Source organism: Micromonospora sp. NPDC005324 (genome assembly GCF_040607155.1).
Taxonomy (GTDB): Bacteria; Actinomycetota; Actinomycetes; order Mycobacteriales; family Micromonosporaceae; genus Micromonospora; species Micromonospora trifolii.
The window spans coordinates 56,217-112,958 of the sequence record NZ_JBEXGE010000013.1 but is presented as its reverse complement, the minus strand read 5'-3'; the positions used below and the strand labels follow the sequence as shown (position 1 = coordinate 112,958).

Annotated in this window: 51 protein-coding genes (2 of these 51 running past the window's edge); 21 read left to right on the top strand and 30 right to left on the bottom strand. The window is 71.4% G+C overall.

The genetic code is table 11. From position 1 onward, the window contains the following. Positions 1–180 carry the 5' portion of a sensor histidine kinase gene (locus ABZS40_RS16270; protein ID WP_354944052.1) on the bottom strand. It extends 939 nt beyond the left edge of the window, so 180 of the gene's 1,119 nt are visible here — the first part of the coding sequence; its start codon is at positions 178–180; its stop codon lies beyond the left edge, outside the window. Between the two features lie 82 nt (positions 181–262). Beyond that, the gene (locus ABZS40_RS16265) at positions 263–1,288 is read right to left on the bottom strand and encodes a methyltransferase (protein ID WP_354944051.1); all 1,026 of its coding nucleotides are present in this window, start codon (positions 1,286–1,288) and stop codon (positions 263–265) included. A 127-nt stretch (positions 1,289–1,415) separates the two neighbouring features. Between ABZS40_RS16265 and ABZS40_RS16260 the strand changes: the two genes are divergently transcribed. After that, the gene (locus ABZS40_RS16260; RefSeq protein ID WP_354944050.1) at positions 1,416–2,954 is read left to right on the top strand and encodes an aminotransferase class III-fold pyridoxal phosphate-dependent enzyme; all 1,539 of its coding nucleotides are present in this window, start codon (positions 1,416–1,418) and stop codon (positions 2,952–2,954) included. A 161-nt stretch (positions 2,955–3,115) separates the two neighbouring features. Continuing rightward, positions 3,116–4,813 carry an MFS transporter gene (locus ABZS40_RS16255; RefSeq protein ID WP_354944049.1) on the top strand — a complete coding sequence of 566 codons (1,698 nt, stop codon included), beginning with the start codon at positions 3,116–3,118 and terminating at the stop codon, positions 4,811–4,813. 52 nt (positions 4,814–4,865) lie between these two features. Here the strand turns inward: ABZS40_RS16255 and ABZS40_RS16250 are convergent, their stop codons facing one another. From ABZS40_RS16250 to ABZS40_RS16240, 3 genes are all read right to left on the bottom strand, one after another. After that, the gene (locus ABZS40_RS16250; protein WP_354944048.1) at positions 4,866–5,432 is read right to left on the bottom strand and encodes a helix-turn-helix transcriptional regulator; all 567 of its coding nucleotides are present in this window, start codon (positions 5,430–5,432) and stop codon (positions 4,866–4,868) included. Positions 5,433–5,497: 65 nt separating this feature from the next. Then, positions 5,498–6,172, bottom strand: coding sequence for a response regulator transcription factor (locus tag ABZS40_RS16245; protein ID WP_238683696.1), 675 nt, complete (start codon positions 6,170–6,172; stop codon positions 5,498–5,500). Next, positions 6,169–7,248: a histidine kinase gene (locus ABZS40_RS16240; protein WP_354944047.1), complete on the bottom strand. Its 1,080-nt coding sequence runs from the start codon at positions 7,246–7,248 to the stop codon at positions 6,169–6,171. The genes ABZS40_RS16245 and ABZS40_RS16240 overlap by 4 nt, the downstream gene beginning before the upstream one ends. 332 nt (positions 7,249–7,580) lie before the next feature. Here ABZS40_RS16240 and ABZS40_RS16235 point away from each other — a divergent pair, with 332 nt between their 5' ends. Together ABZS40_RS16235 and ABZS40_RS16230 are read left to right on the top strand one after the other, a co-directional pair. Further along, complete coding sequence (locus ABZS40_RS16235) at positions 7,581–9,044, top strand: multicopper oxidase domain-containing protein (RefSeq protein ID WP_354944046.1); 1,464 nt, start codon at positions 7,581–7,583, stop codon at positions 9,042–9,044. 19 nt (positions 9,045–9,063) lie between these two features. Next, complete coding sequence (locus ABZS40_RS16230; RefSeq protein ID WP_354944045.1) at positions 9,064–9,498, top strand: SRPBCC family protein; 435 nt, start codon at positions 9,064–9,066, stop codon at positions 9,496–9,498. A gap of 98 nt (positions 9,499–9,596) precedes the next feature. Here the strand turns inward: ABZS40_RS16230 and ABZS40_RS16225 are convergent, their stop codons facing one another. From ABZS40_RS16225 to ABZS40_RS16185, 9 genes are all read right to left on the bottom strand, one after another. Next, a complete protein-coding gene (locus ABZS40_RS16225) occupies positions 9,597–10,880 on the bottom strand; it encodes a cellulose binding domain-containing protein (RefSeq protein WP_354944044.1) in 1,284 nt (427 codons plus the stop codon). 303 nt (positions 10,881–11,183) lie between these two features. Further along, positions 11,184–14,018, bottom strand: coding sequence for a hypothetical protein (locus ABZS40_RS16220; RefSeq protein WP_354944043.1), 2,835 nt, complete (start codon positions 14,016–14,018; stop codon positions 11,184–11,186). Positions 14,019–14,174: 156 nt separating this feature from the next. Then, positions 14,175–15,320, bottom strand: a complete 1,146-nt coding sequence (locus ABZS40_RS16215; protein WP_354944042.1) for an alanine racemase — start codon at positions 15,318–15,320, stop codon at positions 14,175–14,177. Further along, complete coding sequence (locus ABZS40_RS16210) at positions 15,317–16,915, bottom strand: IucA/IucC family protein (protein WP_354944041.1); 1,599 nt, start codon at positions 16,913–16,915, stop codon at positions 15,317–15,319. Before ABZS40_RS16210 ends, ABZS40_RS16215 begins: the two co-directional genes overlap by 4 nt. Continuing rightward, positions 16,912–18,540 carry an IucA/IucC family siderophore biosynthesis protein gene (locus ABZS40_RS16205; protein ID WP_354944040.1) on the bottom strand — a complete coding sequence of 543 codons (1,629 nt, stop codon included), beginning with the start codon at positions 18,538–18,540 and terminating at the stop codon, positions 16,912–16,914. The genes ABZS40_RS16210 and ABZS40_RS16205 overlap by 4 nt, the downstream gene beginning before the upstream one ends. Next, the gene (locus ABZS40_RS16200; protein ID WP_354944097.1) at positions 18,537–19,709 is read right to left on the bottom strand and encodes a siderophore biosynthesis protein; all 1,173 of its coding nucleotides are present in this window, start codon (positions 19,707–19,709) and stop codon (positions 18,537–18,539) included. Before ABZS40_RS16200 ends, ABZS40_RS16205 begins: the two co-directional genes overlap by 4 nt. A 50-nt stretch (positions 19,710–19,759) precedes the next feature. Further along, a complete protein-coding gene (locus ABZS40_RS16195) occupies positions 19,760–21,259 on the bottom strand; it encodes an MFS transporter (protein WP_354944039.1) in 1,500 nt (499 codons plus the stop codon). Further along, positions 21,256–22,524, bottom strand: coding sequence for an MFS transporter (locus ABZS40_RS16190; RefSeq protein WP_354944038.1), 1,269 nt, complete (start codon positions 22,522–22,524; stop codon positions 21,256–21,258). The genes ABZS40_RS16195 and ABZS40_RS16190 overlap by 4 nt, the downstream gene beginning before the upstream one ends. Beyond that, the gene (locus ABZS40_RS16185) at positions 22,521–23,231 is read right to left on the bottom strand and encodes a siderophore-interacting protein (RefSeq protein WP_354944037.1); all 711 of its coding nucleotides are present in this window, start codon (positions 23,229–23,231) and stop codon (positions 22,521–22,523) included. The genes ABZS40_RS16190 and ABZS40_RS16185 overlap by 4 nt, the downstream gene beginning before the upstream one ends. 81 nt (positions 23,232–23,312) lie before the next feature. Between ABZS40_RS16185 and ABZS40_RS16180 the strand changes: the two genes are divergently transcribed. Further along, on the top strand, positions 23,313–23,873 hold the full coding sequence (locus ABZS40_RS16180) for a GNAT family N-acetyltransferase (RefSeq protein ID WP_354944036.1): 561 nt from the start codon (positions 23,313–23,315) through the stop codon (positions 23,871–23,873). A gap of 50 nt (positions 23,874–23,923) precedes the next feature. Here the strand turns inward: ABZS40_RS16180 and ABZS40_RS16175 are convergent, their stop codons facing one another. Next, on the bottom strand, positions 23,924–24,571 hold the full coding sequence (locus tag ABZS40_RS16175; protein ID WP_354944035.1) for a DUF305 domain-containing protein: 648 nt from the start codon (positions 24,569–24,571) through the stop codon (positions 23,924–23,926). 14 nt (positions 24,572–24,585) lie between these two features. Further along, positions 24,586–26,469 carry a sigma-70 family RNA polymerase sigma factor gene (locus tag ABZS40_RS16170; protein WP_354944034.1) on the bottom strand — a complete coding sequence of 628 codons (1,884 nt, stop codon included), beginning with the start codon at positions 26,467–26,469 and terminating at the stop codon, positions 24,586–24,588. A 321-nt stretch (positions 26,470–26,790) separates the two neighbouring features. Between ABZS40_RS16170 and ABZS40_RS16165 the strand changes: the two genes are divergently transcribed. Next, on the top strand, positions 26,791–26,976 hold the full coding sequence (locus tag ABZS40_RS16165) for a hypothetical protein (RefSeq protein ID WP_354944033.1): 186 nt from the start codon (positions 26,791–26,793) through the stop codon (positions 26,974–26,976). A 313-nt stretch (positions 26,977–27,289) separates the two neighbouring features. Then, positions 27,290–28,012 carry a SigB/SigF/SigG family RNA polymerase sigma factor gene (locus ABZS40_RS16160; protein WP_354944096.1) on the top strand — a complete coding sequence of 241 codons (723 nt, stop codon included), beginning with the start codon at positions 27,290–27,292 and terminating at the stop codon, positions 28,010–28,012. A 19-nt stretch (positions 28,013–28,031) separates the two neighbouring features. On the opposite strand, the gene ABZS40_RS16155 is transcribed toward ABZS40_RS16160, so the two are convergent. The 6 genes from ABZS40_RS16155 to ABZS40_RS16130 all read right to left on the bottom strand — a co-directional run bounded on the left by ABZS40_RS16155 (position 28,032) and on the right by ABZS40_RS16130 (position 33,781). After that, positions 28,032–29,099: a DUF2855 family protein gene (locus ABZS40_RS16155; protein WP_354944032.1), complete on the bottom strand. Its 1,068-nt coding sequence runs from the start codon at positions 29,097–29,099 to the stop codon at positions 28,032–28,034. Between the two features lie 68 nt (positions 29,100–29,167). Then, positions 29,168–30,382: a PP2C family protein-serine/threonine phosphatase gene (locus ABZS40_RS16150; protein WP_354944031.1), complete on the bottom strand. Its 1,215-nt coding sequence runs from the start codon at positions 30,380–30,382 to the stop codon at positions 29,168–29,170. A gap of 156 nt (positions 30,383–30,538) precedes the next feature. Then, positions 30,539–30,712 (bottom strand): hypothetical protein, encoded by a 174-nt coding sequence (locus ABZS40_RS16145; protein WP_354944030.1) that lies wholly within the window; start codon positions 30,710–30,712, stop codon positions 30,539–30,541. A 302-nt stretch (positions 30,713–31,014) separates the two neighbouring features. Beyond that, positions 31,015–32,046, bottom strand: coding sequence for a medium chain dehydrogenase/reductase family protein (locus ABZS40_RS16140; RefSeq protein ID WP_354944029.1), 1,032 nt, complete (start codon positions 32,044–32,046; stop codon positions 31,015–31,017). 87 nt (positions 32,047–32,133) lie between these two features. Continuing rightward, positions 32,134–32,676 (bottom strand): TetR/AcrR family transcriptional regulator, encoded by a 543-nt coding sequence (locus ABZS40_RS16135; protein WP_354944028.1) that lies wholly within the window; start codon positions 32,674–32,676, stop codon positions 32,134–32,136. 223 nt (positions 32,677–32,899) lie between these two features. Then, complete coding sequence (locus tag ABZS40_RS16130; protein WP_354944027.1) at positions 32,900–33,781, bottom strand: helix-turn-helix transcriptional regulator; 882 nt, start codon at positions 33,779–33,781, stop codon at positions 32,900–32,902. Positions 33,782–33,937: 156 nt separating this feature from the next. Between ABZS40_RS16130 and ABZS40_RS16125 the strand changes: the two genes are divergently transcribed. Beyond that, positions 33,938–34,804 carry an oxidoreductase gene (locus ABZS40_RS16125; protein ID WP_354944026.1) on the top strand — a complete coding sequence of 289 codons (867 nt, stop codon included), beginning with the start codon at positions 33,938–33,940 and terminating at the stop codon, positions 34,802–34,804. On the opposite strand, the gene ABZS40_RS16120 is transcribed toward ABZS40_RS16125, so the two are convergent. Next, complete coding sequence (locus tag ABZS40_RS16120; protein WP_354944025.1) at positions 34,801–36,270, bottom strand: MFS transporter; 1,470 nt, start codon at positions 36,268–36,270, stop codon at positions 34,801–34,803. The two genes, ABZS40_RS16125 and ABZS40_RS16120, sit on opposite strands and share 4 nt — an antisense overlap. A 226-nt stretch (positions 36,271–36,496) precedes the next feature. Between ABZS40_RS16120 and ABZS40_RS16115 the strand changes: the two genes are divergently transcribed. Together ABZS40_RS16115 and ABZS40_RS16110 are read left to right on the top strand one after the other, a co-directional pair. Further along, on the top strand, positions 36,497–36,976 hold the full coding sequence (locus ABZS40_RS16115) for a helix-turn-helix domain-containing protein (protein WP_354944024.1): 480 nt from the start codon (positions 36,497–36,499) through the stop codon (positions 36,974–36,976). Positions 36,977–37,230: 254 nt separating this feature from the next. After that, complete coding sequence (locus ABZS40_RS16110) at positions 37,231–38,481, top strand: DUF222 domain-containing protein (protein ID WP_354944023.1); 1,251 nt, start codon at positions 37,231–37,233, stop codon at positions 38,479–38,481. 97 nt (positions 38,482–38,578) lie between these two features. Here ABZS40_RS16110 and ABZS40_RS16105 read toward each other — a convergent pair whose 3' ends face one another. The 5 genes from ABZS40_RS16105 to ABZS40_RS16085 are packed head-to-tail and all read right to left on the bottom strand — an operon-like array spanning position 38,579 to position 45,958. Next, positions 38,579–40,792, bottom strand: coding sequence for a glycoside hydrolase family 27 protein (locus tag ABZS40_RS16105; protein ID WP_354944022.1), 2,214 nt, complete (start codon positions 40,790–40,792; stop codon positions 38,579–38,581). Between the two features lie 46 nt (positions 40,793–40,838). Continuing rightward, complete coding sequence (locus ABZS40_RS16100) at positions 40,839–42,926, bottom strand: alpha-galactosidase (protein ID WP_354944021.1); 2,088 nt, start codon at positions 42,924–42,926, stop codon at positions 40,839–40,841. Next, positions 42,923–43,744, bottom strand: coding sequence for a carbohydrate ABC transporter permease (locus ABZS40_RS16095; protein ID WP_354944020.1), 822 nt, complete (start codon positions 43,742–43,744; stop codon positions 42,923–42,925). Before ABZS40_RS16095 ends, ABZS40_RS16100 begins: the two co-directional genes overlap by 4 nt. After that, complete coding sequence (locus tag ABZS40_RS16090) at positions 43,741–44,661, bottom strand: sugar ABC transporter permease (RefSeq protein WP_354944019.1); 921 nt, start codon at positions 44,659–44,661, stop codon at positions 43,741–43,743. The genes ABZS40_RS16095 and ABZS40_RS16090 overlap by 4 nt, the downstream gene beginning before the upstream one ends. A gap of 1 nt (position 44,662) precedes the next feature. Next, positions 44,663–45,958: an extracellular solute-binding protein gene (locus ABZS40_RS16085; protein WP_354944018.1), complete on the bottom strand. Its 1,296-nt coding sequence runs from the start codon at positions 45,956–45,958 to the stop codon at positions 44,663–44,665. 159 nt (positions 45,959–46,117) lie between these two features. Here ABZS40_RS16085 and ABZS40_RS16080 point away from each other — a divergent pair, with 159 nt between their 5' ends. From ABZS40_RS16080 to ABZS40_RS16045, 8 genes are all read left to right on the top strand, one after another. Continuing rightward, positions 46,118–46,864 carry an SDR family oxidoreductase gene (locus tag ABZS40_RS16080; protein WP_354944017.1) on the top strand — a complete coding sequence of 249 codons (747 nt, stop codon included), beginning with the start codon at positions 46,118–46,120 and terminating at the stop codon, positions 46,862–46,864. 35 nt (positions 46,865–46,899) lie between these two features. Further along, complete coding sequence (locus ABZS40_RS16075) at positions 46,900–47,610, top strand: FadR/GntR family transcriptional regulator (RefSeq protein ID WP_354944016.1); 711 nt, start codon at positions 46,900–46,902, stop codon at positions 47,608–47,610. Further along, positions 47,607–48,752 (top strand): galactonate dehydratase, encoded by a 1,146-nt coding sequence (dgoD, locus tag ABZS40_RS16070; RefSeq protein ID WP_354944015.1) that lies wholly within the window; start codon positions 47,607–47,609, stop codon positions 48,750–48,752. Before ABZS40_RS16075 ends, dgoD begins: the two co-directional genes overlap by 4 nt. Positions 48,753–48,757: 5 nt before the next feature. Continuing rightward, a complete protein-coding gene (locus ABZS40_RS16065; RefSeq protein WP_354944014.1) occupies positions 48,758–49,600 on the top strand; it encodes a hypothetical protein in 843 nt (280 codons plus the stop codon). A gap of 10 nt (positions 49,601–49,610) precedes the next feature. Beyond that, positions 49,611–50,231: a bifunctional 4-hydroxy-2-oxoglutarate aldolase/2-dehydro-3-deoxy-phosphogluconate aldolase gene (locus ABZS40_RS16060; RefSeq protein WP_354944013.1), complete on the top strand. Its 621-nt coding sequence runs from the start codon at positions 49,611–49,613 to the stop codon at positions 50,229–50,231. Next, the gene (locus ABZS40_RS16055; RefSeq protein WP_354944012.1) at positions 50,228–51,169 is read left to right on the top strand and encodes a sugar kinase; all 942 of its coding nucleotides are present in this window, start codon (positions 50,228–50,230) and stop codon (positions 51,167–51,169) included. Before ABZS40_RS16060 ends, ABZS40_RS16055 begins: the two co-directional genes overlap by 4 nt. 20 nt (positions 51,170–51,189) lie before the next feature. Next, positions 51,190–52,071 carry an SMP-30/gluconolactonase/LRE family protein gene (locus ABZS40_RS16050; RefSeq protein ID WP_354944011.1) on the top strand — a complete coding sequence of 294 codons (882 nt, stop codon included), beginning with the start codon at positions 51,190–51,192 and terminating at the stop codon, positions 52,069–52,071. Positions 52,072–52,171: 100 nt separating this feature from the next. Beyond that, positions 52,172–53,275, top strand: a complete 1,104-nt coding sequence (locus tag ABZS40_RS16045) for an L-dopachrome tautomerase-related protein (RefSeq protein WP_354944010.1) — start codon at positions 52,172–52,174, stop codon at positions 53,273–53,275. A gap of 21 nt (positions 53,276–53,296) precedes the next feature. Here ABZS40_RS16045 and ABZS40_RS16040 read toward each other — a convergent pair whose 3' ends face one another. Then, the gene (locus ABZS40_RS16040) at positions 53,297–54,049 is read right to left on the bottom strand and encodes a dienelactone hydrolase family protein (RefSeq protein ID WP_354944009.1); all 753 of its coding nucleotides are present in this window, start codon (positions 54,047–54,049) and stop codon (positions 53,297–53,299) included. 163 nt (positions 54,050–54,212) lie between these two features. On the opposite strand from ABZS40_RS16040, the gene ABZS40_RS16035 reads away from it, so the two are divergent. From ABZS40_RS16035 to ABZS40_RS16025, 3 genes are read left to right on the top strand one after another with little or no spacing between them, the layout of a single operon-like run. Next, positions 54,213–54,623 (top strand): hypothetical protein, encoded by a 411-nt coding sequence (locus tag ABZS40_RS16035; RefSeq protein WP_354944008.1) that lies wholly within the window; start codon positions 54,213–54,215, stop codon positions 54,621–54,623. After that, a complete protein-coding gene (locus tag ABZS40_RS16030; protein ID WP_354944007.1) occupies positions 54,620–55,123 on the top strand; it encodes a universal stress protein in 504 nt (167 codons plus the stop codon). The genes ABZS40_RS16035 and ABZS40_RS16030 overlap by 4 nt, the downstream gene beginning before the upstream one ends. Then, positions 55,120–55,596 carry an SAV_915 family protein gene (locus tag ABZS40_RS16025; RefSeq protein ID WP_354944006.1) on the top strand — a complete coding sequence of 159 codons (477 nt, stop codon included), beginning with the start codon at positions 55,120–55,122 and terminating at the stop codon, positions 55,594–55,596. The genes ABZS40_RS16030 and ABZS40_RS16025 overlap by 4 nt, the downstream gene beginning before the upstream one ends. Here the strand turns inward: ABZS40_RS16025 and ABZS40_RS16020 are convergent. Then, positions 55,500–56,742, bottom strand: the 3' portion of a protein-coding gene (locus ABZS40_RS16020; protein ID WP_354944005.1) for an FAD-dependent oxidoreductase. 785 nt of this gene lie beyond the right edge of the window; 1,243 of the gene's 2,028 nt are visible here — the last part of the coding sequence; its start codon lies beyond the right edge, outside the window; the stop codon is at positions 55,500–55,502. The two genes, ABZS40_RS16025 and ABZS40_RS16020, sit on opposite strands and share 97 nt — an antisense overlap.

The window sequence follows — 56,742 nt, the reverse complement described above, 5'->3', positions numbered from 1 at the left end:
CAGCGGCCAGCGGCGCCGGAAGACCAGCAGGAGCCCGATCACCGCGCCGATCGCGTAGGCGCGCGCGTCCGGCGGCCGGGCGCCGGGCTCGTCGGCGACCCGGATCGCCACCGCCACGACGGCCGCGACGACGACAGCGATGAGGGCATCGACAGCGATTCGTCGGATGGCCGGGTTCATGTCCGCAACGGTACGACGCGCGCACAGTCCGTTAGCGAGGGCCCCTTCCCAACCGGAAACCGTCAGCAAGGGGCCCGTCGGCTCAGCCGCGGCGGAGAGAGAGCAGGGTCTGCCCGGTGGGGATGACAGTGCTGCCGTCCACCTGGAGCCCGGCCTTCTCACCCAGTTCGGCGTACTCGCGCCAGGTCCTGGCCTTGCCCGCCATGAGCGAGAGGAGGCGCAGGTCCATCTGGGTGATGAACATCAGCCGAGCCGGGTCGTCGGGGAAGTTGTCGTTCTCGTCCCTCACCAGGATCTGCACGATCAGCACCTTTCCGGTGGTGCCGATCGCGTCCGCCGCCCGCTGGAGGATCTTCTCGGCGGCGCTGTCGTTCCAGTCGTGCAGGACGTTCGACAGGATGTAGACGTCGGCGCCGGCCGGGAGCGGGTCGAAGATGCTCCCGCTGACCACCTCGGCGCGGTCGGCGATGCCCGCCGCCTCGAACCGGGCCCGGCCCTGCTCGACGACGCCCGGCAGGTCGACCACTGTGCCGCGCAGGTGCGGCTGGGCCTTGAGGATCTCGGTGAGCAGGGCGCCGGTGCCGCCGCCGACGTCGATGACGTGGTTGACGGTGCTCCAGTCGTAGCCCTGGACGACCTGGTCGAAGTAGCTCGCGTGGGTGGCCATCAGCGCGCCGAACGAGGTGGCCCGGTCGGGGTTGGTGGACAGGTCGTCCCAGAACTCGATCCCGTACCGCACGGGGTACGCCGCGTCGCCGGTGCGGATCGAGTGGGTCAGCGAGCTGAACGTGCCCTCGATCCGGCCGGCCATCGAGTCGACGTCGAGCCAGGGACGTTGGGCGGCGGGGTGGTCGGTCCTGAGAAACTCGGCGGCTTCCGTCAGGGCGTACACCCGCGGCTCGGTCTCCTTGAAGACGCCGCGGACCGAGAGGTAGCGCAGCAGCCGGTGCAGCGCGTCGGGATTGGCCTTCGTCGCCGCGGCGAGCTCGTCGAGCGTGGTGGTGCCCGCGGCGATCAGGTCGGCGAGGCCGAGCGTTGCCGCGGCCCGCACTGCCCACGGCGTGATCGTGTCGGTCAGCGAGTAGAGATTGACCCGATTTTCCGTCATGGCGGCGAGCTTCGACGACGGCGCTCGAGACCGGCTCGAAGCCACGTCGATCGATCGGTTCTCCAGCCGGGTTCGAGTGGGCGGGCGCAGGCTGCGCCTGTCACGGCCGCCATGCGAAGGGGACACGATGGGTGCCAGCCACCAGGAGCGCGGAGCGATCGAGGTCATTCAGGACCTCATGCAGCAGAAGTGGGTCTACGAGCTGTTCGGCGAGATCGGCGCGCGCCAGGGTGCCTCGGCCGCGCACGTCGAGCAACTGAGGGCGGTCGATTCCGCCGCGCACGTGTTCTGGCCGTTCCAGGCACCGCCGTTTCCGGTCATCGCGGCCACCGCGAGCGGGTCGACATTGACCGACATCGACGGCAACGACTACCTCGACTGCCACATGGGATACGGCGCCCAGGCGCTGCACGGGCACAACCCGGCGCCGGTCGTCGACTTCGTCCGGGAGCACCTCGGCAAGGGCACCGGCAACGGCTACACCAACGCGTTGGAGCTGGAGCTGGCGACGCTGCTGCGGGAGATCCTCCCGCACAACGAGAAGTTCGCCTTCCAGCACTCCGGTACGGGCGCCACCCAGTCGGCGATCCGGCTCTGCCGTGCGCACACCGGGCGGCGGATGGTCGCCAAGTTCGAGGGCACCCTGCACGGGTCCCACGACCTCGCCGTCCACAACACCGCGCCCTGGTATCACGGGCACCCCGCGGTGCCGTTTCCGGAGATCGGCACGGACGGCATCCCGCTGGTCTCGGCGTTCGCCGGCGTCACCCCGGCCGAGCCACGCGACCTGCTGATCCTGCCCAACGACACAGCGCTCGCCGTCGAGTTGATCGAGCGCCACGCGGGCGAGTTGGCCTGCATCCTGGCCGAGCCGGCCGCTTCGTCGTTCCCGTTCGAGGAGACGACGATCCCGATGATCCGCGAGGTGGCGGTGGCCGCCCGGCGGCTCGGGGTGCCATTCATCCTCGACGAGGTGCTGACGGGCTTCCGTTCGGGGCTCGGCGGCGCCGCGCAGAAGTTCGACATCCCGACCGACCTCGTCACCTACGGCAAGGTGATCAGCGGGCTCGGGCTGCCGCTGTCGGCGATCGGTGGTCGGGCCGACATCCTCGACATCTCACAGACCAGTGGGCAGTCCTGGACCGACTTCGGCCAGAAGACCGGCCTACAGGGCAGCCACACCGGCAACTACCTGTCGGTGGCGGCGTCGCTGGCCACGCTCCAGCTACTCCGGGACAAGGGGCCCGCCTACTACACCGACCTGCGGGCCAAGGTCGACCGGGTCCAGGCGCGGCTGGCCGCGTTCCGGGCGGCTGAGGGGATCCCGCTGCGCATGGTGGGGTTCGGCGACTACATCGGGTGCTTCCAGTTCCTTCCGGAAGACTCCTACACCGACTACCGGGACTACTCGCGGGCGCTCAACCCGGCGACGTTCATCCTCACGCTGCTGCTGCGCAAGCGTGGCATCTACACGCTCGGCATGCCGATGTTCTTCGCCGGAGGCGCCCACAGCGACGCCGACGTCGATCGGCTGACCGACGCCGTGCTGGAGAGCACGCTGGAGCTTCGCGCCAACGACTTCCCCTTCGACCTGGCGTGGCCGGCAACCTCCGCGTGGGGCTCCGGTTCCTCGGAGTGGGGTTCGGGTTCCTCCGACTGGTCGTAGCCACCTCTGCGTCACAGGGCCCGGGTCAGCTCCTGACCCGGGCCCTCCTCATGTGCCGTACAGGTCATACGCAAATAGCCGTACTTGACTATTCGTACGCGACGGCGTGTAGTCGAAGGGTGGGTCCGCTGTCGACCCCGTCCGACTTCAGGAGGAACGCGATGACGGAGAGCTGGACCGACGAACGCAGCGCCGCCCCACCCAATCCGCGCCGATGGCTGATTCTTGCCGTCATTCTGGCCGGGGCATTCATGATTCTGCTGGCGACGACGATCGTCAATGTGGCGGTCGCGCCGATCCAGCGCGACCTCCAGTCGACCTACACGGCCATGGAGTGGGTCATCGCCGGGTACGCGCTCGGCTACGGCCTCCTGCTCATCCCCGCCGGTCGGATCGGCGACCGCTTCGGTCACCGCAAGCTGTTCCTCATCGGCGTCGCGGGGTTCACGCTCGCTTCGGCGGCCTCGGCGCTCGCGGCCACACCCGGTCAGCTGATCGCGTTCCAGGTGGTGCAGGGCATGATGGCCGGCATCCTCAACCCGCCGGTGCTGGCGCTCATCCAGACCACGTTCCCGGCGAAGGAGACCGGCAAGGCGTACGGGATCTACGGCGCGATCGGCGGCATCGCGACCGCCAGCGGCCCACTCCTCGGCGGCCTGCTGATCGCGTGGGACCTCAACGGCTGGGACTGGCGACCGGTGTTCCTGCTCAACGTGCCGATCGGCCTGGCCACGTTCGTCGCCGCACTGATCCTGGTGCCCGAGTCACGAGGCCGCCGCGGTGGGCTCGATGTGATCGGCATGCTGCTCGTCTCGGCGGCCGTCCTTCTGCTCGCCGTACCCCTGGTCGAGGGCCAGCGCCTGGGTTGGCCGGCATGGACGTTCGTCTCGATGGCGGCGGCGCTGCCCGCGCTGGCCGTCTTCGCGGTGTGGGAGTTGCGCCGCGCCCGACGCGCCCAGGTCCCTCTGGTGAGCATGCGCCTGTTCGCTCACCGCTCGTTCTCCGCCGGCGTCGGCATCAGCCTCTGCTACTTCGCCGGCTTCATCGGCCTGCTCTTCGCACTCTCGCTGCACCTCCAGATCGGCCTGGAGAAGTCCGCCCTGACGACGGGCCTGATCCTGCTGCCGTTCTCGTTCGGCACACTGGTCGGCGCGGCCATCTCCGACAACGTCGCCCGGGCGCTCGGCCGCGGTGTCCTGATGCTCGGCGCCGGCATCGTGATCGTCGGCATGGTGGGCATCATCGCCACGATCCACTGGTGGGGCTCCGGCCTGGAGCTACTGCCGGCCCTGCTCTTCGCCGGCTTCGGCTCGGGCCTGGTGATCGCGCCGAGCGTCGAAATCGTGCTGGCCGGCGTGCCCTGGCAGGACGCGGGCGCGGCCAGCGGCGTGCTCGGCACCGCCCAGCGCCTCGGCCAGGCGATCGGTGTCGCGGTCGCCGGCGTCGTCCTCTTCGGAACACTCGGCTCCTACTCGGGGACGGCCGCCGAGAAGGCGAGCCCGGAGCTCCAGGCATCGCTCGTGGCCGCGGGCCTGCCGCCGGCCGAGGCGAGCGCGGCGACGACCACCTTCGCCGACTGTTTCATCCGCCAGTCGCGCGCGTCGGATCCGACGGCCACGCCGCCCGGCTGCGCGGACTCGGCGCCGGGTCCGGTCGGCGAGGCCTTCGACAGCGCGGCCACATCGGCGCTGGAGACCAACTTCAACCGCGCGGTCCAGTGGACCGTCGGCACCGTCCTGGTCGGGGTGATCCTGACGTTCCTTCTCGTCTACCTGCTGCCCCGCCGACCCGAAGAGCCCTGGGCCGAGGCGAGCAAGCCCGACTGGAACGTGACCAACCAGCCCGAGCCCGCTCAGTGACAAGCCGCCAGCCCTGGCCCCGGAGATGCCACCGGGGCCGGGGCTGGCACCGTCACGAAGTGGTCATCGACGTCGGTTGGTTGGCCATCAGCTTGGGCAACTGGTCGAGCAGCTCGTCGTGCCAGGCGAGCTCGGTACGGAGGCGGAGCTCGGTATGACGGAAGGTCGTCCACTCCAGACCACGGATGTGCGGCGCCGCCAGCTCCCGGAGAGCGAGCCACGAGTCGAGCTGCGCGGCGAGGGCCTTCCGCCGCGCCACGATGATCCCGCGCAGCTCGTCCTCTCCGAGGTCGATCACGTTCTGCAGGGCCAGGTCGACCGGGTCGTGACGGAGCTTGGTGTCACGCAGCGCCTCGTCACGGTGGTCGATCAGCTCTGCCGCGCCGGCCGAGGTGAGCGCGTAGATCGTACGGGCGGGCCGGTTGCCCTCCTGCTCGGTCCGGACCGCCTCGATGACGCCCTCGACCTGCATCCGGTGCAGCGCGCCGTAGAGCGACCCCGGCTTGACGTCGCTCCACAGCTCGGTACGGTCGACCTGGGCCGCCCGGCGGATCTGGTGCCCATGCATGGGGCCCCCGCGCGCGAGCGCTCCGAGTACGAACAGGCGAGTGCTATTCACGGCATTAGTCCAACACGAGTGCCCGTTTGCGGGCAAGTTACCCAGAGCAATCCTTGAGCGGCCCGCTATCCGTGAAACGTCGGATCGCAGAGCCTCGGCAGGACGATCAGCGAGGCCGCGATGGCCCTGTTGACCGCGTCGATCCGGGAAACCGCACCGAGTTTGGCGAAGATGTTGCGCAGGTGGCGCTTGACCGTCGCCTCCGACAGGCAGAGCCGGCCGGCGATCTGGGCGTTGCTCATCGCCTGACCGACCAACTGCAGGACCTCGCGCTCACGGTCCGACAGTGTGCTGTGCACCGGCCCTTGCACCTGGGTCAGGCTCTCCCGCGACACCGCCAGCATCACCGGCGCGTCATCGGCGCGGGCGCCGCGGATCGCCGCCACCAACTCCTGGCGCGTCGAGTTCTTCAGCAGGTAGCCGCAGATGCCAAGGGTCAGCAACTCGCGCAACAGCGTCGGGCCGTCGAACATGCTGAGGATGATGACCCGGCTCGCCGGCGCGACGTCACGGATCCGGCGGACAGTGGTGGTCACCCCGTCGCCGGGGATCTGCACGTCGAGCAGCACGATGTCGGGCTGACGGATTCGGATCTCGTTGATCGCGGCGCCGCTGTCGCCGGCCTCGCCGACGACCACGAGGTCGCGCTGGGCGTCGAGGATCTCCCGGAGGCCGTCGCGCACCACGACGTGGTCGTCGACCAGCACGATGCGGGTCGGCTCGATCATCGTGACTGTCACCGGCCGACCCCCGCCCCGACGGCGAGCAGCGGCACGACGAGCTCGACCGAGGCGCCCTGGTGGCCCGCCGCGCGCACCGCGAGGCGACCGCCGACGACGGCCGCGCGCTCAGCCATCGCGCGCAGGCCGGAGCCGTCGCGCACCGTCGCGAGGTCGAAGCCCACCCCGTCGTCGGCGACGGTCGCCCGCAGCTCGTGCGGGGTGATGTCGATGACCGCGTGGATCACCCGAGCGCCGGCATGGGCCACCGCGTTGCGCAGCGCTTCGCGGACGACCAGGAACACCTCGTCGAGCACCTCGGGCGGCACCCACGACTCGTCGCCGTTGATCTCGGTGTGCAGACGGGTCTCGCCCGTCTCGACCGTCGACAGGAAGTTGGCCAGCGCCTCGTCGAGTGATCCGAGCGGCTGAGAGAGCCGCAGGTCGGCGATGAGCACACGCAGATAGCCGACCGCGTCGTGGAGCGACTCCCGGGCGATGACCACCCGGCGGTCCACGTCGTCGTGGCGTCGTTCCTGGGCGAGCTCGTGGGCCTCCAGGTTGCGGTACGCCGCGCTGAGGCTGTGGCCCAGCCGGTCGTGCAGCTCACGCGCGATCAGCGAACGCTCGGCGATCTGCGCCTGGTGGACCTCGTTCATCAGGCCGGCGGCATAGCGCGAACTCGCGTCGACCAGCCGGGTCAGTGTCGTACGGGTGAGCGCGTCGGCGATCAGCGCCAGGATCGCAGCCTGGTCGGGCTGGCCAGCCAACTGCTCCAGCGCGTCGGCCAACACGATGTCGGCCAGCACGACGACGGCACGGAAGCACTCGCGTGGGTGAAGCTCGACGCCCTCGGTGGACACCGCCGGCGGCGGTGTCGACAGTGGATCGTTCGTCTCGCGATGAATCTCGGCAATCGTCTCCCGGAGCAGGGCGTCGGCCTGCGCCGGGTAGCTGTCGATCAGGTCAGTGGCCCCGGCGAAGTCGTCACTCGCAGCGGCAAGACGCTGACGGTAGGCGGCAAGAATCGGTTGACGCCTGCGTTCGAGAACCTCGGCAGCGGTCCTCCGCAGCGCATCGTCTTTCCCAACAACCATTGCGGATCCCCCGGTGTGTGCCCTATTGCTCCCCAGGTGCGGGCACGAACGGCTCTCCCCAGCGCCGGCTGCCCGCCGTGTCGCCGACTCCCCCGTCGTGGGCGACAAAGCACTCAGATCGGATCGGCCTTCTACGAGTTGTCACGGCCGACTACTCGCACGAGTCTACGGTCTCACCGCGCGCCGTTGGAAGCATCGAAGCTTAGCTTTTGGTAGTCACACCAAAACTTAAGGTGAAATCCATATTTGGCCGCGACCAGTTTTCGACGGCGCGTCGAGGGGCCTCCCTGACAGTTCACCCGAGACCTCGACCACCAGGAGTGGAGCGACCAATGCTGAGCAGACGCAACGTCATGAAGGCCGGTGCCACCGCGGGAGCAGCCGCGCTGGTCACGGCCACCGCGGCGGCAGCGGCCCGCGGTTCCACCCCGTCCGCGACACCGGCCCACGGCACCCACACCGGCCACGGGAAGACGGCACACGTCGCGGCCGTCACCGCCCCGTTCGCTGTCCGGATGCCGATACCGCCCGTGCAGCAGCCGATCGCCTCGGTAGGCAACACCGACTTCTACGTCGTTTCCACCCGTAAGGCTCAAGCGGAGATCCTGCCCGGAACGCGTACCGAAGTCCTGACCTATGACGGGCACTTTCCCGGCCCGACGTTCCGGGTCAAGACGGGCCGGCTCGCGGTCATCGCGCACAGCAACCACCTCGACATGCCGACCGCGGTGCACGTGCACGGAGGCCACACACCGTCGAGCAGCGACGGGTTCCCGACCGACGTGCTCGACCCGGGCAAGAGCCGGATCTACAGCTATCCCAACAAGCAGCGGGCGGCCACGCTCTGGTATCACGACCACGCGCATCACATGGAGGCCGAGCACGTGTTCCGCGGGCTCGCCGGCTTCTTCCTGATCGACGACCCAGCCCAGGCCGAACTCCGGTTGCCGTCCGGCAACTACGACATCCCGATCATGTTGCGCGACGCGCGGTTCGCCGACGACGCGAGTCTGATCTTCGAGCACGACGACTTCCAATTCCGCAACACGATCCTCGTCAACGGCAAGCCGCAGCCCTACTTCCAGGTGGCCGCCCGCAAGTACCGGCTGCGCTTCGTCAACGCGTCCAACCTCCGCACGTTCACCCTGCGGCTCGGCAACGACGCCGAGGTCACCCAGATCGCGAGTGACGGCGGGCTGCTCGCCGGGCCGACGCCGATCCGCTCGTGGAGCCTGACGCCCGGCGAGCGGATCGAGATCGTCGTCGACTTCGGCGCCTTCCCGGTCGGCAGCCAGGTCTTCCTCAATGACGCCGTGGCGGGGCCGGTGCTGCGCTTCGACGTCAACCGAGCCGCCGCCGACACGAGCCGGGTGCCCGACCGGTTGAGCACCATCCCCGCGCTGCCGGCGGCCACCAAGGAGCGGGCGTTCACCCTCAACTTCAACCCGTCGACCGGGCAGTTCCTCATCAACGGGCAGCAGTTCGACGCCGAACGGGTGGATACCGAGATCAAGCGCAACACGACCGAGGTGTGGACGGTGACCAACGGCGACACGCTCTTCGGCATCCCGCACAACTTCCACCCCCACCTGGTCCAGTTCCGGGTGCTGGCCCGCAACGGCCAGCCACCGGCGCCGGGCGAGGCCGGGGTGAAGGACACCATCTCGGTGGGGCCGGGCGAGACGGTCCGACTCCAGGCGACGTTCGGGCCGTACCTTGGCCGGTATGTCTACCATTGCCACATGATCGACCACTCCGCGAGTGGGATGATGGCACAGATGAAGATCGTTCCCTGACCCCTGAGAAAGGTTTCTTGTGCCCTCGGCAGAGAAGACTGTGCAGATCGGACGGACCCCTGAGGACGTCTTCGCCTTTCTCGCCCGTGGCGAGAACGACGCGCGCTGGCGTCCCAACGTGCTCGACGTCGCGCGCGTCTCCGGCGAGGGGGTCGGCGCTCGCTACAAACAGGGACTCAAGGGCCCCGGTGGGAGCCGCATCCCGGCCGACTACGAGGTGACCGGGTTCGAACCGGGCCGGCGTCTGGCGTTCCAGGCCACCGGCAGCGTGGTTCGCACCCAGGGCGAATACACACTCACTCCGGCCGGTGGCGGCGGAACCCAGCTCACGCTGAAGCTGGCGTGGCAGCCGAGCGGGCTGTCGCGCTTCCTCGGCCCGGTCGTCGGCAAGACGTTCGAGGAGGAGATCGCCGCCCTCGACGCCCTTCGCGACCTGCTGGAGAGCGAAGCCTGAGCACAGCGTCAGCCGGTGGCGCCGGCGGCAGCCGCCTCCAACGGACATCACCCGCGGGCCCGGAGCCAGTTGGCTCCGGGCCCTCACCCTGCCCCCGGTCAGGGGCTGGTGCAGGTGACGTTGCCGGGTGCTGTGGCACCGTTGCCGGTGGCGGTGAACCCGAACGTCGTCGACGCGTTCGGGCCGACCGTGCCGTTGTAGGCGGCGTTCCTGACGGTGACGCTGCCTGTGGTGCCCGTGTTGGTGCCGCTCCAGAGGCTGCTGATGGCCTGACCACTGGCCAGGGTCAGGCCCACCGTCCAGCCGTTCAGGGGCGCTGTGGAGTTGTTGGCCACTGTCACCTCGGCCTGGAAGCCGCCGGGCCAGGTGTTGAGCGTCCGGTAGGTGGCCGCGCAGGTGCCGGGCTCCCCGGTCGGCGGCGGGGTGGTCGGTGGATCTGTGGGCGGGTCGGTCGGCGGCGGGGTCGTCGGAGGCGGGGTCGACTCGAACTGGCTGAAGAACCTCCAGATCTCACCCGAGGTCCAGGTCCGCGAGTCGTTCGGGCTGCCCGACCCGTCCACCGGGCTGGGGGTGTGGTCCCCGTCGAACGCCGCCCACTGCACCGGGTAGCCGGCGCGGCAGCCCGCGTAGGCGGTGGTGATGTGGGTGAGGCTGCCCCGGCTCGGCTCGCGCGGGCTCTGCGCGGTGCAGCCGTTGTTCCGCACGAACGTGTCGCGCAGCTGTCGACCCTGGGAGATGTTCAGCACGCTGTCGTAGATGCCGTGGATGCCGAAGTAGGCGACGGGCTGGGTACCCCCGTTGCATCCGCTGAGGTTGGCGCCGGATATGACGGTGACCGCGCGGATGATCGTGGGCCGGGCGCAGGCCACCGCGTAGCTCATCGCGCCGCCGTAGCTCCAGCCCAGTGCGAAGCGCTGGGTGGTGTCCACGCAGAGGTCGTTCTCGATCTGCCGGGAGATGTCGTCGAAGAGTGTCAGGTCCCGACCGTTGGTGTTGGCCCAACCGGCATTGAGGCCCTGCGGAGCGACGAAGATGGTGCTGTTGTTCGACAGTGGCTGGAGCCCGTAGTAACCGGCCGAGGTGACGTTGTTGGCCGAGCCGTTCAACCAGTGGAAGCCGAAGATCAGTCGGTAGGGACGGTTCCGGTCGTACCCGTCCGGGATCCGCAGGTTGTACGTACGACTCTGTCCGCTGCTCTGAATCGTCCGCGTCCCGCTGGCGAGGGTGGGGGCATTGCCGCAGCCAGCGGTCGCCGCGAGGGTGCCGTTGGTGGCGGCTACCGCCGTCGCACCGAAGCCGCCGCTCAACACGCCGCCGGAGGTGGCCGCGAGGAGAAGCGCCGCGGCCGCGATGGATGGGAGGAAGAACCTACGTCTCAGCATTGCCTGGGCTCCTTGCCGTTCGACGACCAACCATGGTCGCCTGGCATCGACGGGGGCCCGGACTGGTCACCGACCGGGAAGGCGGCGGAAGGGGCGGGCCCCTCGGCGCGTCTTCGCCCGCTGGCTCGGGTGACCGGGAGCGTGCCCTTCACTCCCGGAGGAAAGATAGCATGTTATCGATAACATGCTGATCCAGATCGACCGTCCGGCGGGGGCGATCGGGCGCCGGATCAGCAACGCCCCGCAGGCCCTCATCGGCCTGCGGGGCGTCACTCGACAGCCAGCTGAATGTGCGTGGGTCGATCAGTCCGACTTCACCACAACGAAGTACCAGACCTCGTCGGTGGTGCTGCCGTCTGCCTTACGGCCCTTGACGACCAGGTAGGTGCCGGTTGCCTCGGTCGGCGTCCAGGTGATCGACGCGCGGCCCTCGGCGTTGGCCTCGACAGTCCCGGGGACGCCGCCGATGGTGTACTCGAACGACGTGATTCCGGCCGTCCCGCCGCTGAACTCGAACCGGCCCTCGAGGCCCACTCCGCCGCCGGGGGTGCTCTGCGGATACTCCTGCGAGAAGACGTACGGCGCGGTGCCGACCTGGAACGGGTATTCGGTGGTTGGCGAGAGCCGGCCGTCCTCGGTGCGGCCCCGCACGGTGAGCATGTTGAGCCCGTTCCGGTCCGGCACGACAGTGACCAGGGTGTTCCAGCTGTCCCCGATGGGCACTGTCAGTTCCGGGCCGTCGTTGAGCCGGTAGCGGTACTCCACCACCTCGGGAGTCCATGAGGTGCTGAAGCTGAAGTCGCCAGGCACACCGATGCCACCCCTCGGGCTCCACTCGGAGAACTCGCTCCACACCGAGACCCTCGTGTCGCGGACCGGGACCGTCATCGAGCGCTCCGGCGACGTCGTTCCGTCCTGAGCGACACCGGTGACCCTTGCCGAGAACCAGCCGCCTCCGGACTGCGGTGTGAACGAGACGGTCGCCGTGCCATCCGGCCGCGCAGCGACGGTCTGATACTCGCTGAAGTCCAGCGAGTAGCGGAACTCCTTGGTGTCCGGCAGCACCGAGCGGAACGTCAGCGTCATCGGCTGACCTTCCGCACCGCCGTTCGCTGGGTCGGTGGTGACCACCGGCGCCTCGAACGGTTGCCAGGTGAAGGTCTTCTCCGGCGACCGGGTGCCATCGGCCAGCAGAGCCTGGACGATCAGCGTGTTGTCACCGGTGTGCGTCGGCGTCACGGTGAACTCCGTGCTGCTCCCGCCGCCGTCGATCGTGACCTCCGGGCCGCCGTCGAACCGATAGGCGAACCCGGTCACGTCCGGCAGCCGGCTGCTGACGTAGAACTCCACCGGCAGGCCGACGCCGTCGATCCGGTCCAGGTGTTGAAGCGTCTCCGAGTACAGGTGCGGCACCGGGTCGATGACGTTGAACTGGTGGTACGTCTCCATCGACTTCTCGCCGTTCGCCCGTACCGACCGCACGACCATGTCGTGCCAGCCCGCGGTCGCCGTCCACGGCACGACCGCGCTGTCATCAGCGGCCGCCTGGACGGTCTGCGTGACGCCGTCCAGAACGTACTCGTAGGCGACGACGTCACTGTTGCGCGGCGTGAACGTGAACGATCCGGTCTTGCCGGCGATCTGGTCGGTGTCGAAGTTGAACTCGGCCGACGCCACTCCGGGAGCGTCGGTGACATAAACCCGCAGGGTGTCCTGACCGATGAGCTTGTTCTTCACGTAGCTGCTGACGACAACCTCGACCTCACCGGTCGCGGTGAACGTCAGCTGACCGGTGGCTCCGCCGTCGACGGCCGGCACACGGGTCTCCGGCCCACCCTTGATCTGATAGCCGAAAGCGGTCGTCTCGGGCTTCCTCGCGGTGAGGGCGAGCGTGCTCGGAAGCCCGACCCCGCCCAGTTCGATCTGCGCGTTCGGTGCGGTGTCGGCGATGTTGAAGCGGTAGCGCTTCTCCGGCCCCTGGTTGCCCACGGCGTCGACCGAGCGGATGGTCAACTCCTCGAACCGGTCCCGCTTCGGGGTGTATTCGAGGACCGCCGTGCCGCCCGGCTGCCGCGCCTTGACCTGTCCGTAGTAACCGCTCGAGTCACGCCACGCGAACCCCACCACGTCGAGGTCGCCGCCCGCGTCGAGGCGGAACTTCCCCTTGAGACCGGTGCCCCCGCCGGGCGTGGTGCCCTCGGGGTAGAGCTTCGAGGCCACGGCCGGCGGGTTCGCCGGTGCCGTCTTGTCCATGACGAGGTAGCAGACCTTGCTCCACGGGCCGGCGTCGTAGTTGTCACGGGCCTGTGCCTGCCAGGCAAGAAGCTCGCCGTCGGCGTACTGACTGAGGTCCGTGCCGTAGTTGTAGCTGTTGAACTCGCGGCGCTGGTCCGGGTGGTCAACCGGCCAGATCGCGTAGAGGATCGACGGTGAGTCGCCCTCGTCGGGGTCGATCGCCGTGGCCTTGAACAGCGTCGACGCCCCCGCCGGCGACGGCTTGGTGACAGTGCCGCACGGCCGGGTCGGGCTCTCGAGGCGCGGTTCGGTCACCGTCGGCGGGTGGTTGGACGTGGAGCTCAGCGTCGGCTGCTGAAAGGTCCGGCCGGCCCGCGGGTCCGCCTCCTGGGCCGCCGTGATCCGGTATTCGATGGTGATCGACTTCTCGTGCCGACCCAGCGCGGCGTTGAGCGTCGACACCATGTCGATGCCCAGGTAGCCGGGGCAGTAGTACGAACCTTGCCCGCGGTTGACCGAGATCAGCTTGTCGAGCTCGGCGGGCGGGTTGTTCCAGGTCGTGCCGGTCTTGACCGGGGCGGTCCGCCACAACTCGATCGTCGCGGCGGTGGAGCAGTCGGTAACCGTGTCCTCGTACGTGTACAGGTACGAGTTGTGCACCACAGTGCCCTTGAGCTGGGTCAGGTCGTAGGTGAAGTAGGAGCGGTAGGTGTGCGCCCTGTTCGCGTCGTCGAGCAGGGTGCCGACGGGTGGCGCGACCGCGGGGTTGACGAACTTTGTCTGAGGGCTCTGCGAATCGAGATAGGCCCAGCTCGACAGAGGTAGATTGACCGAGGTGGCGGCGACGGCCGGCTGGCTGGTGGCCAGAACGGCGGCAGCAACACCCACCACGGATGCCAGCATCGCTGATCCGATGCGCTTCATTTGGACGGTTACCTCCACTTGACGGCGCCTTGATCGACTCCGTTTCGCGTCATCGTAACGACGGGCGACATCGATTTTTGGCCCGGTGATCCAATAAGGATCTAGTCGGCAATTCGTGCGCTCTTTCCACACGACTCAGGCCCGCAGCTCCCGATCCGCCCAGTCGGCAGCAATCCCGCTCGGATTGCCGTTACGAAAGAGTGGAGGCTCGTGCAGCAGGAAGTCCCGGTGGCTGATGTTCCAGGCGTACGCCCCGGCCATGGCGAAGGCCAGCACGTCGCCCACGCCGATCGGCCCCGCGGTGGCCGAGAAGGACAGCACGTCCTTCGGGGTGCAGAGTTGCCCGACCACTGTGACCGGGCCGCCATCGGTGCGGGGGCCGCCGGCGCCGCGACGCGGGTGCACTGTGAACGGCTGCGCGTGCCCCTTCGCCGCCGGTGTCCGCAGGTGGTGCGTCCCGCCGGCCACCACCACGAACCACTCGCCGTAGGAGCGCTTCACGTCGATGACCTCGGTGAGGTACGCCCCGCAGTGGGCGGTGACCGACCGGCCCGGCTCGATGCGCAGCCGCACGCCCGGATGCCGGTCGAGGACGTCCGCCAGGGCCCGGCCGTAGCCCTCCCAGTCGAATCGCACTGACGGGTCGGTGTAGTCGACCGTCATGCCGCCGCCGACGTCGACCTCGGCCGCGTCGACCTCGGCCGCCGCCCAGCCGACCACGGCGGCGGCGACCGTCGCGGCGAGCGGTGCGTCCAGCCCGCTGGCCAGGTGGGCGTGGATTCCGCGTACGTCGATGCCGGCGGGCGGGCGGCGGGCGCAGGCGACAGCGTCGGCCGGATCCATGCCGAACGGGCTGGGTCCGCCGCCCATGAGCAGGCTCGCGCCCGGCGCGTCGACCGGCAGGTTCACCCGCAGCAGCACCTGGGCCGACCGACCTGCGGCGGTGGCCAGCGCGCCGAGTCGCGCCAGCTCGGTGGGCGACTCGACGTGGATGCGGTGCACCCCGGCGGCGAGGGCGGCGGCGAGGTCCGCGTCGGTCTTGCCCGGCCCGGCGTACGCGGCCGGCGCCCGTCCCGGCAGTACCTCGGCCAGCCGCCGCAGCTCACCCCGGCTGGCGGCCTCGAACCCGTCGACGATCGGGGCGAGGGTTCGCAGCACACCGGGATCCGGGTTGGCCTTCACCGCGTAGAGCAGCTCGACCGGCCGGGGCAGCGCGGCCCGGATGGCCCGGGCCTGCCCGGCCAGCGCGTCGAGGTCGTGGACGTAGACCGGTCGGGTCATCGTGGCCCACCCATCGGGTTCGGCACCGGCACGAACGGCGCGGCCCGATCGGCGTCACGCCGCCACCGGACCAGCAGGTTCGCCTTGGCCAGCAGCGGCTCCCCGGTCAGCAGCGCGCGCAGCTCCGCCGGCTCACCGAGGTCGGCGGCCACCGCCTCGACGACGGCGCGCAGCTCCTGCCACAGCCGCCGTTCGATTCCCGGCCGGGCGTCAGCGAGGGCCCCGCTGATCCCACCGAGGTGGTTGACGAACAGGCAGTAGACGATCCGGCGGTGGGCGGCCCGGGGGCCGTAGCGGACCTGCGCCGGAACGCCGTCCGGCCAGGTGCCCCACCGATCCGCGTCCAGCTTCACCCCCTCCAGGTCGCGCAGCAGCATGCGCGCCGGGCGGCGATCCCGGTCGAGCACGACGACCACGTTCTGCAGGTGCGCCTCGTGCACGACGCCGTGGCTGATCCAGCTGCGCAGCACCGCCGGCACCAGCAGGCCGACGTACGCGCGCCACCAGGCCACCGGATCCGGTGTCACCAGCGGCGTTGCGGCCAGCGCCGCCGCCAGCACCGGGGTGTCGCCGGGACGCAGGTGCGGGCGCAGACCTCCTCGCAGGATCGTCCCGTACGCCTCGTCCGAGCCGGGAACGTCGACAGTGCGGTAGGCGGGCTCGGCGAGCAGCCCCACCCCGTCCGGCAGCGGCACCCGGGCCAGCAGGTCGGTCAGCGCCACCGCGCCGGTGAGCTCGTAGCGGGCGTTCTTGCGCAGGCAGTTGGTGATGCGCACGTGCAGGCTGGTCTTCACGAACAGGTCGGCCTCGGGGGCGTAGAGAGTGCGGACGCTGGCCGTCGGTCGTACCGGCACACCGGCCGCCCCCAGGTCGCGCAGCCGTGAGTGGGTGGGCGGGATCAGCGACAGCTGCCAGGGGTGCACCGGCAGGACGCGGTGCCCGCGCGGGGGCCGTGGCGGGTCGAGGGCGGCCACCAGCGGATCGAACGGCCCCGCCTCCGCGATCAGGTCGTCCGGCACGGCGAGCCAGTGCAGCCGGAACGCGGTGCGCAGCTCCGGCGCGTACGCCCGCCAGCTGTCCGGGTCACCGCTGCGCCACTTCGGGGTGGGGTGGTGCGGGTGGCCGAAGACCAGCGACTGCTCGGAGTCGACGTACGCGTCGATGGCGGGCTCACCGGTGGGGGTCGGATCCTCGGCCGGTCGGTCGGCCAGCAGCCGGGCCACTGTGTCCCGGCTGGCCCGCACCTGCTCGGCGAACTCGTCGTTGACCAGGCCGGTACGCGTGGTGAGTTCCGCCGCGACCAGGGCTGCCAACCCGTCCGCGTCCAGGTCTTCCCACCGTCCGCCGCCGGAGCTGCGTTGGACCGGGCCGGTGTAGCGGTGCGCGCCGAGCGGCGAGGCTCGCGCGACCTCGCACCGCACTGTGACGTCGAGGTGCCGCAGCAGCAGCCGGACGACGCCGTCGACCACTGTCGGGGTGCCGTCCGGCGGGGCCAGCTCGCGCAGCAGACAGCCGAAGACGGCGTGGGCGGCGGCCAGGTCGGCGCGCTGACCGGTGTCGGTGGCCTGCCGGGAGCGCAACTGCGCGCTCGTCATCGTGTCTCCCGGAGGTAGTTCGGGCCGGTACGCAGGTAGTACTTGTTGATGTCGGCGCAGCCCAGTCGCTGTTTGGGCAGCAGTGTGCCGGCGGTGAGCATCGCCTTGATGGGCAGTTGGGTGGCGTGCAGGACCCGCTCGGTGAACGTCCGCGCCGCCGGTCCGTCGCCCCACCGGTCGCGGGCGGCGGCGAGCCGGGGCACCAGCGCCTCGGCGGGTGGCGGCACGCGCAGCCCTCGGGTGGCCAGGGCGAGCAGTGGCGCGGCCGCGGCCAGGTGCAGGGTGATGGTGATGAACACGTCGGCCAACTCGTGCGGGTCGCGTGCCCACATCCGGTCGTCGTGCAGGGCGAGCCCGCTCGAGCCGTCGTGCCGCCTGTCGAGCCGGGCGCCGTCGTTGTCCTTGTAGAGCAGACCGACAGTGCCGTCCGGGTGCACCAGCAGCTGGATGTTCTGGGGGTGCGCCTCCAGGGCTATGCCGTGGCGTAGCCAGAGGAAGACGTGCCAGTCGAGCAGCAGGTCCAGGTAGGACTCCAGCAGCGCGACGGGCCGCTGCGGGCTGATCCGTTCGAGGACCGTGCCCGCCACCGGGTCGGCGGCGGCGAGGGCCGCGACCGGCACCACCTGGACGCCGGCCAGGTCGCGCGGAAATCGGCGCAGCAGGAAACCGCGCCGCTCGTCGCCGTCGACGTGCGCCCAGGTGCTCTCGTCGGCATGCCGGATCCGACCGGCGAAGCGGGGTTCGGCGGTGGCGATCCGGTCGAGCAGTGCGGCGACGGCCGCGCCGTCGGCGAGCGAGCCCGGTTGCAGCGTGCGCCGGTTGCGCGCGCCCAGACTCGCGGTCGGCAGCGGCAGTTTGAGATGCAGGTACGGGTCGTGGTCGAGCGCCACCGTCCGCATGGAGAGGGTGGGTCGCACCGGGGTCACCGGCAGCTCGGCCACCGGAAGCGCGTCGCGGGCCACTGTGATCGGATGCGCCGGCAGCAGCAGCTGATCCGGTCGCGGCGCGCGCGGCCACCACGCTGGCAGCTCGCCCGCGAGTCGGACGTCGTCGGCCGGGGCGGCGTACCAGCGCAGCGCGAAACGTGGGGCGTGCTCCGGGGCGTACCCGAGCAGTTCGTCGTCGCGAAGACCGTGCCGGCATCGGTCGGTGGGGTAGACGGGGTGACCGTGGTGGGCGGCGAGCACGTCGTCCAGGAGCGCCGCCGGCAGGCCGGTCGGGGTGTGTGCGCGTTCGGCGGCCACCTCGGTGAGCACCCGTGCCCGGTTGCGGGCGGCGAGCCGTCGGGCCCGCAGGTCGGCGTGGCACTCGACGCCGAACTCCCGCCAGCCGGCCTCGGCCTCGGCGTTGCCGTGCGGGGCGAGCAGCGTCAACAGCCCGTCCAGCGTCTCCGTGCGCTGCGTCTCGCCGGCGCGGGTCACCAGCAGCACCATCGGCGCGGCGCTGCGCACTGCCTGCTGAAACCCGTCGGTGCGGACCGGAATGCGCAGCAGGCCGGCGGGGTGTGGCACCTGCCACCAGTCGGGCCCGTCCGGTCTGCCGGCGCCGCACAGACCGAGGTGGTCCTCGCGCAGCAGGGCGTCGAGCACCCGGGCGAAGACCTCCCGCTCGCAGTCGTCGCTCACTCGACGATGGTCCACTGGAGGTCGCCGCGGAGGGCTGCCAGCGACCGCCGGACGGTGCCCTCGTCGGGGCCGATCCCGTGCAGCACGGCGAGGTAGTCGCGGTTCGTGCCGGTGTGCTCGGCGGTGCGGCCGACCTCGCGCAGCGGACGGCAGCCCAGCCGGACGTCGCCGTGGACGGTGTCGAGTGGGCCCGGTGCGGCGACGAGACGGCCGGACCGGTCCGCGCAGACGTACTCGACCTGGGCGTAGCTGTCGACAGTGTCGGGCAGGCCGAGGGCGGTCAGCGGCTCGCCGAGGTGCAGCCGGATGACGTACTCGAACAACGGCACACCGAGCAGTTCGGCGAGGATCAGGTCCATCCGGTCGCCGATGAGGCGGTAGTTCACCTCGATGAGCCGGACCCGGTGGTCGTCGGAGACGACGTACTCGGTGTGGCAGGCGCCGAAGCCGACCCCGAGCGCGTCGAGCCGTGTCCGAAGCTGGGTGCGCGCCGGCTCGGCCGGGGGCGACCAGGCGAGACTCTCCTCGGTGAAGGTCGGCGGCGGGCCGAGGCCGGTGCGCCACCCGCCGAGAGAGGCCAGCTCGGTGCCGTCGCCGAGGGTCTCGAAGGTCCGCAGCTCGCCGTCGAGGTACTCCTCGACCACCAGTGCCACGTCCGGCTGCCGGCCACGGATCTCGGCGACCCGGGCGACCAGCTCGGCGGGGTCGACCACCAGGTACGCGTCCTCACTGGCCACCCCCTCGCGGGGTTTGACGACCGCCGGGAACATCCCGGTCGGCACCTCCGGCGCGGCACCGGGGTCGACGGTGACGGTGCGCACCAGATCGAGGCCCGCAGCGGCGATCGCCCGGCGTGCCGCGGCCTTGTCCTTGCAGAGACGGGCGGCGTCCGGGTCCTTGCCGGGCAGGCCGAGCTTTCGGGCGGCGATCGCGGTGGCCTCCTGGAGATGGTCGCTGTTGGACAGTAGCGCCGCCGGTCGGGTGGGTGCCGCCGCCGCGACCACAGCGGCCGGGTCGCGGACCGCGCAGCGTGCCACAGGCACGTCCGCCGGCCATTCGGCGGGCCGGTCCGTCAGCACTGTCGCCGACAGCCCGAGCGACGCCGCCGCCGGGAGGAACCCGTCCAGGACGGCGTCGGTGGGGTTGAGCGCGGTCAGGTAGAGCCGCATACCGCCTCCGTCGACTACCACGATGTCGCTATTAGGGTAGCCTACCCTTATTAGACGGTTTTGGTGCGGTCTGCCCGGTGTAGCAGCCCGGCGGCCACCAGGCCACCGATCAACACCGCAGCCGCACCCACCAGCTGCCCCGTCTCCAGCGCCGAGGCGAAGGCGGCAGTCACGGCCTCCCGTTCCGCCCCTTCACCGGCGGCGGCGAGAGCCGCGGGAAACGACCCGGCGCCGGCCAGGGCCGCCGGCAGCAGCGCCGCGAAACGAGCGTTCAGCACGGCACCTAGCACCGCGATGCCGAGGCTGCTGCCGACCTCGGTCATGGTGCCGTCGACACCCGCGCCCGCGCCGGCCCTCGCCGCCGGGATCGCGCTCATCACCGCCTCGACGATGGCCGGGTTGGCCAGCGCGCAACCGACACCCATGACGAGCAGCCCGACCAGCAGCACCCCGTACCCGTCGGACGGGAAGAGGGTGACCAACGCGAGACCAGCCGCGAGCAGCATCATGCCAACGGCGATGGCGACCGCCAGGCCGAGCCGACGGATCACGCTCGCGACGACGCCACTGACGTTGAGCAGCACGATGGACAGCGCGAAGGGCGCCATCCGCAGACCGGCCTCCCAGGCGGGATAACCCCTGACGAACTGGAGGTGCTGGGTGAGCAGGAACAGCGCGCCGGTGGCGCCGAACGTGATCAGCACGACGCCGGAGATCGCACCGACGAAGCGCCGGTCCCGGAAGAAGCGCATGTCCAGCATCGGGTGCGCGACCCGTCGCTCCCACCGCACGAAGATCCCGAGCAGGAGTACGCCGACAACCGCCGCGCCCATCACCCCGGTCGACGCCCACCCGCGCTCCGGCCCGGAGATGATCGCCCAGACGACTGCGGTCAGGCCGGCGGTGGAGAGCACGGCGCCGAGCACGTCGAGTCGGCCGCCGGCCGGCCCGCGGGACTCGGGGACCAGCGCGCGACCGACGAGCAGGCAGACCAGCACGATCGGCACGTTCATCAGGAAGATCGCGCCCCACGGCAGGTGCGCGAGGATCGTGCCGCCGATCGGTGGCCCGACGGCGAAGCCCAACGCGCTGGTGGCGGCCCAGATACCGATCGCCCGGGACCGCTCGGCGGCGTCGAAGACCTGCATCGCCACCGCGAGAGTCGCGGTGACCAGCAACGCGCCGCCGACGCCCATTCCGGCCCGCGCGGCGATCAACTGCCCGCTGGTGCTGGCCAGACCGGCGGCCAGCGAGCCGACCCCGAACAGGACGAGCCCGGCGAGCAGCATTCGGCGGCGGCCGTACCGGTCGGCGGCGCTACCGGCGGTGAGCAGCAACCCGGACAGCACCAACGCGTAGGCGTTGATCATCCATTGCACCTCGGCGGTGCTGGCACCCAACTCGGTGGTGAGCACCGGCACCGCCACGGTCAGCACTGTGTTGTCCAACACCACTACCAGTTGCGCGACGCACAGCACGGCCAGGATGAGCCATCGCTGTGGCAGTCGTGCCGATGTCGCGGTGTCGGTTGCCGGCTGAACTGTTGTCACGCCACCGCCTTGACGCCGTCCACTACGGGCTCGGTGGGCTGCTCGGCCGTCGGGTCGACGGCGGGACCGGGCCGGTGCGGGAATCGCCGCTGATGGGCGAGGCCGAGGGCGACCCCGGCGGCCACCAGCACGATGGCCGCGACCGCTACCGCCGGATAGCCGACCCGGTCGGCCGCCGCGAGACCGATGGACGCCGCCACGAACGAGCAGACCAGGCCGAACGACGACAGCACTGTGAAGTCGGTGCCGCCGGTCTCGGGCCGGGAGTAGTCCATGTTGACCGTGTAGAGCACGACGTTGGCGATGGTGTAGGCCACCATGAAGCAGCAGAGCGCGGCGACCGTCCCGCCCAGCGGCGCACGGCCGTTCATCAGCGGCAGCAGCAGCAACGTCGACACAGTGAGCGCCACGCCGCCGACCACGAGCACGCCACCGCGCCCGAACCGCCCGATCCCGAGCCCCGCGACCAGACCCGCCACGATGGCCGGGGCGCTGATCACCACGCCGGTGACGACGCCGATCCGACCCAACGACCACCCGGCGTCGACCAGAGCCGGGGTGACCAGGGCGTACGCCATGCCCGCGCCGACGTAGACCAGCGGCACCACACCGAAGGTCCACCACCGGCAGCCCGGCTGGCCGAACACCGACAGCAACGCCCGGTAGGCCGCGCCGACTCGTTCCACCCGATCGGTACGGGGAGGCTCCCGGAACCGCCACACCACCAGCAGGCCGACCGCCGTCATCGCGGCCAGCAGGCCGATCGCCGGTGCCCAGCCGAACTGGTCGTAGACCAGGACGCAGGCCCCGCCGCCGAGCAGGTTGCCGAGGTAGCTCGCTGCGACCTGGATGCCGTTGCCGGTCCCCCGGGCCGAGTCGGCGAGCATCCGGACCGCGACGGCGTCCACGGCGATGTCCTGGGTGGCCGAGAAGAACACGTACGCGGCGCAGATCGCGATGATCGGGCCGAGCGCGTCGGCCGGGCTGGCGAACGGCAGCAGCGCCAGCAGGGCGAGCACCAGCGCGGTCTGGAGCACGAGCAGCCAGGAGCGGTAGTGGCCGCGGCGCCGTGAGCCGTACCGGTCGAGGATCGGCGCCCAGAGGAACTTGATGGGCCAGATCAGGCCGACGATCTGCAACATCGCCAGCGTGTCCAGCGAGGTGCCGCCGTCGCGCAGGATGGCGGTGAGCCCGACGGTGATGAAGCCGACGCCGAGGTACTGGGTGACGTACAGCGCGGTCAGGGTGCCGAGCCGGCCCTTCATGCCGCTTTCCAGTAGCCGAGGGAGGTCAACCGGTCCTTGTCGACGCCCAGCGTCTTGCGGAGGTGCCGGGTGATGCCCCGGGTGGTGGCCGCCTCGCAGCCCACCCAGTAGTGGCCCGCGCCGCTGGTCGGCAGGGCGGCACAGACAGTGTCGACGAGATGTTGACCCGCTTCGCGCCGTGGCACCCAGGTGACGTCGTGGTGCGCCCGGGCCCGCAGCGCGAGTGCCTTCTCGCCCTCGTGGGCGTACTCCAGCCAGACCGTCGCCGGGATGTCCGCACCGGCGTCGAGCAGGCTGTTCACCGCCGGCAGGGAGGCCGCGTCGCCGACCAGGTAGAGGTGTTCGGGCGCGGGGTCAGGCAGCTCGAACGCACTGCCCTGCATGGTCGCGCCGATGGTGTCGCCGACCTTGGCCGTGGTGGCCCAGCGGGCCGCACAGCCGTCGTGGATGGCGAATTCGAGTGTGAATCGACCGGTGGTCGGGTCGGGGTCCACCAGCGTGTACGCGCGCTGGTGGGCCCGGCCGTCGTTGTCGAACCACAGCCGGATCCACATCGTGGGGTGCACCCCGCACGTCTCCAGCAGGCCGCCCCCGTCCAGGACGAGCCGCTGGTAGTGCCCGTCGATTGACTCGGTGCTCAGGACGGTCAACTGAAAGTCCCGCCCTCCCATGGCCTTGAGGACCAGGGCCTCCCAGTTCCGTTTCACGCACCCCTCCAGGTAAGGTCATCCTTGGTTAGGGGAGGTTAACCTAAGTCGCGCCCCGGATGGAACAGAGGACAGCGCCCGATGACGTACCAGGAGAAGATCGCCGGTCTCGGCGAGCTGTCGTTGGTGACCGTGGACCCCGACCGGGACGCCGCACTCCTGCACGGTTGGGTGACCCTGCCCCGCAACTCCTTCTGGGGCATGGGTTCGCACACCCTCGACGAGGTCCGCGAGATCTACGCCTTTGTGGACGGTCTGCCCACGCACCACGCGTACCTGATCATGGTTGACGGAGAGCCGGTCGGCCTCTTCCAGAGCTATCAGCCCGAGGCGGACCCGGTCGGCGAGCGCTACCCCGTCCAGCCCGGCGACGTCGGGATGCACCTGCTGCTCAGCCCCGACCGACGCCTCGCCCGCAGCCTCACCAACGCGGTCGGCCCGGCCGTCGCCCGCTTCCTGTTCCGCGACCCGGCCGCGCAGCGGATCGTTGTCGAGCCGGACATCCGCAACCACCTCGCCCTACGCCGACTGGAGATCGAGGGCTTCACCTTCGACTCCGAGATCGACATGCCGGACAAGCGGGCCCAACTCGCGTTCCTGACCCGCGCCCGGTTCGCGGCGCGACACCCGACGCCAGCCTGACCGTCAGCCGTTGGCGACGTCCGCATCGGCCGGTCCTCTGGGCCGCACGCTCAACCGCCCGGTGCGGCGGTGGGCGCGCCGGGCCGGTCGTCCAGCGTGTCCAGCTCGGCGGCCCGCGCCTGCTGGATCCGGCCGGCTAGCGCCTTCAGCTCCGGGCTTCCCCCGGCGGTCTGCTCGCCCCGGCAGAGCACCACGGTCTGCGCGAGGTGCGCCCGGATCAGGGCAGCCGCCCGCGACGACACCTCCGCGTCGGACGCGGCACGGAGCTCGGCGAGGCGGGCATCGGTGACCATGCCGGGCATCTGATGCCCCTCGTGGATGTTCAGCTCCGGCACGTTGCCCGCGGCCAACAGCCCACGCAGGTCCCGCAACTCGGCCCGATGGGCCTTCCGGACCTCGCTTAGGAGGGCCCGCAGCGACGGATCCGCCGGACGGGCGTCGAGCTGGTCGATCAGCGCGAGCGCGCCCTCGTTCATCGGGATCAGCAGTTGGATGAAGGCGTCGTCGGTGCCGTTGAGCACCACCGGCGCGGCCGGCGCCGCTGTTACCGACGACGCTGCCGGTTCCTCGTTGGTGCGGCCCCACCCCTGGGTGAGCCCGACGGCCAATGCCGTGGCGACCAGGGTCGCGGCAACGCCGACCAGCCGCCCGGCCCGTACGCGAGGCCCTCGGCGCTCCACCATGATCTGCTCGTCCATTCGTTCGCCAGGGCTCAGCGGGCGGCTTGGAACGCACGGCCGACCACCGTCGCCTCGGTCCCGTCGCTGAACAACCCGGACCGATCCTTGTCCGTGGCAGGTAGCCCGAACCAGGCGTAGCGCTGGAGGTAGGGCAGTTGGCCGAGCATGGCGGTGGCCGCCGTGAGGAAGGCCGCCTGCTCTTGTTGACTGGGAAATTGCGAAGCACCCCCGGCGAAGCGGATCAGCGCGAACTCGGTCAGCCAGATCGGCTTGCGGTACCGCTGGTAGACGGCCTGGAGGTACTGCCGGAGTTGGGCCACCGCGGTGGCGGTCGTGAAGTCGGCGCCGAACCAGTGCAGCGTGATGAAGTCCACCCGGTGGCCGCGGGCCCGGGCGCCGGTCATGAACCTGTCCAGCCAACCCTGCGGGTCCGGTGCGCCCCAGGCGACCGCCGGGCTGCCCAGTTTGCTGCCCGTCGCCATCAGCTGCGGCCACAGGTTCAACGCCTGCTCGACGGTCATGTTCGCCTGCTCCGGCAGGTCCGGCTCATTGAAGGTGAGCAGGTACGGCCCGGCGGCCTTGGCCCGGGCCAGCTCCGCGGCGGTGACGTTCTCCGCGCTGCGGATCATCGGCACGAACGTCGCACCGCGCGGCGTGCTGATCCCCGGGTGCTGGGTGCCCCAGGTGTAGTACCAGCTGGCCCTGGAGTTCGCCAACGCCTGGCTCGCCCCGCCGAAGTTCCACACCCCGACGCCCTTGCGGGCGGAGCTGACCGCCGGCGCCACCGGAGCTTTCGACGAGGGCCGCGCGCTCGGCGAGGGCGCGACGCTCGGGGTGGCGACGGCCGTGGGGGCGGCAGACGGCGGCGCCGCCCACGAGGGTGCGGACGGCTCGTCCGGCAGGATCACCACAGCCATGGTGATGGCCAGGACGGCGGCGGCCACACCAGCGGCGAGGGACGGCACGAGGCCACGGGGCCGGTTCACCGCGAGGTCGACGACGCTGGGGCCGCCGCCCGCATCGGTGGGCACCGCGCCCTGTGGGGTAGGCCCGGCGGCGGGTCCGGCCGTCGGGGCGGGCGGAGCGACGGCCGGCGCGGCGGCGGCCGGGGCGGCGGCGTTCGGCAGGTGGGCGCCGAGGCCCGCCGGCAGCGGCAGCAACGGCAAACCGGCGAGCAGCCGATCGATCGGCAGGAGGGTGGTGCCCAGCCGTCCGCAGAACGCGCAGTCACGGACGTGTCGAGCCAGTCGCTTGCGCCACAGCGAGCTGGGCGTGCCATCCCACTCGGTGGTGACGGCGCCCAGGTCCGGGCAGCCGGGGCGGGCGCGGAGCGCGCGTACGACGCCGCGGGCGCTCTGGATCTGCTCCTTCATCCGGTGGATCCGCACCGCGACGTGCCCGGGTGACAACCCGAGCGCGTCGGCGACCTCGTTCCGGGCGATCTCGCCGGTCTCCTCCAGCCACCACAGCGAGAGCAGTTCCTGGTCGTCCGGGTCGAGCCAGCGGGTCGCCTCGGCGACCTCGCGTCGTTGGTCGGTGAGGCCGAGCCGGAGGATCGTCATTCCCGCGAAGTCGGAGGCGGGGTCGGGCACGTTGTGGATCGCGTCCAGCCCGGCATCGCGGTTGAGCGCGACGCGTCGGCGCGTCTCCCAGTCACGCACCTGGCGGATGGTGATCGCCACCAGCCAGGACCGGTACGCCGCCGGATCGTTGAGCGCGGGCAGGTACCGGATCACCCGTACCAACGTCTCCTGGACCACGTCGTCGACGTCGGCGTGCCCGCGCAGCGCACGCCCGACGATGTTGTAGACCAGCGGGAGCGAGGCCGCGACGACGTCGTCGAGAGCGCGCTGGTCGCCCTGCCGGGCCGCGACGACCAACCCGACATCGGGCAGTGCTCGACCGGCTGACGACATGAGTCTCACTCCTCGGGTACTCATCCGCGCGGCGCCCACGCTGGGTGTGCTGACCGCCCTCAGGATCGGAGACCCGCGGCAGCGGGTGGGATTACAGAATTCCCGGGGGGCCGGTTCACCACAAGCGAGACGGGTCCGTCGGCGGCGCATATGTGGTGGCGGCGCCGGGTATGGTGCGGGGTGTCGGTGTCGCCGGGCGCTCGCCCGTGCACAGGACACCAGCATTCGGGCGCCAACGTGTGCGCCGAAGCGTCACCAGGTCGCACGGCCGACGTTGCCGAGGCCCCAGACGCACCCCTTTCGTAGAGACAGGATCCCTGCATGACATCGAACGACAACGGTCGACCCGCCCTGTTCCTCGCCACGTCGCCCGGCGACGGGCTGGACGGCCCGGCGGTGACCTCCGACAGCAGCGAGGAGGCCATGCGGCGACTGCGCCACCCGTTCGCGGTGAGGCCGGCCCAGCCGGTTCCGGCCGCTGTCGACGCCTCGGATGAGCGCGGCTGACCCCGCCCGCTCGCACTCTAAACGCCTAGCCTCATACTTTCGGCTAGAAAATAGTCGTTCTTTCGGGTAGTGTCCGGGTCATCAAGTGAACGACATGACGCGGTGGCGAGGCCCGTGATCGTGGCCTTGCGACAGCGCACCTTCGCCCGTACGTGCGCCCCGGCGGTAGCCGGTTCGGAGACCCTTCCGGTCGACTCGATCGACGGGCATGTGCGGGAGGGACCATCCCATGGCCATCATCGTCGAGAACGCGACCAGCACCCGCGTCGACCAGCGGAGCAGCGACCAGAGTCCGGAGGAGCTGCTCGCCGCAATGAAGGCGACCCAGGCCGATGACCCTCGCCGCCCAGCAATGCGGGACCGCGCCATCGAGGCGTGGCTGCCGCTCGCCCGGCACCTGGCGCGCCGCTACGGCGGACGCGGCGCACCCGACGACGACCTGGCCCAGACCGCCTTCGTCGGGCTCATCAAGGCCGTGGACAACTTCGACCACGACCGGGGTGTCGACTTCAGCGGGTACGCCATTCCCACCATCATCGGCGAGATCAAGCGGTACTTCCGGGACCGCACCTGGGCGGTGCGCGTACCCCGCCGCCTCCAGGAGCTGCGCCTGTCGATCAGCGCGGCGAACAGCGCCCTGACCCAGAACCTCGGCCGCTCGCCGACCGTCGCCGACATCGCGTCCTACCTCGACGTGACCGAGGAGACCGTCCTGGAGGGGCTGGAGGGTGCGCGCGCATACCGGGCCACGTCGCTGTCCACCCCGACCGGGGCTGACGGCGGCCGCGAGCTCGGGGACACCCTCGGCGACGACGACCACGAGTTCGATCGCGTCGAGATCCGCGTCGCCCTCGGCCCGGCCCTCGCCACACTGCCGGAACGCGAGCGCCAGATCCTGAGCCTGCGCTTCCACGGCAACCTGACCCAGGCCCAGATCGCCGACCGGATCGGCGTCTCACAGATGCACGTGTCCCGGCTGATCACCCGCTCGCTGGCCGCACTGCGTCACCAGCTCACCGACGACCTCGCAGCCTGAGCCCGATACCGTCAGCCGCTCAGAGTTGGATGACGTGGCCCACCCGTGGCGGCGTACGACCGGCGAGAACGTCGAGCCACGCGTGTTGCAGCGCCGCCGGCCCGGCACCCACCCGAACGTCCAGCCACCCGCTCACCACGGCCGCGAAGCGTTGCCAGGCCTCGGTGAACCGCTGGTCGAGCCCGTCACGGCCCCAGTCCTGGCTGCGCTTGCGCATCTGCACCGGCGCGAAGAACACCTCCTCGGCGGCGTCGGCGTTCGGCGTCTGGTTGGTGAGCCCGACCGCGATGTCCCGGACCAGCCGGTCGCCGAGACGCCGACGCACTGCGGCGCGGGTCGAGGGCGCGCCGGACAGGTCGAGGTAGACCGTCGGGACCACGTCGAGGGCGTCGACGTCGTCGTACGACACGACGTCGTCGTAGCAGCCGAGCGACCGCGTGAACGCCAGGTTGCCCGGTGAGGTCAGACCGACCAGGCGCGGCCCGCGCCGGTGCAGCTCGAACGCGGCGGCGTACGCGGTCTTGCTCGACGCCGACGACACCAGCAGCGCCTCGGCTCCGTGGAAGTCGTTGTCGATGACCTGGTCGGCCAGCATGAACGAGGTGAAGAACAGCGGCCGGAACAGGATCAGCAGATCCTCCTGGTCGCGCTGATACGCCGGGTCGCCTGTGGTCGACCGGTAGGCGTTGTACGGCGACGGCAACTCGGCCCGGTGCGGGCTCGCCTCGCGGAACCCGGACGCGTCCACCCGGTCCGGTCGCACCACGAGGTGACCGGCGGGCGGGAGGTAGCCGTAGATTCGTTGCCCCACCTCGACCCCCGCCGCCGCCGAGGCGACCACCTCGGCGAAGCCCCAGAGCGGCGGCAGGCCCCACTGCGGCCCGAGGCCCTGGGCCGCCGGCGGAAAGAACTGCCAGTAGCGCATCGAGTCGCCGAGCACCGCGTAGGTCACGTTGTTGGCGGTGAGGCCCACGCGGTCGACGCGCAGCAGCGCCTCGCCGTCAGCCAGGGCGGGCGTGGAGCCATCGACGAGCGTGGTCTGCCCGAGGTCGTCACGCGCCACGGCGAAGGTCCATGAGTCAGCCATGAGGTGACGCTAGACAGCCCTGCAATCGGAGACAAGTGCACTGCGAGTGCAAAATCCCACTGCGCCGGTCAGGGCCGGAGCCCGGCGAGGTCCCGCAGGTGGACGAGCGGCAGGTGCGGCGGCCGCCACTCCACGAACAGGGCCGTCGCGTCATCCTCAAGCTGGTCGTCCTGGTAGCCGACGACCGCGCGGACCAGGCGACGCATCGTCTCCGGGCTGGGCAACCCGTCGTTCAAGGCGCGGTTGACGAAGTCGACGAGCCGGTCCAGCCCGAACTGCTCCCCCTCCGCGCTGCGGGCGTCGGTGATGCCGTCGGTGTAGGCGAGGATGCGGTCGCCCGGGTGCAGATCCTCGACGTGTACCCGCGGTCGGCGGGGAGTCAGGTGACCCAGGCCGAGGGGCAGCGCAGTCGGCCCGGGTAGCTCTCGGATGGCCTTGCCGTCGCGCAGCAACATCGCACCGGGGTGACCCGCGTTGATCATGCTGAGCCGGCCGGTCTGGCGGTCCAACTCGATCAGCAACCCGGTCGCGAAGAAGTTCGGGTGCTCGGACCGCACCCAGCGGTCGATGCTGATCGCCGTGTCGACCAGGTCGAGGCCACACCGACGGGCATTGCGGTACGCGCTGACCACCAGTGATGCCAGGGTGCTCGCCTTGATGCCGTGACCACAGGTGTCGAAGAGCCCGACGCTGAGCACGTCGTCGTTCAACGCGTAGTCGAATATGTCGCCGCCGACGTCGTAGCACGGTTCGAGGATGGCGGTGACCACCAGGTCGTCGGTGGCGAAGGTCAGCGGTGGGAGCAGGCCCCACACGATCTCGGCCGCGACCTGCATCGGCATCCGCCGCCGCATCCGCTCGACCACGTCACCGTAGAGCCGGCGGTTGACCAGGATCTGGGCGACGTTGACCGCCACCTCCCAGGCCGGACCGTCCATCGTCTCGTCGGCGGCGGCCGGGGAGACGATCTCCAGTACGCCCATCCGCTCGCACCCGAGCAGCAGTGGCACCCAGACCCGGTCCGGGTTGTCGGGCGCGCGCTGGATGTCGAGGGTGGTGAAGGCCCGGCCGGCGAGCGTCGTCTCGATCGGCAACTGGTCCCGGTCGAGTCCCGCGCCGAGCAGCGGCACGAGGAGGGATTGCGTGTAGTCGGCCAGGTAGATCACGATTTCGCTGGCGTCGATGGCGGGCGCCGCACGGGCGACCAGTTGCGACACCTCGTCCGGGCCACCTCGGGGCGCGTTGAGCTGCAACCACCGCACCACCTCGCCGATGTCGGCCATGCTTCACCTCCCCCTGTCCTCCCCGATCGCAGGAGCACCTAGCGCGAGCGGTGAGGCTACCTCGCCCGTCGCGCACCCGGCGTCTGCCGAGGCACCCCCGCGCCAGGGCGCGCCGTTGTCACCGAGCCTTCGGCGAGCGGCCGAGCGGCGCGACCCTCACGGGGATGGCGCGTCGGCGAGATCGGCCGCTTTCAGGTCCAGGGTGGCGAGCAACCCGGAGTGCTTGGCCGGGTCCACCTGCTCGGGCAGTTCGCGCTCGACCCAGGCGGCCCGGGCCAGCTGACCCCGGTCGCGAAGTGCGGCGACGATCCGGTCCCTGGCGATCCTCATCTGGCACTCCCTTAATTGAGCGTTCGAAACAATTCGCACCGAGGGTGAACCCGAGTCAGCGCGTCGGGCAACCGAAGGCCGGACGGACGCTGACGACGCGGCGGTCGGGACGCGGTCGCGGTCGCGACCAGCCGACACGGCCGGTGCGCGGCGGCGATGGTGACGATGAGCGGTAACGCCCTGGCGGGCTGGTGGCGGTGGCGTCCGTCTGGCGGCCACCGGGTCCCCCGGGCGACACGTCCACCGTACGCCCCCCGCCCCCGCCACGGCCCGTCGCACCGGCTCCCTGGACGGGCCGGGGGTCAGGGCTCCAGCACCACCTTGCCGGCCCGGCTGCGATTCTCGGCGAACACCAGCGCCGCGGAGACCTCGCTGAGCGGGTATCGGGCGGCGATCTGCGGCACGATCACTCCCTCCCGCAGCAGGTCGAGCACGATGCCGAGGTCGGTGCGCAGGCGACGGCGGAACGCGGCGCGCCGGGTGAGCTGGCCGGCCCAGAAGTTGTAGAAACCGGCCCGGTGGCCGTTGGGCAACGCGTTCCAGGTGTAGAGGCGGGTCAGCAGCTTCACGAAGACCCACGCGACCGACTGACCGGTGCCGACGGCGGCGGCGTTGCCGTAGACGACCAGCTTCCCGCCGGGGGCGAGCAGGGCGTACGAGGTGCGTACGCCCGGGCCGGCGACCGGGTCGAAGACGGCGTCGACGCCACCCGGCGACAGCTCGCGGACCCGCGTGGCCATGTCCGGGTCCCGGTAGTCAAGCGGTTCGACGCCGAGTTCACGCAGCCCGGCGTGGTGCCGTTCGGCGGCGGTGCCGATGACCCGCAGGCCGAGGTGCCGGCCGAGTTGGACGAGCACGCTCCCGACGCCGCCGTTCGCGCCGTGCACGAGGATGGTCTGCCCGGCCGTCAGGTCGGCGTCCCGCAGCATCTGCCAGGCGGTCACCCCGTTGACGACCACGGTCTCGGCCGCGGCGGGGTCCAGACCTTCGGGTACGGGGGCCAGGGCGTCGATGTCGACCAGCGCGTGGGTGGCCCAGGCACCGGTCTTGGTGACCGCCGCCACCCGGGTGCCGACCAGCGCGTCGTCGCCGCCGGGACCGACCGCTCGAACGGTGCCGACGAGGTCGTAGCCGGGCACGAACGGGAACTTCGGCTGGCCGGGGTAGAGCCCGTGACGCATCTGCTGCTCGGCGAACGAGATGCCGGTGGCCTCGACCTGAACGATCGCCTGCCCCTGGGCGGGGACGGGCATCGGGCGCCGGTGCAGCAGGAGGCCGTCGGGCTCCACCACACCGGGCAGTACCACTTCGGTGATCGTCGTGTCGGTGGTCATCGGGTTCTCCCTTGTTTGTAAGTGTGCACTCACGCACTTCGCGGGCTGAAGAAGTGGGCCGCCGAAGCGGCCCGGAAAACGAGTCGGTCAGGGGTGGCGAATGCCGGCGGTCAGAGCACGGGCCCAGGGTTCCGGGACCTGCTCCAGGCCCGCGGTCACGATCAGGTGGCACAGCTGGCCGTACGCGAAGAACTGCTGCACCTGCGCGTCGCTGGCGCCGGCCCGACTCTGCACGAAGGTCGCGACCCGCCGGTAGCCGGCCCGCACCGCCTCGGCGACCTCCGGGATGTCCGTGACGGCCTGCGCCTGCACCTGGAAGAGCAGCAGGTCGCGATCGGCGATCAGCTCCGCGTAGGCACCGCCCATGGCGTCGAGGATCTCCTGCGGGCTGTCACCCCCGGCACGCTCCGCACCCGCCTCGATCGCGTCGGCGATCCGGTCGAAACACGCACCGGCCGCCGCCACGAACAAACCGAGCTTCCCGGAGAAGAGCCGGAAGACGTACGCCTCGGAGATGCCGGCGGCGGCGGCCACGGCGGTGACCGGGGTGGCGTGGAAGCCGGCACGCGCGAACACCGACACTGCGGCGTTCAGGACGGTGACCCGGCGGGCCTCGGCGGTGGATCGCATGTTTGTAAGTGTGCACTCACAAACAAAAGTCGTCAAGCCCGTCGCCCGCCCATCCGTCCGCCTGCACCCGTCAGGGCGCGATGCGCAGCTGCCGGATCGCTGTGTCGTCGTAGTCGCTGAAGCGGTACCGGAGACCGGCGAACGGGCTGCCGGGAAAGTCGCCGGTGCGCAGGCGCTACGAGCACATCCCCACCCAGGAGACCCCGCAGCGGCCCTGACCGGGTCACTCCAGCGGGAAAAGGCGGGCCGGGTCGCCGGGCCGGAGGCTGTCCGGCACGTCGTCCGCAGCGCTGGCGGCGATCGAGCCGAGCAGCGCCAACGAGCGGGCGGACTCCGTACCGGGCTCGGCGTGGTAGATCACCAGCAGTTGCCCGTCCGCGCCCGCCACAGCGAGCTTGTCGCAGTACAGGTCGAGGTCGCCCACCTCGGGGTGGTGCAGCCGGCTGACGATGCCCTCCCGTCGACGCACCTCGTGGCGCGCCCACAGCTGCCGAAAGCAGTCGCTCTTGAGTGACAACTCCCCCACCAGAGCCGTCAACCGTGGGTCGTCGGTGGCCCCGCCCGAGTCGGCGCGCATCTGCCCCACCACGCTCTGCATCGCCTGCCGCCAGTCGCGGAACAGCTCCCGCTCGGCCTGGTCCAGGAACACCGCCAGGAGCCGGTTGGCGCCCGGGGCGAGATTCGGCGACAGCGCCCTCGCCATCGGGTTCGAGGCCAGGATGTCGAGGTACCGATTCTGCACGAAGGCCGGCATGGAGAGCTGCCGCAGCAGGTGCAGGATGCTGGCCGGCACCCGCTCGGCGGCCGGTCGGGCCGCCCGGCGCGATCGCGCACGGCTCAACCCGATCATGTACGCGGTCGCCTCCGGATCCAGCCGCAGCACCCCGGCGAGGGCATCGAGGACCTGCACCGAGGGGTGCCGCTCGCGACCCTGCTCCAATCGGAGGTAGTAGTCGGCGCTGATGCCGGCGAGCATCGCCACCTCCTCACGCCGCAGCCCCGGCACCCGGCGCAGGCCCACGCCCGGGCCGAGCCCGACATCCTCGGGCCGGGTCTGCTCCCGGCGGGCGCGCAGGAAGTCGCCGAGCGGATTCGATGCGTCCATGCCACCGACGGTAGATCGCCGGACGGCCCGGTGACTGGCTGTGTCACTACCAGGAACAGCTCGCCCTGCCGCCCGGGCCTCTCCCGGCGGACAGTGGTCGGAGGGCCGGTTTCGAACGGCCGCAGATGTCACGACGACAACTGACAAGAGGATGAGATGAGCGAGAACCTTCCCGGCGGTGCCCTCACCCCCGCCGACGGCCTCACCCTGAGCCGGATGGGCTACGGGGCGATGCAGTTGGCCGGCCCGGGTGTCTTCGGCCCGCCCCGCGACCGCGAGCAGGCGCTCGCCGTGCTCCGCGAGGCAGTCGACCTGGGCGTTCGACACATCGACACCAGCGACTTCTACGGGCCCGTCGTGGTCAACGAACTGATCCGCGAGGCGCTCCACCCGTACCCCGAGGGTTTGCACCTGGTCACCAAGGTCGGCGCGCGCCGCGGCGCCGACCGCTCCTGGATCCCGGCTTTGGAGCCGGACGACCTGAAGGCCCAGGTGCGGGAGAACCTGGAACACCTCGGCCTGGACGTGCTCGACGTGGTCAACCTGCGGGTAGGCGTGGCGGAGGGCACCGGCGACGCGCCGCTCGGTGCGCAGTTCACCGCCCTGGCGGAGCTGCGGCAGGAGGGCCTGATCCGGCACCTCGGGCTCAGCAACGTCACGCTCGACCAGCTCACCGAGGCCCAGGCCATCGCACCGGTGGTCACCGTGCAGAACCTCTACAACCTCGCCAACCGGCAGGACGACGCCCTGGTCGACCGGTGCGCGGAGGAGAACATCGCGTTCGCGTCGTTCTTCCCGCTCGGCGGGTTCACGCCGTTGCAGTCCGACGCGCTCGACGGCGTGGCAGCCCGACTGGGTGCCTCGCCGCAGCAGGTCGCCCTCGCCTGGCTGCTCCAGCGATCCCCCACCACCGTGCTGATCCCCGGCACGTCCAGCGTGGCCCACCTGCGGGAGAACATGGCGGCGGCCGACCTGAAACTGCCGGCCGACGCCATTGAGGAGTTGGACGCTCTGACGCCCTAGTGTTGGTGCGGCCGGTTGCGGATCAGGGTGAGCGCCAGCACGGCGGTGACCAGGAAGACGATGCCGTTGATCCGCAACCCGGCCTGGACACCGGAGGTCAGTGCCTCGGCGATCGCCGCTCGGACCGGGTCGGGCAGCGGTTGGCCGCCGTTGGCGCCGGAGGCCACCGCCGCCTGCACTGCGGTACTGGTGGGTTCGCCGACCTGGTGCGCGGCGAGCCGGGCCGGCAGGTCGGCCACCATCGTGGTGGTGAGGAGCGTGCCGAGCAGGGACGAGCCGAGCACCGAGCCGACCTGGCGGGCGGCGTTGACCGCGCCGGAGGCCATGCCGGCCTGGGCGGGCGCGACGCTGGCCAACGCCGCCGCCGTCGCCGGGGCCACCACCAGACCGCTGGCCGCGCCGAACAACGCGAACAGCGCCCAGCGGTCACCGAACGACGTGGTCGGCCCCTGGTTCGCCAGCGCGAAGCTGGCCACCGCACCGAGGACCAGGCCGAGGGTCAACGGCACCTTGAAGCCGGTACGACGGATCGCGCGCCCGGCACCGAAGGCGACCAGCACGTACGCGCCGAAGAGCACCAGCATCCGCCAGCCGGTGTCCAGCGGGCTGAGCGCCTGCGCACGTTCGTGGAAGAGGACCAGCAGGATGGCCACGCCGGTGAAACCGAACAGCGACACCGCGCCGACGACCATGACAGCGCTGAACGACGCGGACCGGAACAGCCGCACGTCGAGCATTGGCGCGCTGGTCCGCAGCTCGACCAGCACGAACGCGACAAGTGCGACGACCGCGACGACCCAGGCCGTCGACACCACCGGGCTGGTGTAGCCGACCTTGCCGCCCTGGATCAGCGCGTAGACGGCGGCCGCGATGGCGACGGTGCCCAGCAGCAGGCCGGGCACGTCGAGTCGGGCGGCGCTCGGCCGGGACTCGGCCACCCCGACGACGGCGACGACGAGGGTGACCACACCCAGCGCGATCGTCGACAGGTAGACGCTGTGCCACTGGTAGTGCCGCAGCAGAGTGCCGGCGATGAGCGGGCCGATCGCGAGCCCGATGCCGGACGCCGCCGACCACGCGGTGATGACCTCGGTCCGTCGGTGCGGGTCGGTGAAGGTCGCACCGAGGATCGCCAGGCTGTTCGGCAGGATCAGGGCCCCACCGAGGCCGGCGACCAACTGCCCGACGATCACCCACGCGACGGTCGGAGCGCCAGCCACGACGCCTGCGCCGACGATCATCGCGACGACCCCGGCGCCGAACATGCGCTTACGCCCGTAGCGGCTGCCCAGGGTGGCCGCGGACAGCACGACGCTCGCCACCATCAGGGTGTAGGCGCTGGGGATCCACACCACTGTGGTCGGGTCGACCCGCAGGTCCCGCTGGATCGTGGTCAGCGCGGACACCGTCGCGGTGATCTGCAGGAACGTGATCATCGCGCCCAGGCACATGGCGATCAGGGTCATGTTCCGGGAGCCGCGCAAGGAGGAGCGGGCGGTGTCGGCTGCCCCGGGCGCCGCCGGTCCTGGTGGGTTCGCTGAGCGTGGGGTCGCTCCGGGCGGGGTCGGGGCCGTGGCGCTGGTGGTCACTGAAGATCCTTCAGGCTGGTGATCTGACTTGCGTATGCTGAAGTCAGCGCGACCCAGTGAAGCACCTGACTAGCCTTCATGCAAGTCAGGTACGCTGGACGGCATGGAGGACCTACGAGACGATCGCGATTCCTGGACGAGCGAAAACTGCTCGGTGGCCCGGGCGATGGACATCGTGGGCAGCAGGTCAACGGTCCTGATCATGCGCGAGGCCCTGCTGGGCACGCGCCGCTTCGACGACTTCGTCCGCCGGGTCGGCGTCGGCGAACCCGCCATGGCCGCCCGCCTCAAGGAGATGGTCGCCGCCGAACTGCTCGAACGAATCCCCTACCGGGAGCCCGGGCAGCGCACCCGCCACGAGTACCAACTCACCCGCAAGGGCCGCGAACTCCTGCCCGTCATCACCGCACTACGCAACTGGGGCGACACCTGGGCCGCCACCGACACCGGCCCGTCCGTCATCGCCACCCACCACGACTGCGGCGAGCCGATCCGCGCGGTGCTCCGCTGCGCCGCCGGCCACGAGATCGCGGACGGCGACATCGACATCATCGCCGGCCCGGGCCTCGTCCGGCGCGACTGACCGCACCACCACCGACCCCGCGACCTGCTTCGCCGCAGCGGCGCCTGACCCGTCGCTGGCAGGATGACGCCGAGCGGCTCGACCCCTCGACCGCGCCCTTCGCCTGACGGGCGACCTTGAGCCGGAGCGGTGCGGTCGATCCCGCCGACTGCGCCTCAGGCCGCAGCGCAACCCCGCCAGGGCGACGTCGGGCGGTTCCGGTTCAATCGATCATGGTGACTGAGAGTGTCGTACATCTGTTCTAGTGTCGGGTCATGGTCGAGGAGTTGGCGCAGGCAGACGAGGCGATCGCCGCCTGCGTCGACGCCGCCGCCTGGGCCCTGCCGGAGCACGACCTGATCGCCGCGCTCGACGCCGCGCACCGCCTTCAGCAACGCCTCGCCGCCGTCACCCTGACCCTGGTCCGCGAGCTTGACGGCCGAGGCACGGCCCGCGCGCAGGGCGCCTCCAACACCGCGGTGTGGCTGCGCGAACGACTGCGACTCACCATCCCCGCCGCCCGCCGCCTGGTCGACCTCGCCGCCGCCCTCGACACCGGCAACCCAGGGGTACGACAGGCGCTCGCCGACGGGCACATCAGCCTCGATCAGGCCCGGGTCATCACCGACACCGTCACCACCGTGCAGAACGCCGCCGGCCCGGAGGCAGCCGACAAGGCAGTGAGCGTGCTGGTCGACTGGGCCGGGCAGTTCGACCCCAGCCAACTGCGCAAACTCGGCACCCGCATCCTCGACCACGTCGCCCCCGACGTCGCCGACGCCGCCGCCCAAGCCGCACTGGAAGCCGAAGCCGCCCGCGCCGCCCGCGACCGGCACCTCACGTTGTCCGAGCAGACCGACGGCCGACTTCGACTCACCGGCATCCTCGACGCCGAAACCGCCGGCCTGCTGCGCGCCGCCATCGACCCGCTCAGCGCACCTGCCGGCCCCGACGACACCCGCTCCCCCGGGCAACGCCGGCATGACGCGCTCGCCGACGTCTGCCGACTCAGCCTGCGCACCGGGGAGCTACCCGAACACGGCGGCGACGCCGCCCAGATCGTCGTCACCACCACCTACGACGCGCTTGCGCGGCAACTCGACACCGGCACCCTCGACACCGGCCTCCAGCTCACCCCCGACACTGTCCGACGACTCGCCTGCGACGCGGCCATCCTCCCCACCGGCCTCGGCAGCACCGGCCAACCACTCGACGTCGGCCGGCAACGCCGCCTCATCAGCGGGCCACTCCGCCGCGCTCTGGTGCTACGCGACCGTGGATGCGCGTTTCCCGGCTGCGACCGCCCACCCCGCTGGTGCCACGCCCACCACATCCACCACTGGACCGACGGCGGCACCACCAGCCTGGCAAACGCCGTCCTGCTCTGCGGCCACCACCACCGCCACCTGCACCACAGCGACTGGACGGTCCGGCTCGGTGGCGACGGCCACCCCGAATTCATCCCACCCGCCTGGCTCGACCCCGAACAGATCCCCCGCCGCAACCACTACCACCGACGGACGTAGGGGCAACCAGCCGACCTCGCCACCATCACGCCGGGCCGGCAGTGAGCCACGCTGGCCGGGTGGCGAGCCGCCCACGCGGACGGCCCGCCACCGTGAATCAGAGGGTGACCTGGTGCACCCGGTCGTCGACGCCGCGTACCGCCAGCCAGGCGCTGCCGTTGGCACCGGCGGCGGCCCCGGGAGCACCCCGGAACGCGTCGGTGGCGAACTCAGCGCGTCGGAACCAGCCGCCCCAGGCGCCGTCGGCCAGGTTGCGCTGCCAGAGCCGGTTGTCGGCGGCCAGCGCGAACAGGTAGACCCGGCCGGAGGTGGCGAGCAGGGTCGGGCTGCCGCTGGTGGTGCCGCCCAGGTTGGTCCAGGCCGACCAGGTGGTGCCGGTCCGGCTGCTCCACCACACCTCGTCGGTGCGGCTGCGGACCGCCACGTGCAGCACGCCGGCGTCGTCGACGACAGCGCTCGGCCGGCCGTGGAACGGCCGGTTCTCGGGAGCTCCGACGCCGGTCCAGCCGGCGCTCGGCGTACGCGACCAGAGCTTGCCGTCGGCGCCGCGGGCGACGAGGGTCCACTGCGTCGGGTTGGTCCAGGCAACAGTGGGCGCGTCGGTCAGCGTGCCACCGAGGCTATGCCACGGTCCCCAGCTGCCGGCCACGTAACTGCGCTGCCAGGCCGCGTTGTCGGTGGCGCGGACGAACACGTCGAGCCGCCCGTCGGCGGAGCCGTACGCCGCCGGTTGGCCGAGGATCCGGCCGCCGACCGGGCCGCCGAGGGAGGTCCAGTGCGTGCCCCACGTCGTACCGGTGCGGGTGTTGACCGCCAGCGCACCGGAAGCGTCGCGGACGAAGGCGGCGGCGTGCGTGTCGTTCACCCGGACCAGCGCCGGGCTGGCGCTGGCGGTGCCACCGAGGTCGGCGCCGGCGACCTGGTCGGCGCCGGTCAGGCCGAGCATGGCCACCCCGTGCGCCGGCACCTCGACGGTGTACGAGCCGGTGAACGGCTGCGCCCCCGGGGTGGTCGGCTGGGCGTCCACTGTGGTGCGGGACCACAGGTCACGGACCTTGACCGACCCACCGAGGGCGACGTCGGCGAAGTTCACAGTGATCTGCTGGGCGGTGTCGTGCCGGTTGAGCAGCGCGACGGCCCGCTTGCCGGAGCCGGCGAGGACCTTGCTCCACACCTGCGCGTCGGTGCCGGTGTCGGCGACCTTGACGCCCTGCCGGACCAGCGGGTCCTGGTCCACCGCGATGATTTCCGGGTTGGTCAGCGCCGAGATCATCTCCTTCGGCAGGCCACGCGGGTCGGAGCCGATCACCAGCGGCGCGGCCATGAGGGCCCACATGCCGAGCTGCGTCTTGGACTCCTCCAGGCTCAACTCGTACCCGCCGTCGGGCAGCGGGCGCATCGGCAGCAGGTAGTCCGGGTCGTTGTAGTGCCCCGGCCCGGTGGCCGCCGGGTGGTACGCGTTGACGTCCATGTTGCGCAGCACCCACGGGTACGCCCACTGCGGGCTCGGGTCGGTGAGCCCCACGTCGGTGTAGGTCCGCCAGGAGTCGGCGATGATGGGCGCGTACGTGTAGCTCCAGGTGGACAGCTGCTCCGGGGTGTACGGGCCGCCGCCCCAGTCCGAGCTGACCGGGTTGCAGATGTTGAGCAGCATCGGTCGGGGCGACTGGCGTACCGCCTCGGCCAACTCCCGGAAGGTGGTCTCCGGGTCGAGGCCCGCGGCCCGGCCGCAGAGCCAGTCGGCCTTCAGCGCGTCGAAGCCCCAGCCGGCGAACTGGGCGATGTCCGCCCGGTAGTGGCCGTTGCTGCCGAGCCCACACTGCCCCGGCAGGTACGGGCCGGCGTCGGTGTAGATGCCGGCCTTCATCCCCTTGCTGTGGATGTACGCGGCCAGCGCGGCCATTCCGCCGGGGAAGCGGGCCGGGTCGGCGACGAGCTGACCGGCCTCGTTGCGCGGGATGGGCGCGGCCCAGTTGCCGTCGATCCAGACGTAGGTGTAGCCGGCGTCCCGGAGGCCACTGTGGACCATGTAGTCGGTAACGGACCGCACTTCGGCCTCGGTGGGGTCGCCACCGAGACCGAAGTAGGTGTTCCAGCCCTGGTAGGGCGTCGGGGCGAGGCCGCTGTTGAAGAAGATCGGGGCGCCCTGGTCCTCCGCGCTGGTGGCCGTCGGGGCGTGACCGGGGCGAACGGGTCCGTGGCCGGCCTGCGGTGGGTCGGCGTGGGGTGGGCCGGCCATCGCCGGCATCGGGCTGGCCAGGCCCAGGCCGAGCACGGCCAGGGCAGCGGTCAGCTGTCGGTTCAGGCGCATGGAGGTACTCCTGTCCCTCGGGGGTGGGGGTGGTGGTGCTCCGATCTCAGTCGCGGGTCAGCACGATGAGGTCGGCGTCGTGGGTCGCGCTCCACTGCACGGGCAGGCCGACGGTGGCGAGATGGCTGCCGGAGTAGTGCCGATCACCGTGCGAGTAACGGGCCGCCGGGTCGAGGCCGCGCAGGGGCAACCGGACCGGGCGGGACGGGAGCAGCCCGGCGCCGTCGAGCCGGCCGGTGTGCCAGGCCAGGACGACCACCTGGGCTTCGTCCGGCGCGGTGTACTGCACCGCACAGCGGGCCTGGTCGGGGCCGCCGATCAGGTGCACCTCGCCGTGCGTGACGACGTCCCGGATCTCCTTGTAGCGGGCGATCCAACCGGCCGCCTCGGCCCGCTCGGCGGGGGTCCACGCCCGGATGTCCGCGCCGATGCCGAGCACACCGGCCATCGCCAGGACGAACCGGAACGCCAGCGTTCGGGGGCGACTGTCGAACAGGCCGGGCGCGTCGGTGACCCAGGAGCTGAGCAGGTGCGGGGCGTTGGCGTGCAGGAAGCCGTACTGGATGGCCAGCCGGTCCAGCGGACCGGTGTTGTCGCTGGGCCAGAAGACGTCGGCCCGGGCGGCCATCGCCAGGTCGGTCCGCGCGCCTCCGCCGGCGCACGCCTCGATCAGCACCCCGGGATGGTCCCGGCGCAACCGCTCGTAGATCCGGTGCAGGTTGGCGACGTGCGCGCCGTCCAGGTCGAGCGGGCCCATCCCACCGGACCGACCCGGCTCGGTACGCGGCCGGTTGAAGTCCCACTTCAGGTAGTCGATGTCGTACCGGCGCAGCAGGCCGTCGACTGTGCAGTGGACGAACTCGGCGACCTCCGGCCGGCCCAGGTCGAGCAGGTACTGGTTACGGACCGGGGTGAGCGGCCGGCCGTCGACGGCGTAGACCCAGTCGGGGTGCTCGGCGTACAGGGATGACTTCGGGTTGACGCACTCCGGCTCGACCCAGAGCCCGAAGTTCAGCCCGAGCGCGCGGACGTCGGCGATGAACGTGTCGAACCCGGCCGGGAACTTCGCCGGGTCGGGCGTCCAGTCGCCCAGCCCGGCGGTGTCGTCGTCGCGGCCAACGAACCAGCCGTCGTCCACGACGAACGTCTCCACGCCCAACTCTGCGGCGACCCGGGCGAGCGCGAGCTGACTCTGCGCCTCGACGGCAAAGTAGGTCGCCTCCCAGGAGTTGTAGAGCACCGGGCGGGGGCTGAGCCGCTCCCCGGCCAGCATCCGCTGGTAGGTGTGCCAGACCCGGGCCAGCCCGTCCAGGCCGTCCGGGCTGTACGCCCCGGTGACCACCGGCACTGTCAGCCGCTCGCCAGCGGCCAACTCCAGCGGGCCGTCGACGAGTTGACGGCCGACCCGGACCCGGGTCAGGCCGCCGGTGTCCCGCTCGGCGCTGATCTCCCACGAGCCGGTCCAGGCCAGCGCCATCCCCCAGGCCGGGCCGGCCGGCTCGGCGGTGTCGCGCACGGCCAGCCAGGGCACGTGCAGGTGCCCTGGTACGCCCTGGGAGCTGCCGATGCTGAACGCGCCGTGACCCAGCTCGATGTGGGAGAGCTGGAACTCCTGCTCCCACTGACCCCACTGGTGGCTGAGCAGGGCGCCGTGCGGCGTCGGTACGCAGAACCCGCCCGATCCGGCCCGGACGACCCGCAGCGCGTGGGTGCCCTCGTTGGACAGGTCGACCCACCGTTGCACCACGTCGGTGCCGGCGGGCATCCGATAGTGCACTGTGGCGCGCAGCCCGGTGACCGGGTCGGCGAACTCGACGGCCAGCTCCCGCTGGTCGGCGTCGATCCGCGCGTCGGTGTGCACGAAGCCCACCCGGCGCTGCCCGTTCGCCGTCTCGACCACCAGGTCGGCGCCGGTGAACGGGCGGTCGGCGTCGGTGGCGTACTCGATGGGGGCCGCGTCCCCGGCGGTGAGGAACGGGACCGGGCCGTCGTAGGCGACCGGCGAGGGCCCCTCGGAGACGCCGTGCGGACCCCACGCGACGAGTTCCAGCCAGCGGCCGTGCGCGGGCACCCGCACCGTGTACTCGGTGTGCGTGCCCCGCAGCGTCCAGCGCTGCCCGGCCTCGGCGGTCACTTGACCGCTCCGAGCGCCAGACCGGAGACGAAGTGCCGCTGGAAGCGGAGGAACACCGCGACGGTGGGCACGGCCGCGATGACAGTACCGGCGGCGATGACGTTCCAGGACGAGACGAACTGGCCCTGGAGGGCGAGCAGCGCCGGGGTGACCGGCATGTTGTCATCGGTACGCAGCACTGTGATCGCCCAGAGCAGGTCGTTGAAGATCCAGGTGAAGGAGAGCGCCCCGAGAGCGGCCAGCGCGGGTCGGGTCAGCGGCAGCATCACCTTGGTGAAGATCTGCGCCGTGCCGGCGCCGTCGATGGTGGCCGCCTCCTGGATCTCGCCCGGCAGGTCCCGCATGAAGCCGTGCAGGACGAACGTGTAGAAGCCGAGCCCGAAGCCGACCTGCACAGCGATCAACGCCCAGAGCGTGTCGTACAGGCCGGTCAGCTCGCTGAACTTGGCCACCGGGATGAGCAGGATCTGCGGTGGGAGCAGGTTGCCGGCGAGCATCAGCAGCAGGATCGTGCGCCGCCCGGGGATCCGGAAGCGACTCAGCGCGAACGCGGCCATCGCCGCCAGCCCCAGGCTCAGCGCCACCGACGGGACGGTGACCAGCATGCTGTTGATCAGCGCGCGCAGCTCGCCACCGTCGGTCCACGCCTGCCGGTAGGTGTCCACTGTGAACGACCGGGGCAGGCTGCCCACACCGTGCGCGGCGATGTCGTCGAACGACCGGGTGGACATCACCACCACCCAGAGCACCGGGCCCAGCCAGAGCAGCGAGAGCAGGATCATGCCGGTGTGGAAGGCCCCGGTACGGAGCTTGTTCATGACGCTTCCTCCCGGAACGCGCGCACCAGGTAGCCGAGGATGACGGCCAGTGCGAGCACGAAGATCACGACAGCGATCGCCGAGGCGTAACCCAGCCGCAGGCTCTGGAACGCGGTCGAGTACATGTAGGTGCTGAGCAGCTCCGACGAGTGGTACGGCCCACCCTTGGTCAGCGACCAGACGATGTCGAACGAGCGCAGCGAGTCGATCACGATGACCGACAGCACCACGGCGTTGACACCCTTCATCTGGGGGATGGTGACGTGCCACAGCCGCTGCCAGGAGTTGGCCCCGTCCATCCGGGCCGCCTCGTGCAGCGCCGGGTCGATCGCCTTCAACCCGGCCAGGAACAGCACCATCACGTACCCGATCTGCCGCCACAGAGCGGGCAGGATCACCGCGTACAGGGCGGTCTGCGGGTCGGCGAGCCAGGGCCGGATCAGCTGTTCCAGGCCGACCGCCCGCAGCAGCGTGTCGGCGATGCCGTCGGGCTGGTAGAAGACCCGCCAGACCAGCGCGGTCACCACCAGCGAGAACACCACCGGGGTGAACAGCGCGGCCCGGTAGAAGCCGACACCGCGCCGCTCCTTCTGAAGGACGAGTGCCATCCCGAAGCCACCCAGCACGGAGAGGCCACCAAAGAGCACCAGCCAGATCACCGTGTTGATCAGCGCACCCCGGAAGGTGGCGTCGCCGGCCAGCTCGACGTAGTTGTCGATGCCGACGAAGGTCGGCGGTGTCAACCCGTCCCAGCGGGTGAGGGAGAACCAGAAGCCCTGGATCGCCGGCCAGAAGACCCAGACGCTCTCGACCGCGAACGGCACGAGGACGAACGCCACCAGCAGCGGCGACAGTCGAGCCGACCGTCGCCGTCGCCGGGTGGGGGTGACCGAAGTCGTGGAGATCGTTGCTGTCACGTCAGCCCTTGAAGACCTTCTCGGCGCCGGCCTGCCACTCCCGCAGGATCGCGTCGATCTGGTCCGGCTTGTCGATGAACTTGGTCAGCGCGGTGTCCGCGGTCGGCTGGAGCGCGTCGCTGGAGTCGCGGTTGAAGAACTGGGTCAGCTCCTTGGCCTCGTTCAGCATCGCCTTGCCCTTGACCACCAGCGGCGAGTCCGACGCCTTGGCCCTGGGGTTGGCCGGCAGCACGATGCCGGAACTGGCCTTGACGTACGCCTCCTGGGCCTCGACCCCGGCCAGGTAGCTGAGCAGGGCCCTGGTGCCGGTCGGGTTGGCGCTCTTCGCGCTGGCGAAGAAGCCGTCGGTCGGCGCCTCCTCGGCCAGCGGCACCGCCGGGTCGATGATCGGGAACCGGAAGAAGTCCAGGTCGCCGAGCGCGTCCTTGGGTGCCGCGTCGGCGAAGAACGTGCCGATCAGGAACATGCCGGTCTTGCCGGCCAGCAGCGCGGTGGTCGCCTCCTGGAACGGGTACGCCTTGCCCTTGGGGTCGAAGTACGGCAGGGCCTCGCGCCAGCGGGTGAAGACCGCCTTGACCTTGGGGTCGTCGAAACGCTGCTTGCCGGCCAGCAACTCGCGGTGGAACGGCGCGCCGTTGATCCGGATGTTCAGGTAGTCGAACCAGGCCGAGGCCACCCACGGGGTGTCGCCGAGGCCGATGCCGATCGGTGGGATGCCCTTGCTCTTCAGCGTCTCGCACAGCGCCAGGAACTCGGTCCAGGTCTTCGGCTCCTGCACGCCCCACTTGGCGAAGTTGGACTTGCGGTAGAAGAAGCCCCACCAGTAGTTGTTCATCGGCACGAAGATCTGCTTGCCGCTGGCGTCGGTGGAGAGGGTGCGCAACGACTGGGGGTAGTCGTCCAGTGGCTTCCACACCTCGGACACGTCCAGCAGCAGGTTCTTGCTGGCGTAGTCGTTGGCGACCGAGCCCGCGTACCAGGTGTAGAGGTCCGGCGGGTTGGCCGAGGTCAGGTAGGTCGGCAGCTGGGTCCGGAAGGTCTCCGAGGCGATCGTGTTGAGACTCGCCGTGCCCTTGCCCTGCGCGTTGAAGGTCTCGATCAGCTTCTCCATCGCCGCCTTGGCCTGCGGCGAGGAGAGGTTGGACTGGATGGTGACCGCGCCCGAGCCGTTGCTCGTCGTCGGCCCGCCGGCGGAGCTGGCGCACGCGCTGAGGAACGAGCTGGCGCCGAGCGCGCCCATGCCGGCGAGCCCAAGGTGGCCAAGGAATCGCCGGCGACCGGGGTCGAAGTCGCTCACGGAGGTATCCCTTCCTTTACGACACTCAGCGTCACCACGCGATGTGTCGTCCATGTGAATGCTGTGACCAGAAGGTTGCATCGACCCTCGCCGGCTGTCAAGATATCTTCGTAATTAATGATTAGACGAGACCGAGGCGGGGGTCAGGTGGATCAGCCTATGCGCCGGCTTGAGGGCAAGAACGCACTGGTCACCGGCGCGATGGGTGGGATCGGCGCGGCCATTGGCCGGCGGCTCGCCGCCGAGGGGGCAGCGGTTGCGCTGCTCGACGTGGCCGACCCGGCTCCACTGGCCGACGAACTGACCGCGCGGGGCGACCGTGCACTGTCCGTAGTGGGCGATGTCAGCGACGAGGCCGACTGGACGGCCGCCGTGAGCGCCGTACGGGACCGCCTCGGCCCGGTCGACATCCTGGTCAGCACCGCGTACGCCGTGCGGGTCGCACCGGCCCACGAGACCAGCCGACAGTCCTGGGACCACCAGCTCGGCGTCAGCCTCACCGGCTCCTTCCTCGGCGTCCGCGCCTGCCTGGACGACCTGCGGGCACGCTCGGGCGCGGTGGTGCTGATCTCCTCGGTGCACGCGCTGGTCGGGTTGCCCGGCCGGCCCGCGTACGCCGCTGCCAAGGGTGGCCTGGTCGCGCTCGGCCGCCAACTCGCCGTCGAGTACGGCCCGCAGGTCCGGGTCAACACGGTGCTGCCCGGCCCGATCCTCACCGCCGCCTGGGCCGACGTGTCCGAAGAGGACCGCCAACGCAGCATCGCGGAGACAGTCGCGAAGCGCTTCGGCACACCGGACGAGGTCGCCGCGACCGTCGCCTTCCTCGCCTCGCCGGACGCCGCCTACATCACCGGCGCGAGCCTCGTGGTGGACGGTGGCTGGACAGCGGTGAAAGCCTCGGCCTGAGAGATCGATACCGACCAGCGAAAAGGCCAGGAGCATTGGCACAGTACGCACGCCGCGGCGTCCACGGGCAGACCGTCGAAGCGATCGCCCGTCGCATCCTCACCGGCGAGATCGCCGCCGGCGCCACCCTGAACATCGTCGCGTTGCAGGAGGAGTTCGACGTCAGCCTCACGGCGCTCCGCGAGGCGCTGAAGGTCCTCTCCGCCAAGGGCATCGTGGACGCCCGACAGAAGCGCGGCACCTTCGTCCGACCCCGCGCGGACTGGAACCTGCTCGACGGCGACGTGATCCGCTGGCAGTTCGCCGAGGGCACCGACCAGCGGTTGCTCGACCAACTGCACGAGGTGCGCGCCATCATCGAGCCGGCCGCCGCACGGCTGGCCGCCACCCGCGCCACCGCTGACGACCTGAGCGCCCTCGACCGGGCGCTGGCCGAGATGGCCCAGGCCAACGGTGATCCCGCCGCCGCCATCGTCGCCGACCTCGCCTTTCACCGCGCGCTGCTCACCGCCACCCACAACGAGCTGCTGGAGCGGATGGAGGTGGTGATGGAGACCGGGCTCGCCGAACGGGACCGGCTGGTGCACGGCGGCACCGCGCACGACGACCCGGTGCCCAGCCACCGCGCGGTGGTCGACGCGCTGCGCGACCGGGACGAGACGGCGGCCGAGACCGCGATGCGTCAGTTGCTGGACAAGGCCGTCCGCGACGTCGAGAAGGCACGGGGACGAAGGGGCAGTCAGTGAAGATCGCGCGGATCGAGACCTTCCTGGTCGCGCCACGGTGGTTGTTCTGCCGGGTGGAGACCGACGACGGGCTGGTCGGGTGGGGTGAGCCGGTGGTCGAGGGCCGCGCCGAGGTGGTGCGCAGCGCGGTCGAGGTGCTCTCCGAGTACCTGATCGGCGCGGACCCCCTGCGCATCGAGCAGCACTGGCAGGTGCTCACCAAGGGCGGCTTCTACCGGGGTGGCCCGATCCTCTCCAGCGCGGTCGCCGGCCTCGACCAGGCGCTCTGGGACATCGCCGGTCAGGCGTACGGCGCGCCGGTGCACGCGCTGCTCGGCGGCCACGTGCGCGACCGGGTGCGGATCTACTCGTGGATCGGCGGGGACGAACCCGGCGAGGTGGCCGACGCCGCCGCCGCGCAGGTCGCCGCCGGCCTCACCGGGGTCAAGATGAACGCCTGCGGGCGGCTCTCGCCGATCCCCACCTCGGCCGAGGTGGACGCGGTCATCGGCCGGGTGGCCGCCGCCCGCGAGGTGCTCGGCCCCGACCGGGACATCGCTGTGGACTTTCACGGTCGTGCCGGGATGGCCGCCGTCCGCCGGATCCTGCCCGAACTGGCCGCCCTGCGCCCGTTCTTCGTGGAGGAGCCGGTCCTGCCCGATCAGGCTCACCACCTGCGCGACATCGTGGCCGGCACGCCGATCCCGGTGGCCACCGGCGAACGGCTCTACGGGCGGTCCGAGTTCCTCGGCCCGTTGCAGGCCGGGGTCGCCGTGGTCCAACCGGACCTGTCGCACGCCGGTGGCATCTCCGAGGTCCGCCGGATCGCCGCGCTGGCCGAGACGTACGGCGCGCTGCTCGCCCCGCACTGCCCGCTCGGCCCGATCTCCCTGGCGGCCAGTCTCCAGGTGGCCTTCGCGACGCCGAACTTCCTGATCCAGGAGCAGAGCATCGGCATCCACTACAACGTCGGCTCGGAGTTGCTGGACTACCTCATCGACCCGGAGCCGTTCCGGTTCGTGGACGGGCACATCGCCCGCCTCGACCGACCCGGGTTGGGCATCGACGTCGACGAGATGGCGGTCCGCAAGGCCGCCCAGACCCCGCACACCTGGCGCAACCCGGTCTGGCGGCACGCCGACGGGTCCTTCGCCGAGTGGTGACCGGCGTGCGGCCGGTGGCCCTGCGGGTGGCGTACGACGCGGCGCACGGCGGCCGGTGGACGAGTCTGCGCGGCGGTGGCCGGGAGTGGCTCTGGCGTGGCCCGGAACCCGGCCGGCACGAGGTACACCCCGACGACGCGTTCGTCGACGCCGGTGGGCTGGAGGAGTGCCTGCCCACAGTGCGCGGCGAGCCCGACCACGGCGAGGTGTGGTCGCGACCGTGGCGCAGCGCCGGGCCCGGCGCCGTGGTCATCGAGCGGCCGACGTTCACCCTCACCCGCCGGATCACCGACGAGCGCGGCGTGGTGGTGGCCGACTACCGGCTGGCCGCCGACCCCGGGCACCGGTTCGTCTGGGCCGCGCACGCCCTGCTCGACCTCTCCCCCGCCGCCCGCCTCGACGCGCCCGCCGGCACCCCGACCCGGCTGCACCCGGAGGCCGCCGCGCTCCTGCCGCCGGGCAGCTGGCCCACCGGCGACCCCTGGTTGACCGGGCCGTGGCCGGCCCCGGCCGGGCTGACAGTGGCCGGGCTGACCCTTGACATGTTCGGGCCGGACGACGGGACCGCGCTCGGCGCGGTGCTGCTCGACTGCGCCCGGGTCCAGCTGATCGACGGAGCCGACCGGCTGACTCTGGAGCTGGAGTGCGCCGACCAGCCCCGCAGCACCGCGCTCTGGCGCAACCTGGGCGGCTGGCCGGCGACCGGCCCCTACCGCAGCGTCGGGATCGAACCGATGCTCGGCGCGGCCTTCGACCTGGCCGACGCCGGCCCCTCCGACGCGGCGGTCGTCCCGCCCACCGGCGAGGTCACCTGGCGACTCACCATCTCCGCGCACCGCGACCACTGAGGACACCGGAATGAACCTGCTCGACGAGCTGCGTACCCATCGGCTGTTGGCCATCGTGCGCGGCCCGGACCCGGCCGCGGCGCTGGCCGCCGTGCTCACAGTGGCCGAGAGCGGCGTCGCCCTGGTCGAGGTCTCGATGACCAGCGCCGATGCGCTCGGCGTCATCCGCCGCGCCCGGGCTGCCCTCGGGCCCGACTTCGCCCTGGGCGCCGGCACCGTGCTCAGCGCCGAGGACGCCCGCACGGCGGCCGACGCGGGCGCCGGTTTCCTGGTCACCCCGGCGATCGCAGCGAGCCTCGCCGAGGGTGGCCGGCTCGGGCTGCCGGTGCTCGCCGGCGCCCTCACCCCGACCGAGGTGGTGCAGGCCGTCGACGGTGGGGCCGCCGCGATCAAGCTCTTTCCGGCCTCGCTGGGCGGGCCCGACTACCTCGGCGCGCTGCGCGACCCGTTCCCCGGTATCGCGTTCGTGCCGGTCGGTGGGGTCGACGCGGACGGTGCGCGGCGCTACCTCGACCGGGGCGCGACAGCTGTCGGCGTCGGCTCCCCGCTGCTCGGCGACGCCGTCCGAGGCGGCGACACGACGGCGCTGCGGGAGCGCGCCGCCGCCTTCCTCGCGGCGGTCCGGCCATGACCGACCTGCTCACCCTCGGCGAGACCATGGCGGCGTTCCGCACCACCGGCCCACTGCGACTGGGCGGCACCGCCGGGATCTCCGTCGCCGGCTCCGAGTCGAACGTGGCGATCGGCCTGGCCCGGCTCGGCCACCGGGCCGCCTGGGTCGGTGTCACCGGCGCCGACGAGCCCGGCGAGCTGGTTCGCCGTACGCTGCGCGCCGAGGGTGTCGACCTGGCCTGGTCCCGGGTCGACGCAACCGCCCCGACCGGGCTGATCCTCTTCGAGAACCGGGTCGCCGACATCAACCGGGTCACCTACCACCGCGCCGGGTCGGCCGGCTCCCGGCTCGGCCCGGCCGACGTGACCCGGGCCTTCGACTCGCCCGGGCCACCACCCCGGCTGCTGCACGTCACCGGCATCACCTGTGCGCTCGGCGTCGAGCCGTACCAGGCGGTGGTGGAGGCCGTGCGGCGCGCCCGCGTCGCCGGCAGCACGATCTGCCTGGACGTCAACCACCGCAACCGACTCTGGTCGGTCGCGGAGGCCGCCGCCGCGCTGCGCCCGCTGCTGCCCTCGATCGACCTGGTGGTCGCCTCCGACGACGAGCTGGCGGTGCTGACCGACGCGACCGACCCGGCCTCGGCGCTACTCTCGGCCGGCGTCACCGAGGTCGTGGTCAAGCACGGCGCCGGTGGCGCGACCAACCACAGCGCGACCGGCGCCATCCACCGTCCAGCCCGGACGGTTCCGGTGGTGGACACCGTCGGCGCGGGCGACGCCTTCGTCGCCGGGCTGCTCTCCGGCTGGCTCGACGGCGTCGACGCGTCGGCCCGACTGGACCGGGCGGTCACCACCGGCGCGTTCGCGGTCGCCACCCGGGGCGACTGGGAGGGCCTGCCCGACCGGGCCGAGCTGGCGCTGCTCGACCACGGCCCCGGCGGCACGGTCCGCTGACTATCCTCTGGAGGAGCACCATGGAGCTGACCGAGCCGACCGTCTGGAGCACCGACCGGCTGGAGTTGGGTGAGGGCCTGCGCTGGGTCGACGACCGGCTGGTCCTGGTCGACCTGCTGGCCGGGCGACTGTTGGAGACCGACGGCGACGCCCCGAACCCGCTGCGGGAGCTACGCCGCCTCGACGTGCCGCTCGGCGCTGTCGCGCCGGTTGCCGACCGACCGGGCGAATGGCTGGCCGCCGCCGGGACCGGCGTCACCGTGCTGCCCGCCGCCGGCGACCCCCGACCGGTCGCCGAGCTGGTCGCCGACGCGCCCGAGCCGACCCGGATGAACGACGCGGTCGCCGACCCGCACGGCCGCTTCTGGGCCGGCAGCATGACGTACGCGATGGTGCCCGGCGGGGGCACGCTGTTCCGCCTCGCCCCGGGCGCCGAGCCGGTCCCCGCGGTGACCGGGCTGGCCATCCCGAACGGGCCGGCGTTCGACGCGACCGGCACCACCATGTACCTGGCCGACACCCCGCGCGGTGAGATCGACAGGTTCACCGTCGACCCCGCCACCGGGGCCCTGCGCGGGCGGGAGCCGTACCTGCGGCTGTCCCCCGCCGACGGCGGCCCGGACGGCATGACGCTCGACGCGGCCGACCACCTGTGGATCGCGCTGTGGGGCGGCTCCGCGGTACGCCGCTACCGGCCCGACGGCACCCTCGACCGGGAGATCCGGCTGCCGGCCAAGCAGCCGGCCGGCATCTGCCTGGGCGGCCCCGACCTGCGGCGACTCTTCATCGGCACCGCTCGGGTGGGATTGGACACGGCGGGCCCGCAGGACGGCGCGCTGCTCGCGGTGGACGTCGCGGTGCCCGGCCTGCCCGCCGCGCGGGCCGACGCGCCGGCGAGCTGACCGGAGGCATACCGGACGCCAGGGCGGGAACAACCGCACCCGAGCGCGGTAACAACCGACCGGTAGGGAGCGAGCCGATGAGCACCGTGGGACGGACGTCATGAACGGGCCGGTCGGCGACGAGCCGATGGGCGAGCTGGAGCTGGTGCACACCTTCACCGGCCCGATGCCGACCGGGGTGAGCGTCTCGCACCGGGGCCGGATCTTCGTCAACTTCCCGAAGTGGGGCGACGAGGTGGCGGCCACCGTCGTCGAACTGCGCGACGGCCGGGAGATGCCCTACCCCGACCATGCCTGGAACGACCCGTCCGGCGACGACGACGCGGGCGCGTTCGTGTCGGTGCAGAGCATCGTGGTGGACCCGGCCGATCGGCTCTGGGTGCTGGACACCGGCAGCCCGATGTTCCAGCCCACGAAGCCGGGCGGCCCCAAGCTGGTCCGGGTCGACCTGGACACCGACACGGTCGCCCAGGTGATCACCTTCCCGGCGGACGTGGCGCTGCCGACGACGTACCTCAACGACGTCCGCTTCGACCTGCGGCGGGGCGAGGCGGGGGTCGCGTACATCACCGACTCCGCGTCCACCGGGCCGAACGGGATCATCGTGGTGGACCTGGCCAGCGGGGCCTCCTGGCGGCGGCTGCACGACCACCCGTCCACCAAGGCGGAGCCGCTGACGTCGTTCCGGCCGGTGGTCGAGGGCCGGCCGTTCCTCGAACGGCCGGCCGACGGCCCGCCGAAGCCGCTGACAATGGGCTCCGACGGCATCGCCATCTCCGCCGACGGCACCCGGCTCTACTACTGCCCGCTGGCGTCCCGGCGCCTGCACAGCGCCTCCACAGAGGCGCTGGCCGACCCGGGCGTCACCCAGGAGGCGGTCGCCGCCACAGTGGTCGACGAGGGCGACAGGGGCACCGCGTCGGACGGGTTGGAGAGCGACGACGCCGGGCGGCTCTACCTCACCTCGTACGAGCACAACGCGGTGCTGCGTCGACTGCCCGACGGCGAGTACGAAACGCTGGTGCACGACCCACGACTGCTCTGGCCGGACACCATGTCGGTGGCCACGGACGGGTACCTCTACGTCACCGCCAACCAACTGCACCGGCAGCCGCAGTACCAGCGGGGCAAGGACCTGCGGCGCAAGCCGTACGCGCTGTTCCGCACCCGCATCGACGCCGGCCCGGTGCTGCTGCGCCGCTGAGCACCGGCGCTGTCACAGTGCTCAGGTCGGCAGGGTGCGGTCCAGGAGGTCGAACAGGGCCGCCCAGTGGCGTTCGGTGGCCTGCTCGTCGTACGCCGGGGTGTCGGCCATGGTGTAGCCGTGGTGCGCGCCCGCGTACACCTCGGAGCGGTAGCGCACCCCGGCGGCGTCCAGCGCCTTCTCCAGCGTGGCGATCTGCTCGGGCGTCATCGACTGGTCGGCGTCGGCGTGCCCGAAGTACACCTCGCCGGTGATCGACTCGACGCCCAGGTGCGGGCTGTCCGGCGCCTCGGTGACGATCCGCCCGCCGTGGAAGCTGGCGATGGCCGCGATGCGGTCCGGGTGCGCCTCGATGGCTCGCAGCGCGTTCGTGCCGCCCATGCAGTAACCGGTGATCGCGACCGGACCCGGCCGCACGTCGTCGCGGGCGGCCAGGAAGTCGAGGAACGCGGCGGTGTCCCTGCTGATCACGTCGGGGGTCAACGCGCCGACCAGCGGCATGATCTTCTCGAAGAGGGCGCCGCGCTGGTCGGCCTCGCCGAGGCGGGACAGGTCGAACAACGGTGCCCGGCCGGCCCGATAGAACAGGTGGGGCGTCACCACCAGGTAGCCCCGGGCGGCGATCCGCTCGGCCATCTCGACCAGGCGAGGGCGCGGCCCGAAGGCGTCCATGAAGAGCAGCACCGCCGGGAACGGGCCGTCGCCGTCCGGTCGGATCAGACTCGCGTCCGCCACTCCGTCACTGGTCGGGATGTCCACCGTCGTCGTCAGCACCGTGCCTCCTCGTACGCCGATCTTGGTCCGTTCGGAACGTTACTCGCCGTGTCGGCGCTCCCGGAGGCCAGCCGCGTGAACGCGGCGTCAAGAAATGGCGGTGGCCCGTCGAAACCGCGTATCGACTGGTGCTTCGCCGTCGCGTGGTGGTGACGATGGGTCCATGAGTCCTTGGCGGATGACACGCTGGGAACGCGGCGACCTGCCGCCCGACACCGACACGGCCAGCGACCCCGGCGAGCCCACGACCAGGGCGGACGGGCCGGAGCGGCGGCACGAGGCGCTGGTCAGCGTCCGGCTCGGCCCGTCCGCGCCCGGCAGTCACCTGGTGGAGTACCTGCGGCACGAGCCGTGCGCGGTCGCGGCGTGGTGGATCGCCGCCGACGTCGACGCCGTGGTCCGCCTCTCCGCCGACAGCATCACCGTGCTGCATCGCGCCGTGGCCGACCTGCGCCTGCGCGCCGGGGTGGAGGTGGCTGAGGCCAACTACATCCTGCGGGCGCTCGACCTGACCACGCCGGCCGACCCGCGTACCGCGAAGGGGAGCCCGGCCTGGGTCGGGTCCGCCGCATGAACCGCCGCACCGGCGCCCACCGGATCGTGGTGGGAGTCGACCGCTCGTTCGCCGGGATGCAGGCGCTGCGCCGGGCGATGGAGCTGGCCCGCCGCGACGGCGCGCAGCTGGACGCGGTCCGCGCGTGGGTCTTCGCGCCGACGTGGCGGCCCGGCACCCTGACCTGGCGGTGGCAGGACGAGTGCGACCGGGCGGCCCTGGTCTACCTGCGCGGCGTCTTCGACGCGGCGCTCGGTGGCCTGCCCCGGGACGTGACAGTGCGGCTGGTGGCGACCCAGGGGTACGCCGGGCAGGTGCTTGTCGACCACGCGCACCGGGAATCCGATCTGCTGGTCGTCGGCAGCCCGGATCGCGGCCGGTTCGGCCGGTCCCGTGGCCACGTCACCCGGTACTGCGTCACCCGTGCGGCAGTGCCGGTCGTCGCGGTGCCCGCGCCGACCTGGGCACGGGCCGCGACGATCCGCAGCTTCGCCCGCGACCTCGAACGATTCAGCCGATGACCGCCGCTGCCGCGGCAGAGCCGACAACCGCCGCTGCCGCGGCACCGCCGACAACCGCCGCTTCAGCGGGCAGAGAGAGGAACAACCCGACCATGGACGAGGCCCCGATAATCTTCGCCGTTCCGGTGCGTGACCTGCCGGGACGGCTGGTGCGGACGGTGCGGACCGGCCGTTCGCCGCAGGGGCAACGGGTGGGCATCGCCTTCACCCGACCGGAGCTGCTGGTCGCCGCGATGGGCACGGACCAGCCCTGGGAAGAGCTGTGCGAGTCCGCGCTACGGAGCATGCTGCGCCCGCTCGGCATCGAGGTGATCCAGGTCGACCCGCTGCTGGTGGCCCCGCCACTTGACCGGGTCGACCCGGCACCCGCCTCCGGTCAGGCGCGTACGAAGCGCACCGCGTCCGCGACCACGTGGCCGTCGGTGTCCTCGGTGCGGATCAGCACGCTGCCGTCGCTGCCCGCGGTGAACTGATAGGTGCCCAACGGCACCCACTGGCCGCCGGACTGCCGCTGGTTGACCGTCCGGGTGACCAACCCCCCGGAGTACGCGATGTCCACCGGCACGTTCGTCGCGCGGTTCGGGTCCGCGGTCCAGCGCAACTGCACTGTCCACGACCCGGAGGCGGGCAGTGTCGGGCGGAACCGCAGCCGGTTGACGCCCTTGGCGGTGTTGCCGTCGTGCTCGTAGTCCGGGCCGTAGTAGCCGCCGATGCTGGTGCTGCGCAGCCACGTCCCGGCCCGGGTGATGCCGCTGGACGCGGCGTTGTCCAGGATCACCTCGCTGGTCGACCCCCACTCCAGCACGGCGCCGTCCTGACGCAGCCGGGCCTGCAGGGCGGGCACGGAGACGCCCTGCACGGCGAGGTTCCCGGTGAGCGCCATGGACGCCGCGGTGGCCGCGGCCTGCCCGAGGATCATGAACACGGGTTCCATCCGGATCGAGCCGTACGCGATGTGACTCGCCGAGAGGCAGACCGGCACCAGCAGGTTCGCGCACTGCGCCTGGTGCGGCACTATCGCGCGGTAGCTCACCGGGTACGGCGCCGGCACGCCGATCTGCACGTCCCCCTCGTTGCGCACCTTGCCGTCGACGACCACCCGCTGACAGTTGTGCGAGTCCATCGTGTAGCTGGCCAGGCCCACCGAGTCGGTGGCGCGTACCCGGCCCCGACAGTCGGCCTCGGTCATCACGTACGAGGAGATCATCCGGCGTGCCTCACGGATGTAGAGCATCGGCGGCCAGCCGCCCGTGCCGGGAAACTCGTCGACCGGCAGCCCCCACCGGGCCGTCGAGTCGCGAACCGACGCCGGCAGTCGGCTGTCGTTGGCCAGGAACCACATCAGCCCCTGCTGGTAGGTGCGGTGCTCGGCGACGATGCTCTCCCGCGTGGCCCAGCTCGCCGTCGGGTACGCGTAGTTGAAGCCGATGTTGTCGGTCGACACGGCACCGTTGTTGTTGGAGTCGGTCTTCCCGCCGCCAACCGAGTGGGTGGTGAAGTACGGCCCGGTGTAGCCGGCCTGGATGTGCCGCAGCAGCAGTTCGTAGCGGATCGGGTCGTAACCGGACGGCTTGCCGAACGGGATGCGGTTGGACGCCTGGGTCAGGCACATCCGGAAG

Coding starts and splice junctions, on each gene's coding strand:
- ABZS40_RS16265 (WP_354944051.1), bottom strand. CDS start 1,288: ATGACGGAAAATCGGGTCAATCTCTACTCGCTGACCGACACGATCACG.
- ABZS40_RS16260 (WP_354944050.1), top strand. CDS start 1,416: ATGGGTGCCAGCCACCAGGAGCGCGGAGCGATCGAGGTCATTCAGGAC.
- ABZS40_RS16255 (WP_354944049.1), top strand. CDS start 3,116: ATGACGGAGAGCTGGACCGACGAACGCAGCGCCGCCCCACCCAATCCG.
- ABZS40_RS16240 (WP_354944047.1), bottom strand. CDS start 7,248: ATGGTTGTTGGGAAAGACGATGCGCTGCGGAGGACCGCTGCCGAGGTT.
- ABZS40_RS16235 (WP_354944046.1), top strand. CDS start 7,581: ATGCTGAGCAGACGCAACGTCATGAAGGCCGGTGCCACCGCGGGAGCA.
- ABZS40_RS16225 (WP_354944044.1), bottom strand. CDS start 10,880: ATGCTGAGACGTAGGTTCTTCCTCCCATCCATCGCGGCCGCGGCGCTT.
- ABZS40_RS16220 (WP_354944043.1), bottom strand. CDS start 14,018: ATGCTGGCATCCGTGGTGGGTGTTGCTGCCGCCGTTCTGGCCACCAGC.
- ABZS40_RS16215 (WP_354944042.1), bottom strand. CDS start 15,320: ATGACCCGACCGGTCTACGTCCACGACCTCGACGCGCTGGCCGGGCAG.
- ABZS40_RS16210 (WP_354944041.1), bottom strand. CDS start 16,915: ATGACGAGCGCGCAGTTGCGCTCCCGGCAGGCCACCGACACCGGTCAG.
- ABZS40_RS16200 (WP_354944097.1), bottom strand. CDS start 19,709: ATGCGGCTCTACCTGACCGCGCTCAACCCCACCGACGCCGTCCTGGAC.
- ABZS40_RS16190 (WP_354944038.1), bottom strand. CDS start 22,524: ATGAAGGGCCGGCTCGGCACCCTGACCGCGCTGTACGTCACCCAGTAC.
- ABZS40_RS16180 (WP_354944036.1), top strand. CDS start 23,313: ATGACGTACCAGGAGAAGATCGCCGGTCTCGGCGAGCTGTCGTTGGTG.
- ABZS40_RS16175 (WP_354944035.1), bottom strand. CDS start 24,571: ATGGACGAGCAGATCATGGTGGAGCGCCGAGGGCCTCGCGTACGGGCC.
- ABZS40_RS16170 (WP_354944034.1), bottom strand. CDS start 26,469: ATGTCGTCAGCCGGTCGAGCACTGCCCGATGTCGGGTTGGTCGTCGCG.
- ABZS40_RS16165 (WP_354944033.1), top strand. CDS start 26,791: ATGACATCGAACGACAACGGTCGACCCGCCCTGTTCCTCGCCACGTCG.
- ABZS40_RS16160 (WP_354944096.1), top strand. CDS start 27,290: ATGAAGGCGACCCAGGCCGATGACCCTCGCCGCCCAGCAATGCGGGAC.
- ABZS40_RS16155 (WP_354944032.1), bottom strand. CDS start 29,099: ATGGCTGACTCATGGACCTTCGCCGTGGCGCGTGACGACCTCGGGCAG.
- ABZS40_RS16150 (WP_354944031.1), bottom strand. CDS start 30,382: ATGGCCGACATCGGCGAGGTGGTGCGGTGGTTGCAGCTCAACGCGCCC.
- ABZS40_RS16145 (WP_354944030.1), bottom strand. CDS start 30,712: ATGAGGATCGCCAGGGACCGGATCGTCGCCGCACTTCGCGACCGGGGT.
- ABZS40_RS16140 (WP_354944029.1), bottom strand. CDS start 32,046: ATGACCACCGACACGACGATCACCGAAGTGGTACTGCCCGGTGTGGTG.
- ABZS40_RS16135 (WP_354944028.1), bottom strand. CDS start 32,676: ATGCGATCCACCGCCGAGGCCCGCCGGGTCACCGTCCTGAACGCCGCA.
- ABZS40_RS16130 (WP_354944027.1), bottom strand. CDS start 33,781: ATGGACGCATCGAATCCGCTCGGCGACTTCCTGCGCGCCCGCCGGGAG.
- ABZS40_RS16125 (WP_354944026.1), top strand. CDS start 33,938: ATGAGCGAGAACCTTCCCGGCGGTGCCCTCACCCCCGCCGACGGCCTC.
- ABZS40_RS16120 (WP_354944025.1), bottom strand. CDS start 36,270: ATGACCCTGATCGCCATGTGCCTGGGCGCGATGATCACGTTCCTGCAG.
- ABZS40_RS16115 (WP_354944024.1), top strand. CDS start 36,497: ATGGAGGACCTACGAGACGATCGCGATTCCTGGACGAGCGAAAACTGC.
- ABZS40_RS16110 (WP_354944023.1), top strand. CDS start 37,231: ATGGTCGAGGAGTTGGCGCAGGCAGACGAGGCGATCGCCGCCTGCGTC.
- ABZS40_RS16105 (WP_354944022.1), bottom strand. CDS start 40,792: ATGCGCCTGAACCGACAGCTGACCGCTGCCCTGGCCGTGCTCGGCCTG.
- ABZS40_RS16095 (WP_354944020.1), bottom strand. CDS start 43,744: ATGAACAAGCTCCGTACCGGGGCCTTCCACACCGGCATGATCCTGCTC.
- ABZS40_RS16080 (WP_354944017.1), top strand. CDS start 46,118: ATGCGCCGGCTTGAGGGCAAGAACGCACTGGTCACCGGCGCGATGGGT.
- ABZS40_RS16060 (WP_354944013.1), top strand. CDS start 49,611: ATGAACCTGCTCGACGAGCTGCGTACCCATCGGCTGTTGGCCATCGTG.
- ABZS40_RS16055 (WP_354944012.1), top strand. CDS start 50,228: ATGACCGACCTGCTCACCCTCGGCGAGACCATGGCGGCGTTCCGCACC.
- ABZS40_RS16050 (WP_354944011.1), top strand. CDS start 51,190: ATGGAGCTGACCGAGCCGACCGTCTGGAGCACCGACCGGCTGGAGTTG.
- ABZS40_RS16045 (WP_354944010.1), top strand. CDS start 52,172: ATGAACGGGCCGGTCGGCGACGAGCCGATGGGCGAGCTGGAGCTGGTG.
- ABZS40_RS16035 (WP_354944008.1), top strand. CDS start 54,213: ATGAGTCCTTGGCGGATGACACGCTGGGAACGCGGCGACCTGCCGCCC.
- ABZS40_RS16030 (WP_354944007.1), top strand. CDS start 54,620: ATGAACCGCCGCACCGGCGCCCACCGGATCGTGGTGGGAGTCGACCGC.
- ABZS40_RS16025 (WP_354944006.1), top strand. CDS start 55,120: ATGACCGCCGCTGCCGCGGCAGAGCCGACAACCGCCGCTGCCGCGGCA.